The organism is Kocuria coralli (assembly GCF_008831305.1).
Taxonomy (GTDB): domain Bacteria; phylum Actinomycetota; class Actinomycetes; order Actinomycetales; family Micrococcaceae; genus Kocuria; species Kocuria coralli.
The window spans coordinates 171,769-227,585 of record NZ_ML708610.1 but is presented as its reverse complement, the minus strand read 5'-3'; the positions used below and the strand labels follow the sequence as shown (position 1 = coordinate 227,585).

54 protein-coding genes, 1 other RNA gene and 1 pseudogene (2 of these 56 only partly in view) are annotated in these 55,817 nt (G+C 68.6%); 24 read left to right on the top strand and 32 right to left on the bottom strand.

Annotated elements, in window-relative coordinates; translation table 11 throughout:
• Positions 1 to 717, bottom strand: the 5' portion of a protein-coding gene (locus FCK90_RS01015) for a metal ABC transporter substrate-binding protein (protein WP_246179868.1). It extends 345 nt beyond the left edge of the window; the window shows 717 of its 1,062 coding nt (coding positions 1–717); the start codon lies at positions 715 to 717; its stop codon lies beyond the left edge, outside the window.
• A 130-nt stretch (positions 718 to 847) separates the two neighbouring features.
• Positions 848 to 2,320 (bottom strand): GMP reductase, encoded by a 1,473-nt coding sequence (gene guaB1, locus FCK90_RS01010; protein ID WP_158032436.1) that lies wholly within the window; start codon positions 2,318 to 2,320, stop codon positions 848 to 850.
• A gap of 165 nt (positions 2,321 to 2,485) precedes the next feature.
• On the opposite strand from guaB1, the gene FCK90_RS15845 reads away from it, so the two are divergent.
• The 4 genes from FCK90_RS15845 (at position 2,486) to FCK90_RS15980 (ending at position 7,395) form a co-directional block, all read left to right on the top strand.
• Positions 2,486 to 2,614, top strand: a complete 129-nt coding sequence (locus FCK90_RS15845; protein WP_281347431.1) for a hypothetical protein — start codon at positions 2,486 to 2,488, stop codon at positions 2,612 to 2,614.
• A gap of 11 nt (positions 2,615 to 2,625) precedes the next feature.
• Positions 2,626 to 6,459: a multifunctional oxoglutarate decarboxylase/oxoglutarate dehydrogenase thiamine pyrophosphate-binding subunit/dihydrolipoyllysine-residue succinyltransferase subunit gene (locus FCK90_RS01005; RefSeq protein WP_246179867.1), complete on the top strand. Its 3,834-nt coding sequence runs from the start codon at positions 2,626 to 2,628 to the stop codon at positions 6,457 to 6,459.
• Between the two features lie 152 nt (positions 6,460 to 6,611).
• Positions 6,612 to 7,211, top strand: a complete 600-nt coding sequence (locus FCK90_RS01000; protein ID WP_158032434.1) for a DUF459 domain-containing protein — start codon at positions 6,612 to 6,614, stop codon at positions 7,209 to 7,211.
• A gap of 109 nt (positions 7,212 to 7,320) precedes the next feature.
• A complete protein-coding gene (locus FCK90_RS15980; protein WP_012359748.1) occupies positions 7,321 to 7,395 on the top strand; it encodes a 50S ribosomal protein bL37 in 75 nt (24 codons plus the stop codon).
• 145 nt (positions 7,396 to 7,540) lie between these two features.
• On the opposite strand, the gene rsrA is transcribed toward FCK90_RS15980, so the two are convergent.
• Together rsrA and FCK90_RS00985 are read right to left on the bottom strand one after the other, a co-directional pair.
• Positions 7,541 to 7,846 carry a mycothiol system anti-sigma-R factor gene (gene rsrA / locus FCK90_RS00990; RefSeq protein ID WP_158032433.1) on the bottom strand — a complete coding sequence of 102 codons (306 nt, stop codon included), beginning with the start codon at positions 7,844 to 7,846 and terminating at the stop codon, positions 7,541 to 7,543.
• A gap of 9 nt (positions 7,847 to 7,855) precedes the next feature.
• Complete coding sequence (locus FCK90_RS00985) at positions 7,856 to 8,596, bottom strand: sigma-70 family RNA polymerase sigma factor (protein ID WP_246179900.1); 741 nt, start codon at positions 8,594 to 8,596, stop codon at positions 7,856 to 7,858.
• Positions 8,597 to 9,090: 494 nt separating this feature from the next.
• On the opposite strand from FCK90_RS00985, the gene FCK90_RS00980 reads away from it, so the two are divergent.
• The 4 genes from FCK90_RS00980 to hisN all read left to right on the top strand — a co-directional run bounded on the left by FCK90_RS00980 (position 9,091) and on the right by hisN (position 13,067).
• Positions 9,091 to 9,648 carry a DoxX family membrane protein gene (locus FCK90_RS00980; RefSeq protein ID WP_158032432.1) on the top strand — a complete coding sequence of 186 codons (558 nt, stop codon included), beginning with the start codon at positions 9,091 to 9,093 and terminating at the stop codon, positions 9,646 to 9,648.
• 85 nt (positions 9,649 to 9,733) lie between these two features.
• Positions 9,734 to 11,116, top strand: a complete 1,383-nt coding sequence (aroA, locus tag FCK90_RS00975) for a 3-phosphoshikimate 1-carboxyvinyltransferase (protein WP_246179866.1) — start codon at positions 9,734 to 9,736, stop codon at positions 11,114 to 11,116.
• Positions 11,113 to 12,252 carry a ribosome small subunit-dependent GTPase A gene (gene rsgA / locus FCK90_RS00970; RefSeq protein WP_158032431.1) on the top strand — a complete coding sequence of 380 codons (1,140 nt, stop codon included), beginning with the start codon at positions 11,113 to 11,115 and terminating at the stop codon, positions 12,250 to 12,252. Before aroA ends, rsgA begins: the two co-directional genes overlap by 4 nt.
• 23 nt (positions 12,253 to 12,275) lie before the next feature.
• Positions 12,276 to 13,067 (top strand): histidinol-phosphatase, encoded by a 792-nt coding sequence (gene hisN, locus FCK90_RS00965; protein WP_158032430.1) that lies wholly within the window; start codon positions 12,276 to 12,278, stop codon positions 13,065 to 13,067.
• Between the two features lie 130 nt (positions 13,068 to 13,197).
• On the opposite strand, the gene FCK90_RS00960 is transcribed toward hisN, so the two are convergent.
• The 4 genes from FCK90_RS00960 to prfB all read right to left on the bottom strand — a co-directional run bounded on the left by FCK90_RS00960 (position 13,198) and on the right by prfB (position 16,457).
• Positions 13,198 to 14,115, bottom strand: a complete 918-nt coding sequence (locus FCK90_RS00960) for a hypothetical protein (protein WP_158032429.1) — start codon at positions 14,113 to 14,115, stop codon at positions 13,198 to 13,200.
• 151 nt (positions 14,116 to 14,266) lie between these two features.
• Positions 14,267 to 14,635, bottom strand: a transfer-messenger RNA (tmRNA) gene (ssrA, locus tag FCK90_RS00955).
• Positions 14,636 to 14,792: 157 nt separating this feature from the next.
• The gene (gene smpB / locus FCK90_RS00950) at positions 14,793 to 15,278 is read right to left on the bottom strand and encodes an SsrA-binding protein SmpB (RefSeq protein WP_158032428.1); all 486 of its coding nucleotides are present in this window, start codon (positions 15,276 to 15,278) and stop codon (positions 14,793 to 14,795) included.
• 57 nt (positions 15,279 to 15,335) lie between these two features.
• A complete protein-coding gene (gene prfB, locus FCK90_RS00945; RefSeq protein ID WP_158032427.1) occupies positions 15,336 to 16,457 on the bottom strand; it encodes a peptide chain release factor 2 in 1,122 nt (373 codons plus the stop codon).
• Positions 16,458 to 16,910: 453 nt separating this feature from the next.
• Between prfB and FCK90_RS00940 the strand changes: the two genes are divergently transcribed.
• The 4 genes from FCK90_RS00940 (at position 16,911) to FCK90_RS00925 (ending at position 21,167) form a co-directional block, all read left to right on the top strand.
• Complete coding sequence (locus tag FCK90_RS00940) at positions 16,911 to 17,189, top strand: hypothetical protein (RefSeq protein WP_158032426.1); 279 nt, start codon at positions 16,911 to 16,913, stop codon at positions 17,187 to 17,189.
• A 9-nt stretch (positions 17,190 to 17,198) separates the two neighbouring features.
• Positions 17,199 to 18,551: a glycosyltransferase gene (locus FCK90_RS00935; RefSeq protein WP_220433250.1), complete on the top strand. Its 1,353-nt coding sequence runs from the start codon at positions 17,199 to 17,201 to the stop codon at positions 18,549 to 18,551.
• A complete protein-coding gene (locus FCK90_RS00930) occupies positions 18,551 to 19,225 on the top strand; it encodes a YfiR family protein (RefSeq protein WP_181954148.1) in 675 nt (224 codons plus the stop codon). The genes FCK90_RS00935 and FCK90_RS00930 overlap by 1 nt, the downstream gene beginning before the upstream one ends.
• A 157-nt stretch (positions 19,226 to 19,382) precedes the next feature.
• Positions 19,383 to 21,167: a DUF2334 domain-containing protein gene (locus tag FCK90_RS00925; protein WP_158032425.1), complete on the top strand. Its 1,785-nt coding sequence runs from the start codon at positions 19,383 to 19,385 to the stop codon at positions 21,165 to 21,167.
• A 284-nt stretch (positions 21,168 to 21,451) separates the two neighbouring features.
• Here the strand turns inward: FCK90_RS00925 and FCK90_RS00920 are convergent, their stop codons facing one another.
• The gene (locus FCK90_RS00920; protein ID WP_181954147.1) at positions 21,452 to 22,651 is read right to left on the bottom strand and encodes an acyltransferase family protein; all 1,200 of its coding nucleotides are present in this window, start codon (positions 22,649 to 22,651) and stop codon (positions 21,452 to 21,454) included.
• A 275-nt stretch (positions 22,652 to 22,926) separates the two neighbouring features.
• Between FCK90_RS00920 and FCK90_RS00915 the strand changes: the two genes are divergently transcribed.
• Entirely contained in the window at positions 22,927 to 24,480 is a 1,554-nt protein-coding gene (locus tag FCK90_RS00915) for an APC family permease (RefSeq protein ID WP_158032423.1), read from the top strand.
• Positions 24,481 to 24,518: 38 nt separating this feature from the next.
• On the opposite strand, the gene FCK90_RS00910 is transcribed toward FCK90_RS00915, so the two are convergent.
• The 4 genes and pseudogenes from FCK90_RS00910 to FCK90_RS15840 all read right to left on the bottom strand — a co-directional run.
• Positions 24,519 to 25,487 carry an AraC-like ligand-binding domain-containing protein gene (locus FCK90_RS00910; RefSeq protein ID WP_181954146.1) on the bottom strand — a complete coding sequence of 323 codons (969 nt, stop codon included), beginning with the start codon at positions 25,485 to 25,487 and terminating at the stop codon, positions 24,519 to 24,521.
• 220 nt (positions 25,488 to 25,707) lie between these two features.
• On the bottom strand, positions 25,708 to 26,589 hold the full coding sequence (locus tag FCK90_RS00905; RefSeq protein WP_158032422.1) for an alpha/beta fold hydrolase: 882 nt from the start codon (positions 26,587 to 26,589) through the stop codon (positions 25,708 to 25,710).
• Positions 26,589 to 27,068 (bottom strand): TetR-like C-terminal domain-containing protein, encoded by a 480-nt coding sequence (locus FCK90_RS00900; protein WP_246179899.1) that lies wholly within the window; start codon positions 27,066 to 27,068, stop codon positions 26,589 to 26,591. The genes FCK90_RS00905 and FCK90_RS00900 overlap by 1 nt, the downstream gene beginning before the upstream one ends.
• Positions 27,069 to 27,074: 6 nt before the next feature.
• A pseudogene (locus tag FCK90_RS15840) lies at positions 27,075 to 27,176 on the bottom strand (TetR family transcriptional regulator); the annotation flags it as partial.
• 267 nt (positions 27,177 to 27,443) lie between these two features.
• On the opposite strand from FCK90_RS15840, the gene mgtE reads away from it, so the two are divergent.
• From mgtE to FCK90_RS00855, 9 genes are all read left to right on the top strand, one after another.
• Positions 27,444 to 28,784, top strand: coding sequence for a magnesium transporter (gene mgtE / locus FCK90_RS00895; protein ID WP_158032421.1), 1,341 nt, complete (start codon positions 27,444 to 27,446; stop codon positions 28,782 to 28,784).
• 345 nt (positions 28,785 to 29,129) lie between these two features.
• Positions 29,130 to 29,405: a hypothetical protein gene (locus FCK90_RS00890; RefSeq protein ID WP_158032420.1), complete on the top strand. Its 276-nt coding sequence runs from the start codon at positions 29,130 to 29,132 to the stop codon at positions 29,403 to 29,405.
• Positions 29,402 to 29,680, top strand: coding sequence for a cation:proton antiporter (locus FCK90_RS00885; protein WP_246179865.1), 279 nt, complete (start codon positions 29,402 to 29,404; stop codon positions 29,678 to 29,680). The genes FCK90_RS00890 and FCK90_RS00885 overlap by 4 nt, the downstream gene beginning before the upstream one ends.
• Positions 29,677 to 30,651, top strand: coding sequence for a hydrogenase subunit MbhD domain-containing protein (locus tag FCK90_RS00880; protein WP_158032419.1), 975 nt, complete (start codon positions 29,677 to 29,679; stop codon positions 30,649 to 30,651). The genes FCK90_RS00885 and FCK90_RS00880 overlap by 4 nt, the downstream gene beginning before the upstream one ends.
• Positions 30,648 to 30,983: an NADH-quinone oxidoreductase subunit K gene (locus tag FCK90_RS00875; protein WP_158032418.1), complete on the top strand. Its 336-nt coding sequence runs from the start codon at positions 30,648 to 30,650 to the stop codon at positions 30,981 to 30,983. The genes FCK90_RS00880 and FCK90_RS00875 overlap by 4 nt, the downstream gene beginning before the upstream one ends.
• Entirely contained in the window at positions 30,980 to 32,416 is a 1,437-nt protein-coding gene (locus tag FCK90_RS00870) for a complex I subunit 5 family protein (RefSeq protein WP_158032417.1), read from the top strand. Before FCK90_RS00875 ends, FCK90_RS00870 begins: the two co-directional genes overlap by 4 nt.
• Before the next feature lie 2 nt (positions 32,417 to 32,418).
• The gene (locus FCK90_RS00865; RefSeq protein WP_220433249.1) at positions 32,419 to 33,936 is read left to right on the top strand and encodes a proton-conducting transporter transmembrane domain-containing protein; all 1,518 of its coding nucleotides are present in this window, start codon (positions 32,419 to 32,421) and stop codon (positions 33,934 to 33,936) included.
• Positions 33,933 to 35,729: a complex I subunit 5 family protein gene (locus tag FCK90_RS00860; protein ID WP_158032416.1), complete on the top strand. Its 1,797-nt coding sequence runs from the start codon at positions 33,933 to 33,935 to the stop codon at positions 35,727 to 35,729. The genes FCK90_RS00865 and FCK90_RS00860 overlap by 4 nt, the downstream gene beginning before the upstream one ends.
• Positions 35,726 to 36,292, top strand: coding sequence for a Na+/H+ antiporter subunit E (locus tag FCK90_RS00855; RefSeq protein ID WP_181954145.1), 567 nt, complete (start codon positions 35,726 to 35,728; stop codon positions 36,290 to 36,292). Before FCK90_RS00860 ends, FCK90_RS00855 begins: the two co-directional genes overlap by 4 nt.
• Before the next feature lie 19 nt (positions 36,293 to 36,311).
• Here the strand turns inward: FCK90_RS00855 and FCK90_RS00850 are convergent, their stop codons facing one another.
• The 7 genes from FCK90_RS00850 to FCK90_RS00820 are packed head-to-tail and all read right to left on the bottom strand — an operon-like array spanning position 36,312 to position 41,029.
• On the bottom strand, positions 36,312 to 36,794 hold the full coding sequence (locus tag FCK90_RS00850; RefSeq protein WP_246179864.1) for a pilus assembly protein TadG-related protein: 483 nt from the start codon (positions 36,792 to 36,794) through the stop codon (positions 36,312 to 36,314).
• A complete protein-coding gene (locus FCK90_RS00845; RefSeq protein ID WP_158032414.1) occupies positions 36,791 to 37,240 on the bottom strand; it encodes a hypothetical protein in 450 nt (149 codons plus the stop codon). The genes FCK90_RS00850 and FCK90_RS00845 overlap by 4 nt, the downstream gene beginning before the upstream one ends.
• Entirely contained in the window at positions 37,221 to 37,610 is a 390-nt protein-coding gene (locus FCK90_RS00840) for a TadE family protein (RefSeq protein ID WP_246179863.1), read from the bottom strand. Before FCK90_RS00840 ends, FCK90_RS00845 begins: the two co-directional genes overlap by 20 nt.
• Positions 37,611 to 37,642: 32 nt before the next feature.
• On the bottom strand, positions 37,643 to 37,879 hold the full coding sequence (locus FCK90_RS15975) for a hypothetical protein (RefSeq protein WP_158032413.1): 237 nt from the start codon (positions 37,877 to 37,879) through the stop codon (positions 37,643 to 37,645).
• A 47-nt stretch (positions 37,880 to 37,926) separates the two neighbouring features.
• The gene (locus FCK90_RS00830; protein WP_158032412.1) at positions 37,927 to 38,868 is read right to left on the bottom strand and encodes a type II secretion system F family protein; all 942 of its coding nucleotides are present in this window, start codon (positions 38,866 to 38,868) and stop codon (positions 37,927 to 37,929) included.
• Entirely contained in the window at positions 38,865 to 39,725 is an 861-nt protein-coding gene (locus FCK90_RS00825; RefSeq protein ID WP_158032411.1) for a type II secretion system F family protein, read from the bottom strand. The genes FCK90_RS00830 and FCK90_RS00825 overlap by 4 nt, the downstream gene beginning before the upstream one ends.
• A complete protein-coding gene (locus FCK90_RS00820; protein WP_158032410.1) occupies positions 39,725 to 41,029 on the bottom strand; it encodes a TadA family conjugal transfer-associated ATPase in 1,305 nt (434 codons plus the stop codon). Before FCK90_RS00820 ends, FCK90_RS00825 begins: the two co-directional genes overlap by 1 nt.
• Positions 41,030 to 41,490: 461 nt before the next feature.
• Here FCK90_RS00820 and FCK90_RS00815 point away from each other — a divergent pair, with 461 nt between their 5' ends.
• Positions 41,491 to 42,000 (top strand): GyrI-like domain-containing protein, encoded by a 510-nt coding sequence (locus FCK90_RS00815; RefSeq protein ID WP_158032409.1) that lies wholly within the window; start codon positions 41,491 to 41,493, stop codon positions 41,998 to 42,000.
• Positions 42,001 to 42,087: 87 nt separating this feature from the next.
• Here FCK90_RS00815 and FCK90_RS00810 read toward each other — a convergent pair whose 3' ends face one another.
• The 11 genes from FCK90_RS00810 to FCK90_RS00760 all read right to left on the bottom strand — a co-directional run bounded on the left by FCK90_RS00810 (position 42,088) and on the right by FCK90_RS00760 (position 54,610).
• Positions 42,088 to 42,819, bottom strand: coding sequence for a CoA transferase subunit B (locus FCK90_RS00810; protein WP_281347430.1), 732 nt, complete (start codon positions 42,817 to 42,819; stop codon positions 42,088 to 42,090).
• On the bottom strand, positions 42,816 to 43,622 hold the full coding sequence (locus FCK90_RS00805; RefSeq protein ID WP_158032408.1) for a CoA transferase subunit A: 807 nt from the start codon (positions 43,620 to 43,622) through the stop codon (positions 42,816 to 42,818). The genes FCK90_RS00810 and FCK90_RS00805 overlap by 4 nt, the downstream gene beginning before the upstream one ends.
• Before the next feature lie 45 nt (positions 43,623 to 43,667).
• Entirely contained in the window at positions 43,668 to 44,453 is a 786-nt protein-coding gene (locus tag FCK90_RS00800; RefSeq protein WP_158032407.1) for a 3-hydroxybutyrate dehydrogenase, read from the bottom strand.
• A gap of 105 nt (positions 44,454 to 44,558) precedes the next feature.
• Positions 44,559 to 45,776, bottom strand: coding sequence for an acetyl-CoA C-acetyltransferase (locus FCK90_RS00795; RefSeq protein ID WP_158032406.1), 1,218 nt, complete (start codon positions 45,774 to 45,776; stop codon positions 44,559 to 44,561).
• 75 nt (positions 45,777 to 45,851) lie between these two features.
• Positions 45,852 to 47,390, bottom strand: coding sequence for a GntP family permease (locus FCK90_RS00790; protein ID WP_158032405.1), 1,539 nt, complete (start codon positions 47,388 to 47,390; stop codon positions 45,852 to 45,854).
• A gap of 197 nt (positions 47,391 to 47,587) precedes the next feature.
• Positions 47,588 to 48,757 (bottom strand): PucR family transcriptional regulator, encoded by a 1,170-nt coding sequence (locus tag FCK90_RS00785; protein ID WP_158032404.1) that lies wholly within the window; start codon positions 48,755 to 48,757, stop codon positions 47,588 to 47,590.
• Positions 48,758 to 48,792: 35 nt separating this feature from the next.
• Positions 48,793 to 49,758: an ABC transporter ATP-binding protein gene (locus tag FCK90_RS00780; protein ID WP_158032403.1), complete on the bottom strand. Its 966-nt coding sequence runs from the start codon at positions 49,756 to 49,758 to the stop codon at positions 48,793 to 48,795.
• 6 nt (positions 49,759 to 49,764) lie between these two features.
• A complete protein-coding gene (locus tag FCK90_RS00775; RefSeq protein ID WP_158032402.1) occupies positions 49,765 to 50,637 on the bottom strand; it encodes an ABC transporter permease in 873 nt (290 codons plus the stop codon).
• A gap of 127 nt (positions 50,638 to 50,764) precedes the next feature.
• On the bottom strand, positions 50,765 to 52,786 hold the full coding sequence (locus FCK90_RS00770) for a glycosyltransferase (protein WP_425481674.1): 2,022 nt from the start codon (positions 52,784 to 52,786) through the stop codon (positions 50,765 to 50,767).
• Entirely contained in the window at positions 52,783 to 53,970 is a 1,188-nt protein-coding gene (gene glf / locus FCK90_RS00765) for a UDP-galactopyranose mutase (RefSeq protein WP_158032401.1), read from the bottom strand. The genes FCK90_RS00770 and glf overlap by 4 nt, the downstream gene beginning before the upstream one ends.
• 196 nt (positions 53,971 to 54,166) lie before the next feature.
• Complete coding sequence (locus FCK90_RS00760; protein WP_158032400.1) at positions 54,167 to 54,610, bottom strand: hypothetical protein; 444 nt, start codon at positions 54,608 to 54,610, stop codon at positions 54,167 to 54,169.
• Between the two features lie 339 nt (positions 54,611 to 54,949).
• Between FCK90_RS00760 and FCK90_RS00755 the strand changes: the two genes are divergently transcribed.
• On the top strand, positions 54,950 to 55,198 hold the full coding sequence (locus FCK90_RS00755; RefSeq protein ID WP_158032399.1) for a WhiB family transcriptional regulator: 249 nt from the start codon (positions 54,950 to 54,952) through the stop codon (positions 55,196 to 55,198).
• Between the two features lie 27 nt (positions 55,199 to 55,225).
• Here the strand turns inward: FCK90_RS00755 and FCK90_RS00750 are convergent, their stop codons facing one another.
• On the bottom strand, positions 55,226 to 55,817 hold the 3' end of the coding sequence (locus FCK90_RS00750) for a sensor histidine kinase (protein ID WP_158032398.1). The gene runs 977 nt beyond the window's last position; the window shows 592 of its 1,569 coding nt (coding positions 978–1,569); its start codon lies beyond the right edge, outside the window — the gene reads right to left on this strand; it ends in the stop codon at positions 55,226 to 55,228.

The following is a 55,817-nucleotide window of genomic DNA, read 5'->3' as shown; positions in this document are numbered from 1 at the left end:
GCCCTCCAGTCCGAGGCCGCTCACGCGCTCGTGCAGGCCCTCGACCTCTTCGCCGAACGCCTGGGCGTTGTCCTGGTAGGTCTGGGAATTGTCGCCGTCCAGCGTCCCGAGCTCCTCGGCCACGGCGTCCGCCGTCTTGGTCACGGAGTCCAGGTCGTACCAGACATGCTCGTTGAAGGAGCCGTGATCGTGCGAGTGGCCCTCCTCGTCGTGGGAGTGCCCCGCCTCCTCGGTGGCGTGGTCCTCAGCGGCATGGTCCTCGCCCTCGTGGTCATGATCGTGGTCGTGCCCCTCCTCCGAGCCCTCCAGGCCCGAGACCTCGACGGCGTTGACGACCGGGGCACCGGCCTCCTCCACGAGATCCTCCATGAAGGCGTCGTAGCCGCCGCCGTTGAGCACCACCAGGTCCGCGTCCTCCACCGTGAGGCGGTCCTGAGGGGTGGCCTCGTAGGAGTGCGGATCCTGTGCCGGCGAGTCGATGACGGGGACCACCTCGACGTTGTCGCCGGCGACCTGCTCGACCACGTCGGCGTACACCGAGGTGGTGGTCACCACGGTGATCGAGGCATCGGCAGTGGCATCGCCGGTGGCGTCACCAGCGCCGCCGGAGCATGCGCTCAGCGCGAGGACGCCGATTCCGGCGACGGCGGCCGGGACCAGGGACTTCAGGCGGGAAGCGGGCTGTCGGGAAGAGAACTGGGGTGTGCGAGGACTCACGTGAAATCCGTTCTAAGCGGCCCGGGGCCGCGGAGGGATCAAGAGCAGCGGATGCACTGTCTTGATAATGATTGTCATGTGCGCTGGGATCGTAGCAGACCCTTCACCCGATGTCCGCATCGATGCCCTATCAGGCCCAGCTCTCTCCGCGCGCGCGGCCCTCCTCGTAACCCGAGACGTTCTGCACTCCCACCACGGCACGGTCCGCGAACTGACGGGTGTTCGTCGCCCCCGCGTAGGTCATGGAGCTGCGCACGCCGGCGGTGATGTGATCCACCAGGTCCTCGACGCCGGGACGGCGCGGATCCAGGTACATCTTGGAGCTGGAGATGCCCTCCTCGAAGATCGCCTTGCGCGCCCGCTCGAAGGCCTCCTGGCCCTGGGTGCGGTTGAGCACCGCGCGGGTGGAAGCCATCCCGAAGCTCTCCTTGTAGTACCGGCCGTCGGCGTCCTGGTTCAGCTCCCCCGGCCCTTCCCACGTGCCGGCGAACCAGGAACCGATCATGACCTGGCTCGCGCCCGCCGCCAGGGCCAGCGCCACATCGCGCGGGTACTTCACCCCGCCATCGGCCCAGACGTGGGCACCCAGCTCGCTCGCGGCGGCGGAGCACTCCAGCACGGCCGAGAACTGCGGGCGTCCCACGGCGGTCATCATGCGGGTGGTGCACATGGCACCGGGACCGACGCCGACCTTGACCACATCGGCCCCGGCGCCCACGAGGTCGCGGACGCCGTCGGCGGTCACGACGTTGCCGGCCACGATCGGATGCTCCGGTGCGACGCTTCGGACCGTGGCCAGCGCCTCCATCATCTTCCGCTGATGACCGTGGGCGGTGTCCACCACGAGCACGTCGACCCCGGCGTCGATCAGCCGCTGGGTCTTGCCCGCGACGTCCCCGTTGATCCCCACCGCGGCGCCCACCTTGAGAGCCCCCTGGGCGTCGAGGTTGGGGGTGTAGATCGTCGAGCGCACCGCACCCTGGCGGCTGATGACGCCGACCACCCTTCCGTCGTCGACGACGGGTGCCACATGCAACCGGGCCTTCTCCATCCGGGTCGTCGCCAGCGCCATGGACTCGCGCAGCCCGGAGGGGCCGGAGCCCGGTTCCGACAGCTCAGCGGCGGTGAAGACGGGGACATCGGTGCGCATGACGACGTGCAGCTGCGTGAAGCGATCCACCTGCTGGCAGTCGCCTTCCAGGACCATGCCCTGGAACCCGCCGTCAGCGTCCACGACGGCCACGGAAGCGTGGGCATGACGACGCAGCTGGGCCAGGGCGTCGTGCACGGTGTCATGCGGTTTCATCAGCCGCACGGACTCGAAGTACGGGGAGCGGGCCTTGACCCACGCGGTCTCCCGCGCCACGACGTCGGAGGGGATGTCCTGGGGCAGTACGCCGAGACCGCCGCGGCGCGCCATGGTCTCCACCATGCGCTTGCCGGTCACGGCCGTCATGTTGGCCGCGACCACAGGGGTGGTGGACCCCGTCGGATCGCCGGCCCGCAGATCGACGTCGAATCGCGAGGTGATGCGAGACGACGAGGGCACGAGGAAGACATCGTTGTAGGTCAGGTCCGTGACAGGGGTGTTGAGAAAACGCACGTCGGACATTTTAGGTCCAGTCCGGCCATAACCCGCTCCGTGCCGGCCCACGGACCCGCCGGGGCCCTCGCAGCTGTTGGCCGTATGTTGCCCTGAACACTAGACTTGCCCCCAGTACGACCGTTCGTCGGCTGACAGCGGCCGGATCCCCCTGGCGGTTTCACCATGAACGCCACTGCCATGGGCATCTGCGGGACCCGGATCGCCCGTCAGGAGCCAGGGCCCAACGCGCAGCCGAAGTCACGGTCGTACGGCGTGACCAACGACGGTCACCGGATCAAGACGAGAGAATGAGGCGTAGGCACGTGCCGAGCACACCACGAGACCTGATCCCCGAAGAGTTCGCGGGCAACGAATGGCTCGTCGAGGACCTCTATCGGAGGTACCAAACCGACAAGAACGCGGTGGACAGGGACTGGTGGCCCATTTTCGAGAGCATGGACAAGGCTGCCGAGTCCGCATCGTCCCGCGATTCCCCGAAGACCGAGTCCTCTCGGAAGACGGAGAGCGCCCCGAAGGCTGAAGCCTCCTCGAAGGACGAGAGCCCATCGGAGTCCGCCGGCGCCGCGCAGCCCGAGCCGTCCGGCCAGCAGCCGCGTCGACGAGCGCAGTCCGAGCCCGCCTCCCAGAAGACCACGCCGCGCGAGCAATCCAGGCCTGAAAGCCAGAACCAGGAGAAGAAGAGCACCGTGAACCCACCAGCTTCCTCGTCCAGCCAGGGAGGCTCGCAGGAAGAGCCGGGAGACGAACCCCAGGACCAGATCGTCAAGCTGCGCGGCCCGGCCAAGGCGGTGGCCGCCAACATGGATGCGTCGCTGACGGTCCCCACGGCCACCACGGTGCGCGCCGTACCGGCGAAGCTGCTCATCGACAACCGCGTCGTGATCAACTCGCACCTGGCCCGCAACCGAGGCGGCAAGGTCTCCTTCACGCATCTGATCGGCTACGCCGTCGTGAAGGCGCTCAAGAACTACCCGTCCATGAACGTCACCTATGACGAGCAGGACGGCAAGCCGGTCGCCATTCACCCCGCCCACGTGAACTTCGGCCTGGCCATCGACCTGCCCAACAAGGACGGCTCCCGCAACCTGGTGGTGCCGAACATCAAGGGAGCCGAGGAACTGAGCTTCCGCCAGTTCTGGGACGCCTACGAGGATATGGTCCGCCGCGCCCGCAAGGGCGAGCTGACCATGCAGGACTACGCCGGGACCACCGTGTCGCTCACGAACCCCGGCGGCATCGGCACCGTGCACTCCGTGCCCCGCCTGTCCAAGGGCCAGGCCGCCATCATCGGCGTGGGCGCCCTGGACTACCCGGCCGAGTACCGCGGCTCCTCGCCCCGCACGCTCTCGCGCAACGCGATCTCCAAGATCATCACGCTGACCTCCACCTACGATCACCGGGTGATCCAGGGAGCGGGGTCCGGCGAGTTCCTCAAGACGGTCGAGTCCTACCTGCTGGGCGACGACTTCTGGGACGAGATCTTCCAGGGCCTCAAGGTCCCCTACGAGCCCGTCCGCTGGACCCTGGACAACCAGGTCAACCCGGAGACCCAGGTCAACAAGGTCGCCCGGATCCAGCAGCTCATCCACGCCTACCGCGTGCGCGGTCACCTGATGGCCGACATGAATCCGGTGGGCTACACCATGCGCACCCACCCGGACCTGGACATCCGGACCTACGGCCTCTCCCTGTGGGACTTGGACCGCGAGTGGCCCACGGGCGGTTTCGGCGGCGCACCCACCCTGACGCTGCGCACGATCCTGGGGCTTCTGCGCGACGCCTACTGCCGCACCCTCGGCGTGGAGTACATGCACCTGGAGGCCCCCGCCGAACGCGAATGGTTCCAGGGCGAGCTGGAGAAGGGCTACACCAAGCCCACGCGCGACGAGCAGTTCCGCATCCTCAGCCGCCTGAACGCCGCCGAGGCCTTCGAGACCTTCCTGCAGACCAAGTACGTCGGCCAGAAGCGCTTCTCCCTGGAGGGCGGCGAATCGCTGATCCCGCTGCTCGATGCGGTCATCTCCGACGCCGCCGATGACGGGCTGGCCGGGGTGGTCATCGGTATGGCCCACCGAGGCCGCCTGAACGTCCTCACGAACATCGCCGGCAAGTCCTATGCCCAGGTCTTCCGCGAGTTCGAGGGAAGCCAGGACCCCAGGGCAGCCGAGGGCTCGGGCGACGTCAAGTATCACCTGGGTACGGAGGGCGTCTTCACCTCCGACTCCGGCAACCAGACCCAGGTCTACCTGGGTGCGAACCCGTCCCACCTCGAGGCCGCCGATCCGGTCATCGAGGGCGTGGCCCGCGCCAAGACCGATGTGCTCGGCGGCGGCCCCGAGGGCGACGGGAGCTACCCCGTGCTGCCCATCCAGGTCCACGGCGACGCCGCGATGGCCGGTCAGGGCATCGTGTTCGAGGTCATGCAGATGTCTCAGCTGCCGGCCTACAACACCGGCGGCACGGTGCACATGGTGGTCAACAACCAGATCGGCTTCACGACCTCGCCCGAGGCCGGCCGCACGTCGACCTACGCCACGGATGTGGCCCGCACCATCCAGGCCCCCATCTTCCACGTCAACGCCGATGACCCGGAGGCCGTGACCCACGTGGGCCAGCTGGCCTACGCCTACCGGCAGCGGTTCCACAAGGACGTCGTCATCGACCTGCTCTGCTACCGGCGCCGCGGCCACAACGAGGGCGACGACCCTTCGATGACCCAGCCGCTGATGTACCACACCATCGAGCAGAAGCGCTCGAGCCGTAAGGTCTACACCGCCAACCTGGTGGGCCGCGGTGACATCAGCCAGGAAGAGGCGGATCGCGCCCTCAAGGACTACCAGGAACGCCTGGAGCGGGTCTTCACCGAGACGCACGAGGCGCAGACCTCCGACACACCCCTGGTCACGGGCGACGCCGCCGCGATCGCCAACATCGAACGTCCCTCGGCCCAGCAGACGGACTCCGGGGTCTCGATCCCCCGCTCCACCGCCATCTCTGCCGAGACCGCGCGCCGGATCGGGGAGGTCCACATGGCCATCCCCGAGGGCTTCACGGTCCACCGCAAGCTCACCAAGCTCCTCGAGCGCCGCGCCAAGATGACCGTCGACGGCGGCGTGGACTGGGGCATGGGCGAGATCATGGCCTTCGGCTCCCTGATGATGGAGGGCATCCCGGTCCGGATGTCCGGGCAGGACGTCCGCCGGGGAACCTTCACCCAGCGCCATGCCGTGTTCTTCGACAACGTCACCGGTGAGGAGTGGACCCCGCTCAACCATCTGCTGGACGATCAAGCGCCCCTGGCGATCTACAACTCCCTGCTCTCCGAGTACGGGGTCCTGGGCTTCGAGTACGGCTACTCCGTGGAGCGGCCGGACGCCCTGACGGTGTGGGAGGCGCAGTTCGGTGACTTCATCAACGGCGCCCAGACCATCGTCGACGAGTTCGTGGCCTCCGCGGAACAGAAGTGGGGCCAGCGTTCGTCCCTGGTCATGCTGCTGCCGCATGGCTTCGAGGGGCAGGGCCCGGACCACTCGTCGGCTCGCATCGAGCGGTTCCTGACCCTGTGCGCCGAGAAGAACATGATCGTTGCCCAGCCCTCGACGCCGGCCAACCACTTCCACCTGCTGCGCCGGCAGGCCTATTCACGGCCGCGCAAGCCCCTGATCGTCGCCTCGCCCAAGCAGCTGCTCCGGCTCAAGGCCGCGGCGTCGCCCATCGAGGACTTCACCTCGGGGACCTTCCGGACGGTGATCGAGGATCAGGCCGGACTGGACCCCAAGGAGGTCACCGACGTCGTCCTGGTCTCCGGCCGCCTGTACTACGACCTGGTCGCGCACCGCAGCCAGCGGGAGGACAGGACGACCGCGATCATCCGGGTCGAGCAGCTCTACCCGCTGCCGCTGGAGGAGATCAAGTCGGAGCTGGCCCGTTACCCCGAGGCCAATGTGCTCTGGGCCCAGGACGAGCCGGCCAACCAGGGGCCCTGGCCGTTCATGGCGGTCAACCTGGCACCCGAGCTGAACCGGAGGATCCGCCTGATCTCCCGTCCGGCCTCCGCCTCCCCCGCCAACGGCTCGGCCAAGCGCCATGCGCTGGAGAACGAGAACCTGCTCGAGGAACTGTTCGACAACCGCTGAGCTCGTGCAGCTGACACGGCGCCGCGCACGGTCAGTGCGCGGCGCCGTGTACCGTTGACAGGCAACGGCACCCGGATATGACCTCTGCGTCGGCTCAGGTGCTCCCCCCTCTTGGCAGACCCACCCCCAGAGCACATCGAAGAAGGAAAGCTGTGGATCAACGCAGGATCAGAATTGTTGCGGTCGGTGACGAGCTGCTGGCCGGGACGGGCGACCCCCGCGCTCTCGGCTGGTACGGACGCGTGCTGGCCCGGACCCCCCACGACGTCGTTCCGATCTCCTCCTACGTCCTGGCGGCCCCCGGCGAGGGCAGCGAGCACCTCAACGACCGCTGGTTCGGCGAGGCCAGGCTGCGTTTCGCCCCCGCCGCGGACAACCGGGTGGTGATCGCACCGTCCACGGCCGACGTCGATCTGGGCATCACCACCGCCCGCTCGCGGCTGAACATGGCCAATATCGTGGACACGGCGTCCCAGAACAACGTCAAGGTCCTCGTGGTGGGCCCGCCTCCCACGCTCGACGCCGACCGCAACCGCAAGATCGCGGATCTCTCCGCCTCCTATGCGGACGTCGTGACCCGGCGCAACCACATCTACGTCGACACCTTCAATCCCCTGCAGCACCACGAGCAGTGGCGCAAGGACCTCTCCGCCAACGACGGCCAGCCGGGCCAGGCGGGATACGGCCTGATCGCGTGGCTGGTCCTGCACCGCGGCTGGTACTCCTGGCTGGATCTCCCCGAGCCCCAGTGATCCGAACCGGGTCCGGCACCCAAGTGTGCGAGAATGGTCGGCGGTGCCCCGGCCCGGTGGGAACCGGCGCCGGGATGCGTAGACCCAGATAGTGACCCAGGAGGCTCGCATGAGCAAGCGTGGACGTAAGCGCAAGGATCGCCGCAAGAACAAGGCGAACCACGGCAAGCGCCCCAACGCCTGAGAAACCACGCCTATCGCGTGATCTCCGCAGCGTTGGAGTGACTGAACGTGCTGAAGGCCGGGTTCCGTGACGGAACCCGGCCTTCAGCGTGTCGACGCGGGCGGTGAGCCGCCGGAGGACGCCCGGGCGGGCTTCCGCCGGATGGCTACTGGGGCTTCTGCCCGCACTGCTCGTGAATGCGGGTCATGATCGCCGATCGCAGGGTCTCCGGAGCGGTCTCGCTGCAGGAGCGCTTCACCACACCGCGGATCACCTGCTCGAGTTCGCTTTCGTGCGTGCAGTCCGCGCAGGATTCCAGGTGGTCGGCGATCTGCTTGATGTCCTCGACCGTCAGGGCGTCGTCGAGATAGGCGTAGATCCGTTCCACCTGCTCCCCGTCGCATCCGCAAGGCGCCTGGTCGGTAGTGGCCGGTGCAGCGCCGATGTCGGTCCGGGCGGCTCGTTCAGTCATGCTTCGTCCTTAAGCCTCATGAGATCGGTGATCGTTCGTGGTGGAGTCGCCGTCCTCGCCGGCTCCTGCCGCGGCAGTGGCCACGGCCTTGGCAGTGGTGGTGGCGCTCTGCGTCGTCGACGTCTTGCGCCGGCCCGTACCCGCGGTGTCGATCCCGCGGTCCGTGGCGTAGTCCGCGAGCTTCTCGCGCAGGAGCTTGCGCCCGCGGTGCAGGCGGGACATCACGGTCCCGATGGGGGTCGCCATGATCTCGGCGATCTCCTTGTAGGCGAAGCCCTCGACGTCCGAGAGGTAGATCGCGAGCCGGAACTCCTCCGGCAGATCCTGCAGAGCCCGCTTCACATCGGAATCGGGCAGGTGGTCCAGGGCCTCGACCTCAGCCGATCGCAGCCCCGTGGACGAGTGCTGCTCGGCCCTGTGCAGCTGCCAGTCCTCGACGGTGTCCGTGTTGGCCTGCTGCGGTTCGCGCTGCCGCTTGCGGTACAGGTTGATATAGGTGTTCGTCAGGATGCGGTAGAGCCACGCCTTGAGATTCGTGCCCGGCTTGTACTGGTGGTAGGAGGAGAAGGCCTTGGTATAGGCCTCCTGGACCAGGTCCTCGGCATCGGCGGGATTGCGCGCCATCCGCAACGCGGCGGCGTAGAGCTGATCGACGTAGACCATGGCCTCGCGCTCGAACCGCACCGCGCGTTCCGAGGGGGTCTCGTGGGCGACGTCGACGAACTGCTCACCGTCATCCGCGCCGGGCATCTCCTGCTCAACTGCATCGTGGTCTGCGGGCACGATCGCCTCCGGATCCTCGGTCCCGCTGGTGGCCTCCGGCATTTGAGGGGTCTGCCGCACGGTGGAGTCATTCATCGTGGTCAAGTCTAGATCAGCCACCTCTCCCGGTGGCCGCGTGCATACGGCGGGCAAGGGCGCCTCCGTTCCATGGCCGTGCTGCGTCGTCGTCCCCTGGCAGTGCCGTAGCCGTCGGCACTGCGCGGGTTCTTCAAGGGCCAACGCGTGCGGGAACGAGAATGTTCCGGCCCGGTCGCCTCCCTCGGCCACGCCGTCGTCCGACCGACCGGCCGTGGGATCCGGCGCCGGACGCCGGCTATGCCCTCAGCAAAATCAGGGTACTGAGGGAAATCGGGGCCCAGGACGCGGCCTATCCCCCCACCGCCTGGTTAGGATGGGACAGGCCAGCGGTCGGACTCACGAGTCCGGTCCAGCAGGCCCCTGTACACGACTAGGAGGACCCTATGAGCATCGTCCGCCGCATCGCCCGCCCGCTGCTGGCCACCGGTTACATCGTCAACGGCATTGATAGCTTCCGGAACTCGAGCACTGCCGCCGCGCATCTGGATCCGGCTCTCAAGACCGTCCGTCATGCGGTGCCGCAGGCCGCGCCCTTCCTGAAGAACTCGGCGGTCGTGGCGCAGGGCCTGGCCGCCGCCCAGGTGGGCGCCGCTGCTCTCTTCGCGCTGGGCAAGGCTCCGCGCCTGGCCGCCTCCGTGCTCATCTCCACCACCGCCGTCAACGCCTACCTGGACTTCCGGGCCTCTGACCACGGGACCAAGGAGCAGAAGGCGGCCCGTCGCAACTCCGCCCTCAAGAACGTCTCCCTGGTGGGCGCGACGATGATCGCCTCCGTGGACACGGACGGCAGCCCCTCCCTGATGTGGCGGGCCGAGCACTTCGTCAGCGATGTCCAGAAGCAGGCGGAGGATCTCGGCAAGGACGCCTCCAAGAGGTGGGAGAAGGCGCAGAAGGTCGCTTCCAAGAAGGCCAAGGAAGCCCAGAAGGCCGTCTCCTCCTGATCCTGGCACGCCCCCGTCGCTGCGGGGACACCGCCGTCAGAAACCCTGAACCGCAACCCCTGATCCGCGCTCGAACGGAGAATTCGTGACCCACGAGATTCCCGGGGAAGCCACCGGAACGGAGCCGGCCGCCGCGCACCCGCTGTGGCCGGCTCCGTTCGTCGGCGGCACCCCCGTTGAGTCGTCCCTGACCGTGCCCGGCTCCAAGTCCCTGACCAACCGGTGGCTGGTGCTGGGAGCGCTGGCCGACGGCCCCTCGCGGCTTCGCGCGCCCCTGCACTCGCGAGATACCTCGCTGATGCTGCAGGCCCTGCGAGCGCTGGGAGCGCAGTTCGAGGAGATCCACGGGGATTCGCCCTTCGGCCCCGATCTGGCGGTCACGCCGATCCCGCGGCCGTTCGGCGCCGCCGCCCGGCGGGAACGCTCCGTCGACTGCGGACTGGCCGGCACGGTCATGCGTTTCGTCCCCCCGCTTGCGGCCCTGATCCCGGGAAGGACCCGTTTCGACGGTGACCCCCACGCGCGCAAACGGCCCATGGGACCCGTGATCTCCGCCCTGCGGGCGCTCGGCGCCACGGTCGAGGACGACGGCACGGGCTCCCTCCCGTTCACCGTCCACGGCCCGGAAGCGGGCGGTTCGCTGGCCGGTGGCGAGCTGACCATCGACGCCGCCGGCTCCTCACAGTTCGTGACCGCGGTGCTGCTGACCGCCTCACAGCTCACCGGGGGGCTCGTCTTGCAGCACCACTCCCCCGACGGCGCGGGAATCCCCTCCATGCCGCACATCGACATGACGGTGGAGGTCCTCAGAGAAGCGGGCGTGAACGTCGACGATTCCGTTCCGGGCCGCTGGGTGGTCTCTCCCGGCCCCGTCCGGGCCTTCGACGTGCGGGTGGAGCAGGATCTGTCCAATGCCGGGCCGTTCCTCGCGGCGGCCGTGGTCACGGGCGGCGAGGTCTCCATCCCGCACTGGCCTTCGGAGACCACGCAGGGCGGATCCCACTGGCAAGACATCCTGCCGCGGTTCGGCGCCGCGGTCGAGGTCGCCGACGGCGTGTTCACCGTCCGGGGGCCCCGGTCCGTGTCCGGTGTCGACCTCGACCTGTCCGAGGCCGGTGAGCTCGCCCCCACGGTGGCGGCGATCTGCGCCGTCGCCGGCACCCCCTCCCGTCTGCGCGGCATCGCTCATCTGCGCGGTCACGAGACCGACCGCCTGGCGGCGCTGACCGCCGAGATCAACGGGCTGGGCGGGGACGTGGAGGAGACCGCCGACGGTCTGATCATCCGGCCGGCACCCCTGCACGGGGGGACCTTCCACTCGTACGATGATCACCGCATGGCCACGGCCGGTGCGGTCATCGGCCTGGTGGTCGATGGCGTCCGGGTGGAGAACATCGCCACCACGTCCAAGACCCTGCCGCAGTTCCCCCAGATGTGGGCCGAGCTGCTGGCCGGGAGCCGCCCGTGACCCGTCGCAGCTCGGTGGACTACGACTGGGACGAATCCGATGTCCGGGTCCGAGCCAACAAGAAGGGCTCTCGCCCGCGGACCAAGGAACGCCCCGCCTTCGAGGACGCCGAGGTGGGCCGGGTGGTCACCGTGGACCGGGGCCGGTACACCGCCGTGATCGCCGAGGACACCGACGACGAGCGTCTGGTCACCGCCGTCCGCGCCAAGGCGCTGCGGAGGACCCCGGTCGTCGCCGGCGACCTGGTGGGACTGGTCGGGGACACCACGGGCGCCCCGGACACCTTGGCGCGCCTGGTGCGCGTGGAGGACCGGCGGACCGTGCTGCGCCGCAGCGCGGATGATACGGACCCGGTGGAACGGGTGGTCGTGGCCAACGCGGACCAGCTGGTCATCGTGGTCGCCGCGGCGGATCCCGAACCGCGTACCGGCTTCATCGACCGTTCCCTGGCCGCGGCCTACGACGCCGGGATCGACCCCTTGCTGTGCATCACCAAGACGGACCTGCGCGACCCCGCCTGGCTGATCGACCACTACCGTGCCCTGGACCTGGATGTGCTGACCTCGGGCAAGCCCGGAGCCGGGCTCCCCCGAGCCGCCGCGGCGGAGGACCCGGAAGGGCTCCTTGCGGAAGCCCCCGGCGAGGAGCCGGAGCTGGACCCGGAGCTGGTCGCACAGCTGCTGAGTCATCTGGACGGAAGGATCTCAGCCATGCTGGGGCACTCCGGGGTGGGCAAGTCCACATTGGTCAACGCGCTGACCGGCGCCGCCCGCGCGACCGGCGGAGTGAACGCGGTGACGGGAAGAGGCCGGCACACGTCGTCGTCCGCGCTCGCGCTCCGCGTCCCCGGCGCCGGGGACGGCACCTGGATCATCGACACCCCGGGGGTGCGGTCCTTCGGCCTGGCTCATGTGGATCCCGACCGCATCGTGGAGTCCTTCGACGAACTGGGAGAGGCGATCGCCGAGTGCCCCAAGGGGTGCACCCATCTGGCTGGAGCGGCGGGCTGCGCCCTGGACGCCTGGGTCGCCGAGGGCCGGGCCGGGGAAGCCGGTGCCGCGCGTCTCGAATCCCTCCGGCGGCTCCTGGGAGCAGGTCGCGAGGAGGAAGCCCCCGAAAAGCACCTGGGCGGCTGAGCACATCGGATAGCCTGGAGACCATGCGATCCACCAGCACTTATACCGATGACATGCGCCTTGCCCACGTGCTGGCGGACGCCGTCGATGCCTTGACCATGCGGCGCTTCAAGGCTCAGGATCTGCAGGTGGAGACCAAGCCGGACCTCACCCCGGTCACGGACGCCGACCGTGAGGCGGAGCAGCTCATCCGTTCGCAGCTCGCCCGGGCGCGCAACCGCGACAGCGTCCTGGGCGAGGAGTTCGGCACCACCGGCGGAGGGTCGCGGCAGTGGGTCATCGACCCCATCGACGGGACCAAGAACTTCGTGCGCGGCGTGCCCGTGTGGGCCACCCTGATCGCCCTGGTCGACGAGGGCCAGCCCGTGGTCGGACTGGTCTCGGCGCCCGCGCTGGCCCGCCGCTGGTGGGCCGCTGCAGGGACCGGGGCATGGGCGGGGCGTTCCCTGGCCAAGGCCGAGCGGATCCGGGTCTCCCAGGTGGACAGGCTCCAGGATGCCTCCCTGTCCTACTCCTCCCTGTCGGGCTGGAAGGACCTGGGGCGAAGGGACGCCTTCATCGACCTGACGGACCGGGTCTGGCGCACGCGGGCCTACGGGGACTTCTGGTCGTACTGCCTCCTGGCCGAGGGAGCCGTGGATATCGCGGCCGAGCCCGAGCTGAACCTGTACGACATGGCCGCCCTGGTTCCGGTCGTCGAGGAGGCGGGTGGCCGGTTCACCTCCCTCGCCGGTGCCCCGGGGCCCTTCGGCGGCAATGCCGCGGCCACCAACGGGCTCTTGCACGACCAGGTTCTCGACCTGATCGGAGATTGACCGGTCCAGCCTATGACGACGGCGCCTCGACCCGGGTGGGTCGAGGCGCCGTCGTCACAGGGGCAGGGCGTCCGTTGAGGGCCAGCGGGACTCCGCCGACTAGGCCCGCAGGCATCCGAACGGTGGCAGGTCAGCTGTTGAACTGCTGGTCCACGACGTTCTCCAGGCACTGCTGGTAGGCCGCCTGGTCCTGGTCCTCCATGAACTGAGAGATGCACTCCTGGCCCGCGGGATCGTTGAGGATCTGCAGCGTTGCGCCGCCGACGACGATCCACACCGCCAGGGCGATACCCGAGAGGATCAGACCGATGATGCTCAGGATCAGGCCCGTGATGCCCAGGCCCTTCCGGGACCCCTTGACCTTTCGCGCCTTGACCAGGGCCACGATCGCGAAGATCAGGCCCAGGACTGCCAGGATGACCGTGATGCCCAGGAAGAACAGCACGAGGCTGATCGCGCCGAGGACCACGGCCGTGATCGCCCAGCCACGACCCGGCGTGACGGGCGGAGCCACGTAGGGCTGGTCGTACGGGTTCTGGTTGTTGGCCGGGCCGCCCGGGGGCGCGTAGTAGTTCTGGCCACCGTAGTTCTGGCCGCCGTATTCCTGGCCCGTATTGCCGTAGCCGTAGCTCTGGCCCGGCTGGCCGGTGCTCTGGTTGCCGGCCCAGGGCTGCTGCGGGTTCCACGACTGCTCGTTCCGCTGCTGCCCGTAGTCCTGGACTGTATTGCCATTGCCGTAGCCGTAGTCCTGGCCTTGGGGAGCGGACTGGCCGTAGCCCGGGGAGCCGGCCGCGTTCCCTCCGTCCCGCTGAGACGCGGGCACCCGGACTCCGTACTGCGGAGGCTCCGAGGAGGGGTCGTACACGTTGCCCTTGGGACTGCCGTCCTGCTGGGAACCGGCGTGGCCGGTGGCGTTGGGATCACCGCCCGTTCGGCCCTCCTGACCGCCGGACCAGTTGCCATGGGGGGCGTCGTTGTTCTGCGGACGCTCGTAGCTCACGTCGTGGACCTCCCGGACCCGTTGTGCGGTGTATGTGTCACCCTCCATGGTCGCACAGGAGGACGCGGGCCCGTCGCGAGCGGGCGGCCGCGCGGACCTCAACGGTTCGGCAATGATCTGCCGGCCCGGGCCGTCCGTGCCTCCCGGCAAACGAAAATGCGCCCCGTGTCAACACGGGGCGCATTTCGCCTAGTCAAACCAGTGGAGATGGGGGGAATTGAACCCCCGTCCGGTGCAGCGTCATCAAGACTTCTCCGGGTGCAGTGTGCGTGTGATTTTCTCAGCCCTGGCCATCATGCACACAAGTGGCCAACGGGCTCAGTCGCGTAAAAGTCCCTCAGCAGTCCGCGACGAACTACTGAAGCAGTGGCCCTCTAGCTGATGCCAGACACCGGGGCGAAGGCGAACCCGGGCTGACAGACTGCTATCGCTGAATCAGGCAGCGAGAGCGAAGTCAGTGCGCTTGGAATTGGCACTTATTGGTTTGCACAGAACGTTTACGAGATGACTGCGCATTCTCGACCCGCTTCTCTCGACTCGACTCACACCGTCGAAACCGATCATCCCCGTATGTGGTTGTCAATCAACCCCGGCTCGATGCTCGCGGGGCCCTGCGGACCGCCGTTCCTCTCGAACCGGACATTCAAGAATACCGCTCGTGCGGCTCCGCGCACAAGGGGCGATCGTCGGCGACGACATCCGCTCCGGGCATATCCGGGGCGGATTCAGCGCATGTTGCGGTAGCGCATGGCGCGCTGCGCCTCACGGTTGTCCTGCGCCTCCCGCAGAGCCTGGCGCTTGTCGTACTCGCGCTTGCCGCGGGCGATCGCGATCTCGCACTTGACCCTCTTCCCATCCAGGAAGTACAGGCTCAGCGGCACGATGGTGAAGCCGGCCTCCCGCGTCTTCTGCTCGATCCGGTTCAGTTCCGTACGGTGCAGCAGCAGCTTGCGGCGCCGCTTGGCCGAATGGTTGGTCCACGATCCCTGGAGGTACTCGGGGATGTGGACGTTCTCGAGCCAGAGCTCGCCGTGCCGGTCGAACGCGCAGAAGCCGTCCACCAGGGAGGCCCTTCCCATGCGCAGGGACTTCACCTCGGTGCCCATCAGGGCGAGACCCGCCTCGAAGGTGTCCAGGATGGCGTAGTCGTGCCGGGCCTTCTTGTTGTTGGCGACGATCCGGCGGCCGTCGTCGTTCTGTTTCTTAGCCATGGTTGGCGCAGGCATCCTGCAGCACGCGGCCCGCGTGCTGGGACGCCGTTTGCGCGATCACTCCTCGGAAGCGTTGTGGAGGGCCCCCGCACGCCACCGGATGCCGGCGTCGACGAAGGCGTCGATGTTGCCGTCGAACACGGACTGGGGGTTGCCCTCTTCGTGGTTGGTCCGCAGATCCTTGACCATCTGATACGGGTTGAGCACGTAGGAGCGCATCTGGTCGCCCCAGGAGGCCTTGACGTCGCCGGCAAGCTCCTTCTTCTTGGCCTCTTCCTCCTGCTTGCGCTGCAGCAGCAAGCGGGATTGGAGCACGCGCAGGGCCGCCGCCCGGTTCTGGATCTGCGATTTCTCGTTCTGCATGGACACGACGATGCCCGTAGGCAGGTGGGTCATCCGGACGGCCGAGTCGGTCGTGTTCACGGACTGGCCGCCGGGACCCGAGGAACGGAAGACGTCGATCTTCAGCTCGGACTCCGGGATCTCGATGGTGTCGTCGGACTCGATCAGCGGGATGACCTCGACCGCCGCGAAGGAGGTCTGACGACGCCCCTGGTTGTCGAAGGGCGAGATCCGCACCAGGCGGTGGGTTCCCGCCTCCACGGAGAGGGTCCCGAACGCGTAGGACGCCTTGACCTCGAAGGTCGCGGACTTCAGTCCGGCCTCCTCGGCGTAGGAGGTGTCCAGCACCTTGGTCGCGTAGCCATGGCGTTCGGCCCAGCGCAGGTACATGCGCATCAGGATCTCCGCGAAGTCCGCCGCGTCCACGCCGCCGGCGCCCGAACGGATGGTGACGACGGCGTCGCGCTCGTCGTACTCCCCCGACAGCAGGGTGGTGACCTCGAGGTCGGCCAGCGCCTTCTTGACCTCGGCCAGCTCCTCGCCCGCCATCTCCAGAGTGTCGGCGTCGTCCTCCTCCTCGGCCAGCTGAACCATGACCTCGATGTCCTCGATCCGCGTGGACAAGTCGTTGAGCCGCTTGAGCTCGGCCTGCTTGTGCGACAGCCTGGAGGTCACCTTCTGGGCGGATTCGGGGTCGTCCCACAGATTGGGCGCGGCCGCCTGCTCGTTGAGGTCGTCGACCTCGCGTCGCAGCTGGTCGATGTCGGAGACCTCTGCGATCGAGTCGTAGGTCGCGCGCAGGTCACGGATTTCCGCGGGAAAGTCGATGGAGGCCATAGCTGTACAGCTTAGTTCATGGTCGCAAACTCGCGATGACGACGGCGGCCGCCCGTCGGTGCCCGTCCCGGCTCCGGGACGATCGGAAGCGCGCTTTCGACTCCGGCCGCTCCCGGGACGAAAGTGCACTGACTTTATTGTAATGCCATATACCCCTTGCCGGTCGGGCGCGGTAGCACAAGGCTCCCTTTCGACTACGAGATGAGAAGTGTCCCCATTTTGATGGACTGAGTCAGCAAAAATTCGATGTTCTCCACGAGAAGACGGCGCGTAAACATGTTTTGTCCCTAAATGGCCCTATGTAAATACAACCATTTGGCTGACAGTCCATGAAACCGGCCTGGAATGCGGCGGCAATCCCTGTGCATCATGGAGGTAGTCGGTCCATCCAGGGGGAACAGGACCGATCGACCCGTCGGGGGGACGGGTCACATTCGATCCGAGGAGACCGTCGTGTCTACCGATATCGGCATGCCCGCAGGGCTTGCTTCAACGTTGGAAATCATCCAGGCAAATCTGCAGCAAGGCGGCCGCTGGCTGCTGATGATCGCGATGATGCTGTTTCTGTCCTATGCATTGTTCATGCTCGGCGCCGTGGTGTTTTCCACCACCGCCGGCCGAGTCCGCTCCGTCCGGTTCCGCTCTACCCGGGTCCGGCACCGCAAGGATGACCTCGCGGACCGGCGTTCCGCCCGCGAGTCGGCCAACGATGCGCCCCGGCTCAGCGCATAGGGGGCTGCCGTGATCATTCTCTTCAATCAGAGGATCGACCTCGTCCTCATTCTCGCGGTCACGCTGGTCGGCGTCGGCGTCCTCTACGCACTCACCATGCTGGTCCTGTCCCGCACCACACCGAGGTACGAACGGCAGGCGCAGAAGATCATCCGCTCGGTCGCACCGGAACAGGCCGTATCGGACATCGTCTTCGTGATCCCGTGCCTCAACGAGGAACGGGTGATCCGCGCAAGCCTCGAACGACTCGTCTCCCTCGATCACCCGCGCCTGCACGTGCTGGTGGTCGACGACGGGTCGGACGACGACACCGCGCAGATCGTCTCGGACTTCCCGGATCCCCGGATCCACCTGCTCCGCAGGGTGCTGCCGGAAGCCCGGCAGGGCAAGGGCGAGGCGCTGAACGCGGCGATCCGCCACATCGAATCCGGTGCGGTCGCCCCGGGCTCCAGGGCCGAGAACGTCGTGGTGTGCGTCGTCGACGCCGATGGCCGCCTCGAGTCCCACGTCCTGGACGAGGTGCTGCCGCGCTTCGCCGACCCGAATCTGGGAGCCGCCCAGATCGGCGTCAGGATCAACAACCGCGCCACCAACCTGCTCGCCCGGATGCAGGACGTCGAATTCGTGCTCTACACGGAGGTGTTCCAGCGGGGCCGCCGGCATCTGGGCAGTGTCTGCCTGGGAGGCAACGGCCAGTTCGTCCGCCTCTCGGCGCTCTACGACCTGGGACCGCATCCTTGGTCGCGCAGTCTCTCGGAGGACCTGGACCTGGGCGTCCGGCTGCTGCTGGACGGGTGGGAGACCGAGTTCTGCCACCGCACCTCCGTCCACCAGCAGGGCCTCGTCGACCTGCGCCGCTGGGTCAAGCAGCGGGCCCGCTGGTTCCAGGGGCATCTGCAGTCCTGGACGCTGGTGCCCTGGGTGCTGCGCAACCTGAACGGGACCAGGAGGGTGGACCTGCTGTACCACCTGACCAGCCCCTTCCTGCTGCTCGTGACCTCCTTCCTCAGCCTGGCCTTCCTGCTGTGGATCCTGGCCATCGTCCTCTCGGCGGTCCAGGGCGAGATCACCTTCTCACCGTGGTGGATCTCGGCCTACCTGATCGCTTTCGGGCCGGCCCTGCTCTTCGGCCTGGTGTACTGGAAGGCCGAGCGCCAGGAGGGCCAGCGCCTGTGGCGTGCGGTCGCCCTGATGCACGGCTACGTGGTGTACTCCCTGCTGTGGTACGCCGCCGGCTGGCGGGCCACGGTCCGTTCCCTGACCGGGCGTACCTCCTGGACCAAGACGGACCGCACCACCGACGACCAGGAGCACGAGGCTGAGGTCGAGGCAGCCGCGGCTTCTGCCGAGGCGAGTCGCTGATGGCTGGGCACGTTCGCACTCGAGTGGCCCTCGGAGCGGTCCTGCTGGCTGCGATCGCCCTCGCCGTGCACCTGCTGACGGACGTGTTCCGTCCCGGTCAGGCCACCCAGGCCTGGGGGGACGGGGAGGAACACGGACGGTGGGTGGTGGAGTTCACCGGTTACGGCGAGGCCTCGGGCAACGACGACGAGGTGGTCCTGCAACCGCGCTCGGCCGAGTCCATGGACATCACCCACGGAGGTCTGGTCCGGACCGCGGAGTCCTATCAGGACGCCGACTTCGAGGTCAGCATGCTGACGGAGAAGCAGGTCCGCGACGGGGAACCCAATGTCTGGGAGGTCGGCTGGGTGCTGTGGAACTACAGCGACAACGACCACTTCTACGCCGTGGCCCTCAAGCCCAACGGCTGGGAGATCTCCAAGCAGGATCCCGCCTATCCCGGTAAGCAGCGTTTCATCGCCTCCGGCCACGATCAGGTCTTCCCGATCGGGCAGGAGTATCGCGTCAAGGTCGAGCAGAACTGGCCGGAGATGACGGTGAGCGTCGACGGACGGGAACTCGCCACCGTGACCGACGACGAACGCCCCTACCGCGGCGGGTCGATCGGCCTCTACACCGAGGATGCCAGGGTCAGGTTCACCGACCTGACCGTCCTCGGCACTTCCGCCGACTGACGGGCTCCGCCGGTTCCTCAGCCGGCCCGGCGCCCGCAGACCACCGGGGCACACCGCACCCATGGTCCGGCCCCCGCTGCACGGTCGATGCCACCGTGCCATCGCTTCGCACCACCACTGAAAACCCCGCTGTCGCCGCGGGAGTGAAGGACCGATCATGAACGACCAGTACCGCCTGTCCAAGATGGGCCGAGCCGCCTGGGCCGTGGCACTCGTGGCCATCCCCCTCATCTCCGCCGGGCTGATCTTCGGCCTGACCGATGACTCGATCGTCGAGCACCAGGGATCCAAGGTCGCGGAGAAGTACGCCGTGCCCATCGATCAGATCAGCGAGTCGGACGGCAGCACCCCCCAGTTCTCCTCCACGTGGGGAGAACCGGGCGGCAGCAAGACCCTCGTGCTCTACGACGCGGACGGGGAGTATCCGGAGGACGCCGAGCTGTACGCGGTGGCCGTCGGCAATCTCGCCACCCACTTCGGCGAAGTGGAGGCCGTGGACCTGGCGCTGTACCAGGAGAACCAGATGGACAGCTTCGACGCCGTCATCTACCTGGGCACGGATGACAAGAAGCAGGTCCCCCAGCCATTCCTCCAGGATGTCCGGGAGGGCCAGACCCCGGTCATGTGGATGGAGCAGAACATCGACGAGCTCGCGACGTTCAACTCCCCGGACGGAGAGGACTTCATCGCGCAGTACGGATGGAACGGCCTGGAGCCGCTCACCCTGGACAGCTCCGAGGTGACGTTCGTCGACTACAAGGACCAGCAGGTCGGCCGCCACGCCGAGGGCGTGGACCTGCTCAACGCACCCCGGGTCGTGGACCCGCAGAAGGCCGAGGTGCTGGTGCACGGACTGTGCGGGGAACCCTCGGACCTGCGCCAGTGCGTCACGGACGACCCGGACTACATCGGCGAGTCGGTCCCGTGGGCGGTGCGCTCCGGGAACCTGACCTACCTGGCGGAGATCCCGCTGAACTACATCACGGAGAACAACCTCTACCTGGTCTTCGCCGATCTGCTCTACGATCCGCTGGGCCCGGACGTCGCTCCCGTCAAGCAGGCTGCCGTGCGCTTCGAGGACGTCGGGCCAGAGGCCAACCCCGAACAGCTGCGCGCCGTGGCCGACTACCTGCACTCCCGTGACATCCCCTTCCAGGTGGCCGTGATGCCGGTGCAGATCGACCGCACCAAGGCCGGGAACGACTGGTACGGATTGACGCTGCTGGACGCACCTCAGGTCGTCGATGCCCTGAAGTACATGCAGGACCGCGGCGGGACGCTGATCCAGCACGGCACCAGCCACCAGTACGGGGCCACCAACAATCCCTACAGCGGACGCTCCGGGGACGACTACGAGTTCTACGAGTACGGATGCACGTCCAACGAGGCTCCTCCGTACGAGTTCGAGGAGTGCAAGGACGACTCCTGGGTCACCAAGAAGGGGCCCGTGCCGGCGGATAGCGTGGACGACCACAAGCAGCGGATGGACGAGGGCCGGCAGGTCATGATCGAGGCCGGGCTGGGCGAGCCGGAGATCTTCGAGACGCCGCACTACACCGCCTCGGTCAACGCCTATAAGGCCATGACGGAGCTGTACGACGCCCGCTACGAGCAGGGGGAGTACTTCGCGGGTGCCCTCAGCGGCGAGGAGATCTCCACGGAGAACTTCTTCGGGCAGGTCTTCCCCTATTCGGTGCATGACTTCTACGGTCAGAAGGTCTACCCGGAGAACCTGGAGAACATCACGCTCAAGGAGCAGAACAACCACGCAGCCCGTTCACCGGAGACGCTCATCGACCGTGCCAGGACCAATCTGGTGGTCCGCGAGTCGACGGCGAGCTTCTACTTCCACCCGTTCCTGGACATCGGCTACCTGGACCAGGTGGTCACGGGGATCGAGGACCTCGGGTACGAGTTCGTACCCGTGACGGAGCTCAAGTAACGCCTCGTGCGTCGTCTCCCGGCGGGAAGACCGCCGGCAGACGACGCACGAGCCGAACCGTCGAGGCACGAGACACCGGAAAAGGCATAAGAAGGGGGCGTCCCGATCGGGACGCCCCCTTCTCCTGCGCTCCACCTCTTGTGCTTTTGAAACCCGGTCCGCCTATGCGTAAGCGCCCCGCCGGGGGCTCGTGCACGGATGCCTCACCTGGGAGCCGTGGAGCACGGGCCCACCCATCGGGAAGGACTTCGCCCCTCCTCCGCGACGGGCGGAGGGGCGAAGCATCACAGAGAGGCGCTCAGTGCCTTCTGGCGCTCCCTCCGCCCGGTCGGCCACAGCCGTGGACGCCGTTTCGCGGCGATGTCCTCGACCCAGCCGACCGCGCAGAGCACGACGGCGAGCATCAGCCAGGTGAGGATGAACGGCGGCCAGGAGGTCTCCAGGAAGCGGGGCATCAGCTCCCAGGCGGCCTCGGACTCGTAGACCGGTTCCATGATGGGCACGGTGAGGGCGATCAGCAGGTTGTGCCACAGGTAGACGGTCACGGCACGGTTGTTGAGCAGCGTCACGAAGCCGTCCAGGAAGCGCAGGGGGCGCGGGAACTGCTGCCAGCGCGGGGAGATGCGCATGAGCACGGCGCAGAAGCCCAGGGACCAGAGGGCCTGGCCGATGGGAATCGCGTTGAGGTCCATCCCGTCTTCCGTCTGGTGATTGAAGGCCCACCAGAACCCCAGGGCCATGACCGCGAGGCTCACCGGGATGACGACCTTCAGGGAGAGCCTGCGCAGGTAGCCGTCGTGATGGGCGAAGCCCAGGATCCAGCAGGACCCGTAGACGCCGAGGTCGTAGAGCTCGGCCGTGAGGCCGTCGGGCATGGGCACGACGCCCCATTCCAGGATCACGAGCATCGCCAGCGGTGCCAGGAAGGTCAGCAGGGGCTGGGCCCGGAAGATCTTCAGCAGCAACGGCGAGAGAAGCATGAACCAGAAATAGGCCCGGATGTACCAGAGGATCTCGCCGGCCTGGATCGGCCAGGTGGGGTCCTGCACCCCGATCCCGCCGCCGAGTTCATCGGGGAAGGGCGGGTCGCCCAGGGGCACGAACCAGAACAGCAGCCGGTACCACGGCCCGGTCCCCTGATCCCCCGGAACCCAGCCGTGAAGTGCGAACAGCACCAGCACCGTGATGCTGTAGGCCCAGAAGGGCAGGAGGAGCCTGCGGGTCCGGCTGCGCAGGACCGATCCCGCGGGTCGTTTGAGGGATGCCGCCATGAGCGATCCCGCGAGCGCGAACATGATGCCTATGGCGGGGAAGACCATGCTGAAGAACGCTCCGCCGAAGGTGTGATAGGTCACCACACGGACCAGGGCGATCGCCCTGAGCATGTCCAGGAACCGGTCCCGTCCGCCGCCGCCCTTGGGAGTGCTCCCCTCCGCCACGGTCTCCCCTTGATGGCGCGCAGGCGCGCCCTGTCCTTGGCTCATGCTGAGCCCCCCTCGGTGTACGCGACGGTGCACCGTGCCCCTCTCCCCTGGCGCACGGCTTCCGCCGACCGTTAAGGACATTAGTCTGCATGAATCGGAGTCACCACAGTCAGCGCGTTTATGTGGCAAGTGCTACGGGCGTCCAGGACCAACCCGGCCGCACGCAAACACAAGCGCGACGAATGTGGCCTGGAGCACATTGGTTGTCATCACCGGTTGATACCACCGATCCAGGACAGACAGGCCGTCGCAGGACAGGCCGTTGAGAGGTTCTCATGGCTCAGAACGCACCGGGGGCCGGCAGGCGCCCCGCAGCTGATCGCCCGCCGTCGCCCCCGGCGCCCGCCTCGCGACCGTCCCCGGCCGGCGACGGCGCAGCGCAGGGCGGCGGCACCCTGGCCAGACGCCACCTGTCCACCACGGCGCTGGTGTTCATGATCATCGCCGCATCGGCTCCGCTGACAGTCCTCGCAGGGGGCGTGCCCACGAACTTCGCGGTCTCCGGCCTCCTGGGCGTGCCGGTCAGCTACCTCGTGCTGGGCGTGATCCTGATCCTCTTCGCAGCGGGTTACGGGGCCATGAGCAGCCATGTCCAGAACGCCGGCGCGTTCTACGCCTATATCAGCGAGGGCCTGGGCAGCCGGCAGGGCATCGCGGCGGCGATCCTCGCCCTGATCTCCTACAACATGATGCAGATCGGGCTCTACGGGCTGTTCGGCTTCGCGCTGTCCAACGCCCTGACCCAGTGGACCGGGCTGGAGGTGCCCTGGTGGCTGGCGGCGGCCGCCGGGTGGATCATCGTGGGCGTCCTGGGGGTCAACAGCGTCGACCTCTCCGCCAAGGTGCTCGGCGTCCTGGTCGCACTGGAATTCCTGGTGGTGATCGTCGTCAGCATCATCTCGGTGCGCACGGCGCCCGAAGGCCTCTCGACCCAGACCTTGCAGCCGGATCAGTTCTTCACCACCGGCATCGGCGTGCTCCTGGCCTTCGGCATCGCCGCGTTCATGGGTTTCGAGTCCGGCGCCATCTATTCCGAGGAGACCAAGGACCCCCGGCGCACCGTGGCCCGCGCGACCTATATCGCCGTGGCCGTCATCGCGGTCTTCTACGCGGCTTCGGCGTGGGCCCTGGCCATGGGGGTGGGGCCCGGCAGCATCGTCGCCCAATCCCGTGAGCACGGTCCCGACCTGGTCTTCGTCTGGCTCGCCGATCACTCCGTGCCGCTGGCCGACCTGGCGAGCCTCCTGTTCATCACGAGCCTGCTCGCAGCGCTGATCGCCTTCCACAACGCCGCCGCACGGTACTTCTTCGCCCTGGGCCGATCGAGGGTCCTGCCGGGCTATCTGGGGAAGGCCGCGCCGACCGGGGCGCCTCGTGCGGGTTCGCTGACCCAGTCGCTGCTGGCGCTCGTCGTCGTCGCCGTCTTCGCCGTGGCCGGGACGGGTTCGGAGCTGGGCCCCCTGTACCCCGTCATGACCCTGTTCACCTGGCTGACCAACGCGGCGGCCTTCGGACTGGTCTTCCTGCTGGCCATCACCTCGATCGCCGTGATCGCCTGGTTCGCGAGGGACCCGCACGGCCACGGCCTGTGGACCCGCGCGATCGCCCCGGGGATCTCGGCCGTCGGCCTGCTGGTCGTCGCCGGGCTGATCCTGGGCAACTTCGACATCATGATCGAGGCCGACGGCCCCTCTCCCCTGGTGGTGGTCATGCCGGGCATCATCATCGGCTCCGGAGTCGTCGGGCTGATCTGGGGCGAAGTGATCCGCCGCCGCGATCCGGCACGGTACGACGCCCTCAGGGAGCAGGACCAGATCGAATCACCATGACGGAGCCGGCCCGCTGACCGCGTGCCGGCTCCGGCGGGCTACCCCCGGATCTCCCCCAGGACCCGGCTCCGGTAGGCCGACGGCGACTCCCCGAACTCGGCCTTGAGCGCCTTGGAGACGTAGGAGGAGTCGAACAGGCCGTACCGGGAGCTGATGGTGTGCACGGATTCATGGGCGAGCAGCGGATCGCCCAGATCCTGGCGGATGGCCTCCAGGCGCCGGGTCCGGATATAGGAGGCGACCGTCAGATGGCTCTGGGCGAACCGGCTGTGCAGCTGCCGGACCGAGACGTACAGGGCGCCGGCCACCTTGCCGGGCGAGAGGTCGGGATCGTGCACGTTCTCGTTGATGAACGCGATGGCCTGGTGCAGGAGGATGTTCTCCGAGAGATCCCGTCCGGACGCTCGTGACTCCGCCGAGAGCACCGTGACCAGCATGTCCAGGGCGGAGCGCACCAGGCTCATGGCGTGCGGGCCGCGCAGCAGATCGATGTTCTGGGCCAGCTGCTCGAACAGCGGCACCGCCACCCGCCCCAGGCCCTCATCCCGGCTCACCCTGGTGGCCGTGACCATCCGGATCTGATCCGTGGTCATGTGCACGTAGCTCTGCGGGAAGAAGACCACCAGGCTGTGCTGATCGCTGGGGTAGGACAGCTCGTAGGGACGCTGGGTCACGTACAGGGCGAGGTCCCCGGGCTCCAGGTGGCAGATCCGGCCGTCCTGAGCCAGGGAGGCCGCCCCCGACAGCTGCAGGCTCAGCTTGCAGTAGGCCCCGTCGGTCTGCGCGGCCAGCTCCTCGTCCCGCACCACCGTGTGAGCGTCCGTGCGCATGTCGAAGAAGTGGACGTCCTCCAGGCTCGCCGCGCGCATGTCCGCGCGGAACGACTCCTCGTCCGGTGCGGTCAGATGCAGCCTGCCGATCGACCTGGTGATCTCCTCCCGCCACTCGGGCATGGTCAGCCCGGTCAGGGAAGGGAGCTGCCCCGCTTTCGTATCGTCTTCACTCATCGTTGACACCACCTTGCGATGAAAGTATCACCGTGTGATCCACCGCACGCCAGGGTCCGGCAACGCTGCGCTCAGGTGCAACTGCCCAGCACGTTCAGCCAGGGAACTGAGCGTGCTGCGGACCGGCTCGGAACGCTCCCCGGGGTGGGCGCCCAGGTGCGCCCTTCGGGTGTGAGCGGGCTGTTGCGATGAGTCACTTCGCCTCCGACCGCGTCTTGGCCTACCGCGCCAGCAGCTTCCGGGCGAACTGCGCGATAGCGTCGGGGCGTTCCTCAGCCATGAAGTGTCCGGCGTCGATCGGTTCGTATGTGAAGTCCGGGGCCCATGCGCCCCAGATTTGCGTCGGGTCGAATCCGAGCTGGCTGCCCCAGTCCTGAGAGATCGCGGCGACGGGCATCGTGAGCGCCCGGCCCGCGTCTCGGTCGGTGCGGTCCATGTCGAGGTCGACGCTGGCGGTGGCTCTGTAGTCGGCAACGATCGCGGGGACGGCAGCGACAGAAGCCATGATGTAGTGATCACGCAACTCGGGCGAGAAGGTCGTCCCCGCGGGATCCCAAGCGTCGAGGAATGACGCGAAGAACTCCTCTGCCACCGCAGCGATCATCTTCTCCGGGAGCCCCTTGGGCTGCGCCATGAGGTAGAGGTGCCAGGCGACTTTCGCGTCAACGCCCCGCAGCACATCCCAGGTGTCCAGCGTGGGCAGCACATCCAGGATCCCCACGTGGGAGACCCGGTCGGGATGGTCGAGTCCTGCGCGGACGGCGACGAGCGCACCCCGGCCATGGCCGATGACAGCGAATCGGCCGTGACCCAGCCGGGAGGCGACCGCGACGACATCGGCGGCCATCGTTCGCTTCGAGTACACGTCGATGCTGTCGGCATCAGGCTTGTCGCTGTCGCCGTATCCGCGAAGGTCCGGTGCGATCACGGTGTAGTCGCGCGAGAGGTCCCGCGCGACGGCGTTCCACATCAGATGCGTCTCCGGGAAGCCGTGGAGCAACACCACCGCAGGCCCGACGCCAGCGTGCGCAACGTTGAGCGCTACCCCGTTCGCCCCCTGGATGCGATCGTAGGTGAACTCGGGGATGGTGAAATCGGTCATCAGGTGCGCCTGCTCTCATGGGGTCGATGGGTAGAGGGCGCTGGTTTCCCAGAGAAGATGCCGTCCTGTCCGGCAGATATGCCGCTGCGGAGGGCGGGAAGGAGGACCGCATCGACGAGTGCCGCACGGTAGGTGGCGTCCGTCGACAAGCCGTTGAGCTTGCGAATGATCAGGGTGGCCGCCGCGATCTCTTCGTACGCGAATGGATCCGCTGACTCGGGGAGCTCCCCGCGAGCGATGGCCGCCTGCCGCACCGTCTCCGTCAGACGCGCTCCGGTCGGCCCGACAGATGTTTCGATGAAGTCGCACAGCTCCGGATCCCGCAATCCCGCCTGCATGATCGTCAGGCTGACGGGTTCGCCGGCGTCCATCGTGGATTCCAGCCGCTCGAGGAGGGCGAGCAGATCCCCGCGCAGCGAACCCGTGTCAACGGGCTCGGGACTGTCCTGCGCAGCGGGACCCGCCTTGATAGCTGCCACGACCATCTCCTGCTTCGTGGCCCACCTCCGATACAACGTCCGCTTGGATGCCTGAGCGCGTCGCGCAACCTCCTCGAACGTCACTCCCTCAACGCCCAGGTCCCTCATGACATCGAGAACGACTCCGAGGATCTCAGCCTCGCGGTCTGGATCTCGTGGTCTGCCTGGCGGGCGGGACAGGGGAACATCTTTAGGATACGGCACGGGTCGTATCCTAACAGGCGTCACGCCTCTTATCGACCGTCGCTCGCACGAGAAGGAGCACTGTCAACAACGTCATGGCCAGCAACATCTAGACTGGTGCGACGCCTGGCGGCGGGCCTCTCCTGCATAGGCCGTTCCCCTCGCCTCGACCACAGCTTCCGGAGTACGCCCATGCCGACCGGCGCCCTGCACCAGATCCTCGACCTCGTGCAGGAGCGACGGCTCCCGGAACTCGCGGAGCTGGTGCGGCCCATGCCGACGCCTCAGGTGGTCGGGCTCGTCGAGTCGCTGCCCACGCCCGAAGCCGCCGTCGTCTTCCGCCTGCTGGGCAAGGACGAATCCACGGACGTCTTCGACCATCTCGGCTCCGGCGCCCAAGCGGACCTGGTGGCGGAATTCGGTCACGGAGAGATCGCCGGCGTCTTCGGATCGCTCGACCCCGAGGACAAGGCCTGGCTGCTGGACGAGGTGCCGGCGAAGGTGGCCAAGCGCCTGGTCGCCGCCTTCGACGACCGGGAAATGGAGGCGGTCACCGCCCTCCTCGGCTATTCCCCCGGGTCCGTGGGCCGCCGCATAGCGGCCGAGGCCGTGCGCTGCACGCCCGGAGAGAGCGCGGGCGGCATCCTCGAGAAGATCCGCGGCCAGGGCATCGGTACGGAACTGTGCTGCCGCATCCCCGTGATCGCCTCCGATCGGAAGCTCGTAGGCGTCGTGGAGCTCACGGACCTGCTCCAGGCCGCCCCGGACGCCCTCATCGAGACGCTCATGGACGAGCACCCGGGATCCGCCTACACCGACGACGACGCCGAACGCGTCGCCCACCGTCAGCTCGACACCGGGGAGCTGATCCTGCCGGTCGTCGACAGCGAACGCCGACTGGTGGGGATCCTGCCCATCGCCGACGCCGCCCGCATCGACCGCTCCGCCACCGCGGAGGACCAGGCGCGCGCCGGTGCCAGCGAGCCGCTGCGGCGGCCCTATCTCCTGACCTCCATCCGCACCATCGCCCGTGCCCGCATCATATGGCTGCTGGTGCTCGCCGTCTCGGCGGCGCTGACCGTGCAGGTGCTCGAGCTGTTCGAGGAGACGCTGGCCCAGCGCGTGGCCCTGGCCCTGTTCATCCCGCTGCTGATCGGCATCGGCGGTAACACCGGTGCGCAGGCGGCGACCACCGTGACCAGGGCGGTGGCCGTGGGCGACGTCGGCACCCGGGATCTGTGGAGGGTCGCGTTCAAGGAGCTACGGGCCGGGATCCTGCTCGGCGCCATCCTCGCGATCCTGGCCTTCGCCATCACCTCCCTGATCTACGGCATGGACATCGGCACGGTGATCGCCCTGACGCTGTTGCTGAACTGCCCCATCGCCGCCACGGTGGGAGGGGTGATCCCCCTGGTGGCCCGCGCCTGCTCGGTGGATCCCGCTGTGTTCTCCACGCCGTTCATCTCCACCTTCTGCGATGCCACGGGTCTGCTGGTCTATTTCATGGTGGCCATATCGGTCCTGGGGCTGTAGAGCCCCGGAACCCCTGGGCCCGGGCATCGCCGCAAGGTCCGGGCTCCCGCACCCAGGGGCGGCCGCCTCCGCGGATCAGTGAGGGAAGTCACCGGCCCGTCAGCTGTCAGCTGACGGGCCGGCACATTTGATAAGCCAGCTGCCTAGTAAACTGGGAACCGGCCTCACTCGAGTCGCCCTGCCGAGCCACCACGGCTCATCCCGCATTCCGGCCCGAACCTTGAAACGAGACCCCATCTTCTGCGACACGCCCCGCCCAGGACCTGTCCCCGCCCGCCGACGCAGCCCACCCCGCCCGTTCCCCTCGGTTCCGGCACCCGCACCCGATTCCGGGAAGGTGGTCCGATGATCGCCGACGTGGTGCTGACCGCCGTGGCCGTCGTCCTGATCGTCAACGTGCTCATCTGCCTGGTCCGGGTGCTCATCGGCCCCACGGGCCGTGACCGCATCACGGGCGTCCTCTTCGCCGGTACGACGGGGGCTGCCGTGCTGCTCATCGCCTCCGTCCTCACGGACCTGCCGGCCCTGCGCGACGTCGCCCTGGCCCTGGTCTCACTGGCCGCGGCCATCGTCGTGGTCCGGGTGGCCGCCGAACGACGCCGGGACGGAGGCCCGGCATGACGCTGCTCGCGGACATCGTGACCGTTCTGGCCGGGCTGGCGGGAGCGGGGTTCTTCACGGCCGGCACCCTCGGGCTGCTGCGCTTCCCGGATCTCCGTTCCAGGCTGCACGCCCTGGCCAAGGCGGACTCGCTGGGCCTGGGGTTCGTGAGCCTCGCCGTGCTGGTGCAGGCCGATTCGGCGGGCACCGCCGCGAAGGTCGTCCTCGTGTGGCTGCTCGCCCTGGCGGCCGCCGCCACGAGCGCCTATCTGCTGGCGGGAGAGGAGCGCCCATGAGCCCGGAGACCACGGTCGGCCCGCTCCAGCTGAGCCTTGCCCTCGCCCTGATCGTCACCGCGGCAGCGACCTTGTATTCCCGTCACCGACTGACGGGCGTGGTGCTGTTCCTGGTCTTCGGCGTGTTCCTGAGCATCTACTGGGGCGTGATCGGTGCACCCGACGTCGCCCTCGCCGAAGCGGTCATCGGCACCGGGGTGACCGGGGCGCTGTTCGGGTACACGGCCACCGTCATGCCCCGCCCGGCTCACGACCGCCGCGGGAGCATCGCGAGGACCATCGCGGGCCTGGCCGGAGGAGCGGGCATCGGCGCCGGGCTGGGCTACTTCCTGACCCGGGCCGCGGCAGCGCCGCCCGGTGGCTCCGGCGAGCCTGTCGGCCTGACCGGGCAGGCCACCGCCGCTGTGCCCGCCACGGGCGTGGAGCATCCCATCACCGGGGTGCTGCTCAACCTCCGCTCCTACGACACCCTCATGGAGATGGTGGTGCTCCTCTCCGCGGCGACCGTCGCCGTCGCCTTCGCCCCGCGGAGTGACGCGGGGTCCTCCACGCGCGGTGGCGCCCCCGCCTCCGAGCAGCGCGGGCCCGCCGCCCCGCCGATCGTCCGCGGGTTCGTGTCCCTCGTGGCACCCGTGGTCCTCTTGTTCGCGGCGTGGCTGCTGTTCGCCGGCTCGACCCAGCCCGGGGGCGCCTTCCAGGCGGGTGCTGCGCTGGCGGCGGTGATGATCCTGGTGCAGACCTCCGGCGTGGGGCGGCTGCGGATCGGCCCCGCCATGATCTGCCTGCTGTTGCTGGGAGTGCTCGCGTTCATCGCCGTGGGTCTCGGCGGATTGGTGCTCGGTGACGCGTGGCTGCTGCTGCGCGGCGAGCACGCCGGGACCGTCACGATCGCCCTGGAATGCATCCTGGCCGTGACCATCGGCGCCAGCTTGGCCGCCGTGTTCCTGGCGAGTGCGGGGAGACGGCGATGATCGAGCTCTCCGTGGCTTCCTTGACCCTGTGGACCGGTGCTCTCCTCACCGGGCTTGCCCTGGTCCGGCTCCTGACCGTCGAGGACCTGATCGCCCGGCTGATCGCACTGAACCTCACCGGCGGCGGGACCCTGCTGATCCTCGTGGGCCTGGCCGCACGCACCGAACCCGTCGACCCCGTTCCCCAGGCGCTGGCCCTGACCGGCATCGTGATCACGGTCGCGTTCACCGGTGTGGGGCTGATCCTGGTCCGCGCCGTCGACGACGACGAACGCCCGTCCCGGTCTGCGGACGGACGAGCCCACGGTCACGACGAGGAGGCCAACGCATGAGCGCCCTGTTGCCCGCCGCGGTCCTCCTGCCGGTGATCACAGCGCTGGCCTGCCTGGCCCTGCCCCGCCGGGCCCAGCCCATCTCCGGGTTTCTCGGGGGGCTCGCATCGGCGGCGGTGAACGCCGCCGTCGTGGTCGCGGTCACCTCCCACGGCGTCCTGGAGCACCACATGGCCGGCTGGGCGCCGCCCCTCGGCATCGCTCTCAGGGCCGATGGCCTGGCGGCGGCCTTCGTCGGGCTGACCGGTGCAGTCGGGTTCGCCACCCTCGTCTTCGCCGCGAGCGCTGAGGCCACCACCGGCCGACGCACGGGGTTCTGGCCCCTGGCCATGCTCACCTGGTCCGGCCTGATGGGGATCTTCCTGGCCGCCGACCTGTTCAACGCCTATGTGGCCCTGGAGGTCCTGGGACTGTCCGCCGTGGGAATGGTCGCCCTGGGAGGCCGGGGCGCCCCCAGGGCCGCGTTGCGCTACCTCATCGTGGCCGTCGTCGGCTCCATGCTGCTGCTGACCGCGATCGGGCTGGTCTACGCGGCCACCTCGACCCTCGACATGGACCTGGCGGGACAGCGCCTCACCGCGGAAGACGGGTGGCTGCCGCTGGTCCTGGCGGCCACCGGCATGGGGTTGAAGACCGCACTGGTACCCATGCACGCCTGGCTGCCCCCTGCCCACGCGGGCTCGCCACCGGCGGTGAGCCCGCTGATGTCGGCCCTGGTGGTCAAGGGATCGTTCTACCTGATCCTCCGGTTATGGCTGGATGTCTTCCCCCGCAACGACGCCGTCGCCCTCGTCCTGGGGGTGCTGGGAGCCGTCGCCGTGATCTGGGGCGGGGTGCTGGCCCTGGCGCAGCGCCGGCTCAAGCGCATCGTGGCCTACTCCACGATCTCCCAGGTGGGCTACCTGTTCCTCGCCTTCCCCCTCCTGAACCTGCCGGGTCACCAGCCGGCGATGGTCTCCGCCGTCGTCGCCATGGCACTGGCCCACGGGCTGGCCAAGGCGGCGATGTTCACCGCCGCGGGAGCTCTCATGCTGGGCACGGGAACCGACCACGTGGACGGGCTCGTGGGAGCCGCCCGGTCCGAAGGCGTCCTGACGGCGGGCATGATCCTCTCGGCCGTGAGCCTGATCGGGCTGCCGATGTCCCTGGGGTTCACCGCCAAATGGCAGTACCTGGAGGTCGCTCTCCAGACCGGCGCGTGGTGGATCGTCCTGGTCCTCCTGACCGGAACGCTCCTGGCCGCCGGCTACCTGCTGCGGCCCCTGGCCGCGCTGATCCGCGACTCCGACACCCATGAAGAGGTGGGCCAGGCGGAGATCGGCCCCCGGCCCGCGGCCCAGCGCTGGGTCCCGCTGGCCCTGGGCGCCATGGCCGTGGGCGCCGGGCTGTTCACCACGGACCTGACCGCACTGACCTCGATCGGATGGGGGTAGCCATGATGCAGCAGCTGCTCACCGCCGTTCCCCTGATCCTGATCGCCCTCTCGGCCGCGCCGGCGCTGATCATCTTCATGCTACCCGAACGGGCCAACCGGACCCGGGTCACGATCAACGTCGCGGCCGCTGCCCTCAAGGTCGGCTTGATGGCCGCCATGGTGCCGCTGATCCTCCGCACGGATGTGGCTCCGGAGCTGCGCATCCCCTTCCTGCCCGGCACGGACCTGGTGCTGAGGATCGACTCCCTCTCGTTGCTGTTCACCCTGCTCTCGGCGCTGCTGTGGCTGGTGACCACCGTCTACGCCATCGGGTACCTGGCGGGCCGCCCGAACCAGCGCCGGTTCTTCGGTTTCTTCGCGCTGTGCGTGACCGCCACGGTGGGGATCGCGTTCGCCGGGAACCTGGTCACGTTCCTGGTCTTCTACGAGATGCTCAGCCTGGTCACCTATCCCCTGGTGGCCCACTACGGCACCTCGGGCGCGCTGGCCGCGGCTCGGGTGTATCTCTTCTACGCCCTCGGAGGCGGGCTCCTGGTCCTGGCGGCCACGGCGTGGCTGACTATCGTGGCAGGCCCGGTGGAGTTCTCCCCGGGAGGCGCCGAGGCCGTGGCGGCGCTGGCCCGGGATCATCCGGGGGTGGCGATCGCGATCTTCGGGCTGCTCGTGGCGGGTTTCGGCGTGAAGGCCGCGCTGTTCCCGTTCCACAGCTGGCTGCCGCGGGCCATGGTGGCACCGGCTCCCGTCAGCGCCCTCCTGCACGCCGTGGCGGTGGTCAAGGCCGGCGCCTTCGGCCTGATCCGCGTCATTGACGATCTCTACGGAGTGGAGCTGGCCGCCGGGCTGGGAGTGCTCACCCCTCTGCTGGTGGTGGCCTGCTTCACGGTGCTCTACGGGTCCGTGCGGGCGCTGCTGCAGGACGACATCAAGAAGCGCCTGGCCTATTCGACCGTCAGCCAGGTCAGCTACATCGCGCTGGGGCTGTCCATGCTCAGCGTCGTCGCCACCACCGGGGGCGTGGTCCACCTGGTCCACCAGGGGCTGTCCAAGATCACGCTGTTCTTCTGCGCGGGCCTGGTCGCGGAGGTCTGGGGGATCAAGAAGATCAGCCAGCTCGACGGCCTCGGCCGGCGTATGCCCCTGACCGCGGCGGCGTTCACGGCCGGTGCCCTCAGCATGATCGGCATCCCGCCCATGGCCGGGTTCATCTCCAAATGGCAGCTGGGCGCCGGCGCCCTGGACGCCGGGCAGCCGTGGGTGATCGGCGTCCTCATCGGCAGCGCCCTGCTCAACGCGGCCTACTTCCTGCCCGTGGTCGTCCGGATGTGGTTCCGGCCGCCCGCCGAGATCCGGGAGGGGCCGGTGGAGAACCGGACCCGTCCGGTCCTGGAGGCCCCGGCGACACTGCTGTGGCCTGCCGTGGCGACCGCATGCTTCGCGATCGCCGTCGGCCTGTTCGCGGGACTGCCCTTCTCTCCCCTGGACGTCGCCGGGCACATCGCAGAAAGGGTCTACCGATGATGGCCGCCCTCTGGATCCTCTCCGCCGTGGTGCCGCTGGTCACGGCCGCGGTGCTGGCGGCGACCCAGCGCGCCCGCACCCGCCGCTCCCTGCGGGTGGCCTCCGGCCACCTGAACTGGGCGCCGGCGGCTCTGCTGCCCGCCGCCGTCCTGACCCTCATCGGGCCCGCGGAGCAGTTCCACGTGCCCTGGCTGATGGTGGGCGTCACCGTGGGCTTCGACGTCGTCTCCAGGGCCCTGGTGATGGTGGCCGTGATGCTCTACGGCGCGGCCACGTGGGCAGTGACCTGGCGTTATGACCGGCGGGCCCCGGAGCTGGTGGCCTATCTGCTGGTCAGCTTCGTGGGCAACGCGGGGGTGTACCTGGCTGCCGACGCCGTGAGCTTCTACGCCGCCTTCTCCCTCATGAGCCTGGCCGCCGTGGGCCTGGTGCTGCACGACCGCACCGAGAAGGCCCGCCGCGCCGCCCGGGTGTACCTGACGCTGGCGGTGATCAGCGAGATGGCCGTGCTGGCGGCGGTGCTGCTGACCGTCCATGCCGGGGGTTTCACGCTGGCCGACGCCCCCTCGGCCGTGGCGGACTCACCCCGCCGAACGCTCATCGTGGTCCTGCTCCTGATCGGGTTCGGGATCAAGACCGGCGTGTTCGGCCTGCACATGTGGCTGCCCCTGGCCCACCCCGCCGCTCCTCCGGCGGCCAGCGCCGTTCTCTCCGGGGCCATGGTCAAGGCGGGCGTGGTGGGCATGTTCCGCTTCATGCCCCTCGGCGAGGCGGAGATGCCGGTGATGGGCGGGATCGTCGTCGTCCTGGCGCTCGTCAGCGCGGGGGCCGCCGTGCTGCTGGGCGTCGTCCAGCGCGATCCCAAGGTGGTTCTGGCGTATTCGACCATCAGTCAGATGGGTTTCCTGGGGGTGCTGGTCGGCGTGGCGCTATCCGCACCCGAGCTCGCCGCGGCCTGCGTCACCGCGGCGGTGATCTACGCCGTCCACCACGGGCTGGCCAAGGGCGCGCTGTTCATCGGCGTGCCCGTGTGGAAGCACCACGGGACCGGTGCCCGCCGGCACCTGGTCACGGCTGGCATGGCGCTGGCCGGCCTGGTGGTCGTGGGCGCGCCCCTGAGCTCGGGTGCCGTGGGCAAGTACGCGGCCAAGGAGGCGATCGAGACCACCTCCCTTCTGGGCGTGGAGCTGGCGGACCTGCTGCCGCTGGTGGCCACCGGCTCCACCGTGCTGCTGATCCGCATGCTGTGGCTCCTGCGGCACACCGAGCTGGAGCCCCATCATCCCCAGGACGACCCGGAGCTTCCTGCGTGGCTGGGGCTGGTGGTCCTCAGCGCGATCGTGCCGTGGGTGCTCACCGACCGCTGGGTCCCGCTGAACAGCGTGCCCGGTCTGGAGCCGGTGACCCTGTGGAACGCCGCCTGGCCGGTGCTGATCGGCGTGGCCGCGGGGGCGGCCGTGTGGCACTGGCTGCCGCGCAAGAGGCCGCAGCTGGCAGGGCGTCTGGCCGCCGCCGTGCCTCCCGGTGACGTCCTGGTGCTGGAGGAACGCGTCCTGGCACGCGCCGGAAGCGTGGCCAACCAGGCGGTGGACGGGATCGGCGCCGTGCGCGACCGCATCGGCAGCGGGCTCCGGACCGTGAATACGCACCTCCTGCGGGGTGTGGTCACGGCCCAGGAGACCGAGGACCGGGCGGGCCGCTGGTCCGTCAGCGGCCCGCTGACCTTGATCGTCCTGGGAGCGCTGGTGGTCGCGGCCCTGGTATGGGGCGGCAGTACGGGAGGTGGAGCATGACAGCGAACCATCACGGGAACAACGGCTCGCGGGCCCGCAGGCGCCCAGGGCTCGCTGCGATGCTGCGTGCCGCGGCCGTGCGGACGCTGATTCTCGCCGCGCTGTGGTGGATGCTGATCGAAGGCGACCCGGCCTACGCGCACTACGCCCTCTTCGCGGTTCCCCCGGCGGTGGGATTCAGCCTGTGGCTCTCACCGCCGACCGTCTCTGGCCGGGCGGGGGCCGGGCCGCTCCGGCGGCTCGCGGCCGCCGCCGTCCTGGTCGGCTGGGTGGCCTACCGGGCTGTGGCCGGCGGCACGGACGTCGCCCGCCGGGCCGTCGCCCGTGGCCGGGGCGGGGACACCGATCCGGCCGAGGTGACCGTGCCCATCCGGTTGACGGGCACGGCCAGGGTCTTCGCCCTGGCCACGTTCAACCTCATGCCGGGCACGCTGGTCCGGGATCACGACGACGACGCAGCGGTCGTCCACGTCCTCTCCCCCGCTCTCGACGCCGCCGGCAGCTGGTCGGCTCTGGAGGACCGTGTGGGGGCCGTGGCGGGTCAGGACCTGAAGCCCGGGTAGTTCGCGCCTATCGGCGCGTTCACTGCCCGAACTCGGCACGGGCTTCCCCGCTCGCGGTGATCGGCACTCCCTCCGGCACGATCCACGCGACGACGGGCGGGTGGGCGACCGCCGTCAGCGTCACCTGGGCGGTTCTTCCGTCCCGGGTGCCGGTACCGGGATCGATGCCCAGGGAATCGAGGTCGTGTTCGGCTCCGACCTCGGCGAGATAGGACCCGGCGGCACCTGAGACCGAGGCATCGTCGAGAACGGCAATCGGACTTCCCGCGCCGTCGTCAGGAACCTCCAGGTCGCGGAAGGTGTCCGCCGCGGCCAGCGCGGCATTGTCCGCATGGGCCTGGAGCTTGCGTTCGGCCAGGTGGACCGAGGTCACGGCCATGACCACGATGAGCGCCAGCAGGCAGATCAGCATCATGCCGATGACCAGGATCGAGACCTGGCCGTCGTCGGGACGGCTAGGTGCCGGATCGGCCGGAGACATGAGGTGATCAGGTTGCATCATGCGTACCTCCCCACCACCACGGTGGACGAGTGCTCCATCTGGGCGATGCGCAGGGCGCCGATGAAGGGGATGCTGGGAAGCTCCACGCTGACGACGGCGGTCACGGTGGCCACGGCACCGGCCTCAGTGCATGCCCCGTCCGCGCAGGTGACCGTGATGTCGACGTCCTCGGCGGCGATACCGTGATCGTCCGGCGGAAGGCGCGCCGCGCTCTCGACCTGGCTCAAGGAGAGCTCCTCGGGAGGGGTCTGCGCGATGACCTGCGTGCCCTGCTGGGCCGCGGAGACCGCCGCGAAAGACGCTGCCTGAGCCTGGGCGAGCACTCCCACGAAGACCAGGATCGGGACCAGGAGGACCACGGCGAGCACGGAGAATTCCACCATCGCCGATCCCCCGTCCGGGTCGTCGCCGTCATCGAGGCCAGTCTCAAGGGGTGTCGACCGCATGGCCCGAGACCTCCAGCGTGGACGGCGGGCCGTAGGGCCCCACGATGGGCAGCGCCGTGACCACAGTGACCTCGAGGGTGGGTACCCCCTCGACGGAAGCCGGCGTGGCCTGCACGTTTCCCGCGAAGCGCGCCCCCACGGTGTCGCCGATGAGCTGGCTGGTCCGGTCGACCGCATCCGCAGGCCCCCGGTCGGCCAGGGTGCCGTATCTGGCCCCGTGGGAGGCGGCGTCGATCAAGACGTTCCGGACGTGCAGCGCGAAGATCACCTGCAGGGTCACGGCGAAGAGCACCGCGGTCACGGCGGCCACCATGGCCCATTCGGCCACCACGGATCCGTTGTCGACGCCGTCGTCGTCCATCGACGTCATGGCCGGCGCATCAGTGAACGGGTGCCGCCCGCTCACGATCCTGTGACGCGTGAGATCGCGTCGTTGAAGAGTCCCTCGAGAGCCGGCTGGGCGATCAGCAGCAGTCCGGCCACCAGCACCGCGCTCATCAATGTGAGCATTACCCAGCCCGGCACATCCCCTCGATCGGGGTGGTCACCGGGTACAGGCGCGCGATGCTCTGCGGGCCCAGCTCCGAGGTCCGGGCGGGTGCCGGATGCGGCGTCGCTGTGTCGGTCGAAGTCGTTCATGGTGGTGTTTTCCTCTCGGTATCTGTCATCTGGGAGCGGCCGTCGGGTCACAACTCGAGCCTGAGAACGGCGATGCCTGGAAATACGGCGAACAGGACGGAAAGCGGGAGTACGAGGAAGACGAGCGGGACCATCATGGCGATCTCCTTGCGCCCCGCGATCTCCATGAGCTCGCGTTTGTCCTCGTCACGAACGTCCTGGGCCTGGGCACGCAGCACCTCGGCGAGCGGGGTGCCGCGTTCGAGCGCGACCACGATCCCGTCCACGAATCGTGAGATGTGCGATACCCCCACCCGGTCGGAGAATTCCTGCAGGGCCTGTACCAGCGGCACCCCTGATCTGGTCCGGGCGAGCACCGCTCGGAACTGCTCGGCGAGCACGCCGTCCGCCACGCGGCTCACCCGTTCCAGGGCCCCCAGCGTGGATTCGCCGGCACCCACGGACAATGCCAGCAGTTCCGCGACCGCCGGGAATTCGGCGAGCATCCGGTTCTCCCGGGAGGTGATGCGCTGGTTCAGCCACCATCCCCGCCACCAGAGACCTGCCGCCGCCCCCGCTACGGCGATGATCCCCACCGCCATCAGCGGGGCCTCCAGCCGCAGGACCGCGGCGATCGCCCACACCAGGCCCAGGGTGGCACCGACGACTGCGGCCAGCACCTGCTCCGCCCGATAGTCGGACACCGTGCGGTCGGCACCCTCGCGTTCGAGTCTGCCCCGCAACTGGCGCAAGGACTCTCCGGACGTCCTTCGGTCCCATATCTGGGTGATCGGAGAGACCAGATACGAGGCGATTCCCAGGGCGCCCCGTTCCCGCCTCGCACGCGCTTGCTCGGCGTGGCGCACGGTGGCATCCGTGGCGCGCATCTGTCCCAGCACCCGGCGAGTCAGCTTCCTCCCGGTGCGCGTCGGCGCCGGCAGGAGCATCAGCCAGAGACCACAGGCCAGGAGGCAACCGAGCCCCAGCGGGACGGCGAAGGGCACGCTCATCGCAGCACCCGTTCGGGCTCGGGCAGGGCGCCCAGCCGCAGCATGAGACGGTAGGCGATCACCGAGATGCCCAGTCCGCCGACCAGCACGACGGCGCCGGCTGGTGAATCGTAGGCCTGTACGGCGGCGGGCTGGCTGGACATCAGGAGCAGGATCAGCCACGGGGCCGCCACCGACAGGCGTGCGGCGTTGACGGTCCAGGACTGGCGCGCCTCCAGTTCGCTGCGCGTCCGGGAGTTCTCCCGCAAGAACTCGGAGAGCGTGCCCAGCAGCCGCCCCAGATCGGTGCCGCCCACCTCCCGCGTCACTCGCAGGGACTCGACGATGTTGTCGGCAACGGGATCTGCCAGCTCCGCCTTGAGTGCGTCGAGGGCCGGGATGAACTGGCCGGTGGCCCGGTAGTCCGCCGCGAATCGCGCAAAAGCGGGTTGCACTGCCTCAGGGCCGCGATGCTGGAGCTGTGCCAGCGCCTCGGGCAATGACATACCCGCCCGGATCGCCGACCGGAGCAGGTCCACCACATCGGGCCATACGGTGCGCAGTTGCTTGGCCCGCCGCCGCATCCGTTGCCCCAGCAAGGCCCAGGGAATGAACGTGGCCACGATTCCGGCGCAGACGGCGAACACGATGCCCCCGCTCACGGCCCAGACCACGATGGCGCCGAGCAGCATGCACAGAACAGACAAGGCGATCAGGGCTCCCGGGCGGACATCATGCAGGCCCGCTCGGTCCAGCCGGCTGCGGAGGACACCGTCACGATGGGCGCGTCGCGGGCCGGCCGCTTCCGGGCGTTCCCAGAAGGACCACCAGATCAAGAAGACTCCTGCACCCAACATCAGGCCCAGGACGAGTCCCATCAGAGCCCCCGTCTCTCTGAGCCAGGAGGTGCTTCCGCACCCGGAGCGTCGAGCAGCCCTGCGGCCGGCACCCCTGCCAACTCGAATTTCTGGGCCGCCGGAACTTCCGCGGCGGCGGGAGTCAGGTCGCCGTCGACACGCCGGAAGACCGGGAAGGTCTCGATCACCCCGTTCTCGACCCGGTTGCCCAGGGCCAGGACCTCGTCGACCTCGCGGTGCCCGTCGGCACGGCGCCGGCAGTGGACCACCAGATCGAAACAGGCGGCAACGGTCGGCACCACGAACTGCGATGAGATGTTCTCCCCCGCCAGCAGTGGCAGAGTGCAGATCTTGGTCACCGCATCCCTGGCCGAATTGGCGTGGATACTGCACATACCGGGCAGACCGGAGTTCAAGGCGATGAGCATGTCCAGAGACTCCGCCTCACGTACTTCACCCACGATCAAGCGGTCAGGCCGCATCCGCAGGGCTTCCTTGACCAGACGCCGGAGGGCGATCTCTCCCGTTCCCTCCAGATTCGCCTGACGGCACTGCATCCCTACGACGTCACGCAGCGGCACCTGCAGCTCGAAGATCTCCTCTACGGTGACCACCCGCTGACGAGGGTCGATTTCGGCGCACAGACAGTTCAGCATCGTCGTCTTGCCGGCTTGAGTCGCTCCGGACACCAGGATGTTCAGGCCTGCCCGTACGGAAGCGGCGAGAAAACGAGCCGCCTGCGGTGACATGGAACCCAGCCCGACCAGGTCGGACAGCCGGCGGGCAGCCACGATGAACTTACGGATATTGACCGACCAGTGCTCTCGTGTCACATCGGGGATCACGACGTGCAGCCTGGAGCCGTCAGGGAGCGAGGCGTCTACGAAGGGCGAACTCAGATCCAGTCGACGGCCGGAACGCCGCAGCATCCGTTCCACGAGACGCCGCACCTCGTCGTTCTCCACCCGCAGCCCTGTGAGTTCGGATTCGCCGCCGCGTGCCACGAAGACCTGGTCCGGACCGTTGATCCAGATCTCCTCGACCGTCGCGTCGTCCAGCAGGGGCTGGAGCACGCCGAAGCCTGCCACGGCGTCGAGTACCTCGCCCCGTGTCGCCTCCAGGTCCACGAAGGAGGCCAGCCCCATCCTGGCCGACGTCTGGTCGTAGTCCTGCAGCACCGTCTCGATGATCTTGGCCGCTTCGTCCGGGCTCTCCACGGGGTCCAGGCCCTGGTGCCGCACCCGCTCTCGGACGGTTTCCAGGACCCACCCCAGGGCCTGGTCCTCCGTGCCGAGCGCATCCGGCGTCTGATCACCTGCGGCCATCGCCGCATGGAGCCGTGACGTATGCCGTCGGCCTCCCCGAGTGGCCAGCTGCGCCATCGCTCCCCCTGCTCAAGACACCCTGCGACCAGTTCCTCACTGGCCCGGGGACGACGCTGAGAGCACCGGCCCTGGACGGATATGGTTACGCCACGAATCTAAACGCCATCCGCCGACCGTCGTCAGCCCCCTTCCGAAAGCTGTGGAAAACTCGGCGTGACCAGCGACGACGTCCTGACGCTCGGGCTCAACGCTTCGACGCATCATGTGCCTCTATCTACATGTGGGCTGTCGGGCGGACGCATCGGGTGGCTCGGAGAACAGCAGGATCGGACACTCTTCCGCCCGTGCCGCCTCGGTAGAGTCAGAGCCGAGAGTCCGTCACCGCCGCCGGTCGCGAACGTCATCCGCCCCCGGGAGGAGTGACCGAGGCTCTCGCCAGCTGACCAGGTCAAGGAGAGATCATGTCCCAGCCATCTGCACCTGAAGCATCCTCACCCGAGCCGTTCGACGGGCTCGTGGTTTTCGACGCCCCGGAGACGCCGACCGTCGTCGCACGCCAGGCGAACCTGCCGATGACGGACATGGCTCCGTTCTACGATTCCACCTTCACCGCCTTGTTCCCGGCACTTGCCGCGGAAGGGGTCGCCCCCACGGGCGCGGCCTTCGGCCTGTACACCAGCGTTCCCTCGGAGACGGTGGACCTCGAGGCCGGGGTCCCGGTGGACCGCGCGCCCGAGAACCTGCCCGATGGGCTGCTGGTCTCCGCGCTGCCGGCCGGCAAGATCGCGGCCACCACCTATGTGGGGCCCTACGACGGGCTGGGGACCGCCTGGGGCACGTTCATGGAACAGGTCGCCGCTGCGGGGCACACCGCGGCCATACCGTTCTGGGAGGTCTACGTCACGGAGCCCAGCCCGGACTCCGATCCCACGACGCTGCGGACGGATCTCTACACGCTCCTGGAGCCCTAGAGGACCCAGCGACCCCGCCGAGTGGTGAGTTGAGCCGCCCATCAGCGCTGATGGGCGGCTCAACTCACCACTCGGCGGGAAGGGAGCTCAGTCCGCGACCAGCTCCGCGCCCGTGAGCTCCCGCACCTGCTCCGCGCTGACCCCCGGTGCGTTCTCCACCAGCACGAGCCGTGGCTCCGTGTCGTTGCCCGCCACGTCGATCACCGCCAGGTTGGTGATGATGCGGTTCACCACGCCCCTGCCGGTCAGGGGCAGGGTGCACGTGGGCAAGATCTTGGGGGTGCCGTCCTTGGCGCAGTGATCCATGAGCACCACCACCCGGCCCGCTCCGTGGACCAGATCCATGGCCCCGCCCATGCCCTTGACCATCTTGCCGGGGACCATCCAGTTGGCCAGGTCGCCGGCGGCGGAGACCTGCATGGCGCCCAGCACGGCGACGTCGATCTTGCCGCCCCGGATCATGCCGAAGGACAGTGCGGAGTCGAAGTAGGAGGCTCCGGGGAGGACCGTCACGGTCTCCTTACCCGCGTTGATGAGATCCGGGTCGACCTCTGCCTCGTCCGGGTAGGGACCCACGCCGAGGATCCCGTTCTCGGACTGCAGGACCACCGTGCGTCCTTCGGGAAGGTAGTTCGGGATCAGGGTGGGCATCCCGATCCCCAGGTTCACGTAGGCGCCGTCGGGAAGCTCCTGGGCGGCACGGGCCGCCATCTCCGCCCGCGTCCAGCCGGCCGGCCGCTCCTGAGCGGGCGGCGGGCCGCCGGCGGGTGCGTCTTCCCGGAGTGCGGTCCGGGTCTCGTCGCTGTTATCGGCCGTCACTTCTGCTCCTCCGCGTCGTGTCCGGGTTCCTGGACCGTTCGTTTCTCGATGGGCTTCTCGATATCCGGGCCGACCTCGACGATCCGGTGCACGTAGACACCGGGCAGATGGACGTGGTCCGGGTCCAGCTCGCCGGCCTCCACGAGCTCCTCCACCTGGGCGATGCAGATCCTCCCGGCCATGGCCGCGGGAGGCGAGAACTGCCGGGCGGCCTTGTTGAAGACCAGGTTCCCGTGCCGGTCGCCCTTGAGCGCGTGGACCAGGGCGTAGTCCGTCACGATCGACTCCTCCAGGACGTACTGCTCCTCGGACTGCTCCTTGGCCGGCCCGGGGGTGAAGGCCCTGACGTCCTTCGGGGAGGAGGCCTTGGCCACCTGCCCTGCGGCGTCGTAGCGCATGGGCAGCCCGCCTTCGGAGACCTGCGTCCCCACGCCGGAGCGGGTGAAGAAGGCCGCGATGCCCGACCCGCCCGCGCGTAGCTTTTCCGCGAGCGTGCCCTGCGGAACCAGCTCGACCTCCAGCTCGCCTTCCAGGTACTGCCGGGCGAACTCCTTGTTCTCGCCGACGTAGGAGGAGGTCATCTTGGCGATCCGGCCGGCGGCGAGCAGGATGCCCAGGCCCCAGCCGTCGACGCCGCAGTTGTTGGAGACGGCGCCGAGCCGCCCGGCGCCTTGGTCCAGGAGCGCCTCGATCAACTGGATCGGGTTCCCGGAGAGCCCGAAACCGCCCACCGCGAGGGACGCGCCGTCGGGGATGTCGGCCACCGCCTCCGCCGCCGAGGCCACCGTCTTGTCCAGCGTCATGCTCAGTTCCTTTCGCGTGCTCTCGTGTTCGGGTGACGACGATCGTCAGCGTGCGGTCCAGGCGCCGTCCATCGTGTAGGAGGCACCTGTCACCATCCCCGCATGCTCACCGGCCAGCCACGTGGCCAGGGAGGCCACCTCGGCCGGCTCGACCAGCCGCTTGATGGGGGAATTGGCCAGCATGACCTGCTGCAGCACCTGGTCCTCGTCGATGGAGTTGATGCGGGCCTGATCGGCGATCTGCTTCTCCACCAGCGGAGTGCGCACGTAGGACGGGTTGATGCAGTTGGCGGTCACCCCGTGCTCGGCTCCTTCCAGGGCCGCCACCTTGGACAGGCCCTGGAGGCCGTGTTTCGCCGCGATGTAGGCGCTCTTGTACGGGGAGGCCACCAGCCCGTGGATCGAGGAGATATTAATGATCCGCCCGAAACCGCGTTCGTACATGCCCGGCAGCACCGCCCGCATCAGCAGGAACGGCGCTTCGAGCATGAGCCGCTGGATGAACCGCCAGTCGTCCGGGACGAACTCGTGGATCGGGGCGATGCGCTGGATCCCCGCATTGTTGACCAGGATGTCCGCGTCCAGGGAGAGCTCCTCCAGGGCGGCAGTGTCCGAGAGGTCCGCGGCCCAACTGCGACCGCCGAGCTCCTCGGCCAGGGCCTGGGCGGCATCGGCGTTGATGTCGGCCACGGTGACCTCGGCACCGGCCTCGGCGAAGGCCCTGGCGCAGGCCTCGCCGATACCGGAGGCTCCCCCGGTCACGATCGCCCGGCGGCCTTCCAAGGGCCGGGCCGCGGGGGCCTGCGGGTCACGGGATGTTGCGGTGGTCATGGTCGGGCTCCTTGAAGAATCGGTGTCGAGCGAAGGTCGGTATCGGGACCGCGGTTGCGGTGCTGGTGGTCAGCGCCGGTCTGGGCAGCAGCGCCAGGACGGCGATCAGCGGCTCAGCAGGAGGGCGTCGCCCTGACCCCCGCCACCGCACAGGGAGACCGCGGCTTTTCCGGTGCCACGGCGGGACAGCTCGAGCGCCGCGGTGAGCACCAGCCGGGCTCCGGAGGCCCCGATGGGGTGGCCCAGGGCGATCGCGCCGCCGTGGATATTGGTCTTCTCCAGGGGGTAGTCCAGGTCGGCCAGGGACTGGCAGGCCACCGCCCCGAAGGCCTCGTTGATCTCCACGAAATCCAGGTCGGCCACCTGCCAGCCCGCTGTTCCGACGGCGGCGCGGATCGCCCGTGACGGCTGGGAGTGCAGGGACGAGTCCGGGCCGGCCACCTGGCCCGCCGCCCCGATCGTGGCCAGGACGGTCAGTCCGTGGGCCTCGGCGAAGCTGCGGGAGGTCACGACGACGGCGGCCGCACCGTCGGACAGGGGCGAGGAGTTGCCCGCGGTGATCGAGGCCTCGGGTCCGCTGGCGAATGCGGGGCGCAGCCGGCCCATCGACTCCGCGCTGGCGTCCGGACGGACGCCCTCGTCATCCTGCACGAGCACCGGATCGCCCTTGCGCTGCGGGATCTCCACGGGAACGATCTCCCGCGCGAAGGTCCCGGCCTCCTGTGCTGCCGCGGCCCGCCGGTGGGAGGCGGCCGCGACCACATCCTGAGACTTCCGGTCCAGGCCGCGGGCGGCGTTGCCCTCTTCGGTGAGCTCCCCCATGGGCTGGCGCGTCAGGGCGTCCGTCAGGCCATCGTGGGCCACGGAGTCCACCAGCTCCGCGGAGCCGTACTTGTGGCCCGCTCGTGAGCCGGGCAGCAGATGCGGGGCGTTGGTCATGGACTCCTGGCCGCCTGCCACCACGGCATCGGCCTCGCCCAGCCGGATCAGCCGCGCCGCGTCGATCACGGCGCTCAGCCCGGACAGGCAGACCTTGTTGACGGTCACGGCGGGGGTCTCCCACCCGATCCCGGCGCCGAGCGCCGACTGGCGTGCCGGGTTCTGGCCGCAGCCCGCCTGCACCACCTGGCCCATGATCACGGTGTCGATGCTCTCGGCGGGGACGCCGGAGCGTTCCAGGGCCCCGCGGATGGCGTGGGCGCCGAGGTCGCCGGCGGTCAGGGTCTTCTGCGCCCCCAGCAACCGCGTGAACGGGGTGCGTGCCCCGCCCACGATGACGGCGTCGGTCCCGGCCTCGTGAATCGCTGCGTTATCGGTGCTCATGGTGTTCTCTCTCGTCTCTGCCTGATTGTCATTCTGTTCACTCCGTGGTGGAGCCTGGAGCCTCGAGCGGCTGGATCAGAAGGATCCGACCAGGCTGACCAGGAGCACCAGGACGGCCACGGTCACCACCGGGGCGACGATCGTCACCATGGCCATGTCCTTGTAGGACTGCCGGTGGGTCAGCCCGCAGACCAGCAGCAAGGTGATCACGGCGCCCGAGTGCGGCAGGGTGTCGAGGCCGCCGGCGGCCATGGCCGTGAGCCGGTGCATCGCCTCCAGGCTGACGCCCTGGTCCACGGCCATGGTGCGCAGCTGCTCGCCGAAGGCGTTGAGGGCGATGGTCATGCCGCCGGAGGACGAGCCCGTGATCGCTGCGGTGACCGAGGTCGACAGGACGGAGGTGACCAGGGCGTTGCCGCCCGCGTTGAAGATCGCGTCCCGCACGACGGCGAAAGCGGCGACCGAGGCGATGACCGCCCCGTAGGCGACCTCGGAGGAGACGCTGAAGATCGGCAGCAGGGAGCCCTTGACCCCGTCCACGAAGCTCTGCTTGAGCGCCCCGAACTCCCGGAAGTTCAGGGCCACGATGCTCAGGATCGCCGCCGTCAGGGCCACGATGACGGCCCACACCCCGGCCCTGCTGCTCAGGGCGATCGAGCCGAACTGCTCTTCCTGGAGGTACGACCAGTCCATGGCGGGGAACAGCCACAGGGTACAGCCGAAGTTCACGACGAAGACCACCAGCAGGGGGACGAAGGCGACGAACCCGTTGGCCGGGGACAGCACGGCCACGCTGCCGGAGGAGCCTCGCTGCTCCTCCTTGACGGAGGTCTTCGTCTCGACCGACGTCTCCGTCCGGGTCGTGCCGTGTTCGCGGTCCCTCCGGCCGCCGCCCTGCGCCCGCTCCGACCCCGAGCGCCGGGAGCGCCCGGCCCGGAGGGCGAAGAGCCCGGTCCGGGTGGGGACCTCCGATCCGAAGTGCTCGCCGTTGCGGATCATGGAGCTGCGCCGGTATTCCAGCCAGGCCATGCCCAGGCCGAGGATCATGGCGGTGCCCAGAAGGCCCACTCCGGGCGCGGCGAAGCCGTTGGTGCCGAAGAACTGCCCGGGGATGATGTTCTGCACCTGCGGGCTGCCGGGCAGTGCGGTCATGGTGAACGTGAAGATGCCCAGGGCGATGGTGGCCGGGATCAGCCTGCGCGGGATGTCCGCCACCCGGAAGAGTTCGCGGGCCAGCGGGTACATCACGAACGCCACCACGAACAGGCTGATGCCGCCGTAGGTCATCAGGGCGGAGGTCACCACGGTCGCCAACAGCGCGCTACGGGCACCCAGGACCCTGGCCACGGTGGTGGCGATGTGCTCGGCATAACCCGTCGTCGTCATCAGGATGCCGAAGATCGCGCCCAGCAGGAAGAGCGGGAAGTACGACCCGACGAAGCCGGCCAGGGCCGGCATGAAGATCTCCGTATAGGAGGCCAGGATCGGTGCCCCCGAGAAGACCAGTGCCACGATCGCGCTGATGGGCGCCGCGATGACCACGGGCACTCCCCGGTAGGCCAGCGTCATCAACAGGATCAGCGACAGGATGATGCCGATAATGCCCAAGAGCATGGAAGCTCCCCCTGAATACTTTCGGCGGGCCGGTCCGGCCCGCGAGGGTGGTTACAGTCACGCGCATCCGCCGGAAGTGATCCGGAAGGAGCGACCACACAAGCTTCGCCGGGGAGTGTGTCCTGCACCACGTCTCACGGTGCAAGCGTTCACGGCCTCATTCGTACGCAGCTACAAGACGCTCGAGGAGCACGAGGTCAGCGGCCGCCGGGCGCCGTGCCGGAGGCCAGCGCCCAGGCGATCTCGAAGAGGTCGTCGAGATCGCTGAGGTCGGCAGCGGTCAGGTCCTCAAACCGGCGCAGCCGGTAGCGCAGGGTATTGACGTGCACGGGAATGGCAGCGGCAGCGCGGGGAATGCTCATCCCGTGCTGCAGGTAGGCCGTCAGCGCTTCGATGACGTGCGTCCCGAATTCCCCGTGTTCCCGGGCCGGGGCGAGGAACCGCTCCTGGAGCATCGCGGAGGTCTCCGGGCTGGCGGTGACACCCATCCGCCACGACAACCGCTCGAGGTCGACCACCCCGGTGGTACCGGTCTGCTGCGCGGCCTGCAGCACCCGCGTGGCGGCCGCGTAGGAGCCGGGAAGCTCGTCCAGGGTGACGGGCGGGCCGAGGGCCAGGATCGTCCCGGCGGGAAGCGGCGAATCCTCCAGGTCGCCCCACAGGATCCCGATCGCCCCCGGGGCATGCGGCGCCGTGACCAGGCGGGCGGCTCCCGTATCAGCTGAGGTGATGAGCTCCTCGGCCGAGGGTCCGCCGCCGTTGCCGTCGTCCGGCGGCAGGACGATGCTGACCGCCCTCAGGGGCCGGTCGATCGGGACGCCGTAGGCGGTCGCCCCGCGGCGCAGGTCGGCCGGGGGCATCCCCCTGACCACGGCCTCCACGAGCCACTGCATCTTCCGTGCCGAGTCGGCCACCGCCGCGGTGATCGCGGCATCCTGGTAGACCCTCAGCGCACGTGCCGAGAAGGCATCGCCCAGGGCCCACAACGAAGTGCTGCACGAGAGCGCCTCGGCCGCGGAGACGCCGTACTGCGGAGCCAGGGCCAGCAGCCGCCGGAGGATCACGGACATGCACTCCCGGAAGCCCGCGTTGACCGTGCCCAGGGCGACCCCCTGGGCCAGCCGCTCGATGGCCAGTTCCTCGGCCTCGGGGATCTCCGTCTCGACCGGGGCCCGGCGCCCCTGGACCACCCGGATGCTGAGGTCCAGGTTGCGCCGGACCGATTTCTCCAGGGAGTCGAGTCCGACGCCGTCGTAGCCGGGCACACGGTCCAGGATGCCCCGGACCGCCTCGGGCACGATCGTCTCGTCGCCCGGCAGGTCGGCCAGCAGCTCGTGCAGCCCCTGCCGGTGCTCGGCCTGGCTCATCTCACCTTCCGTAGCCGCGACGACGACGGCGCCGCTCAGCGTCCCTTGGTGCGCTTGATCTTGCTGGGGTCGTCCAGATCCTCCGGATCGTCCAGTTCGGGATCGTACTCCGGCACGAAGGTCTCGCCGCGTGCGGCGGCCTCCTCCGCTGCCTTCTGCCGTTCCTCGTGCTTCCAGTACAGGCGGCGCTCCACCCGCTCGTTCTGCTCGCGCTGGACCTCCTCGACAGGGCGATCGCGCAGCCTGGCGACCGCCCCGACGGAGGAGCCGTCGTAGGTGATGCGGCCGTGCTCCAGCACGATCCCGCGTTCGCAGATGTCCATGATCAGGTCCAGGTCGTGGGAGACCACCACCAGGGTCTTGCCGCGGCGGACCAGGTCCTTGATCCGAGCGATGCACTTCTTCTGGAACGGCTCGTCGCCCACCGAGAGGATCTCGTCCACCAGGAACACTTCCGGGTCCGTGTGGATCGCCACGGCGAAGGCCAGGCGCAGGTACATACCCGAGGAGTAGAACTTCACCTCGGTGTCGATGAACTCCCCGATCTCGGAGAAGGCCACGATGTCATCGAACTTCGCGTCGATCTCGGCCTTGTCCATGCCCAGGATCGCCCCGTTGAGGTACACGTTGTCCCGGCCCGTGAGGTCCGGATGGAAACCAGCGCCCACCTCGATCAGGCCGGCGACCTTCCGCCGGGTGCCCACGGAGCCGGAGTCCGGGTGCATCACGCCGGAGATCATCTTCAGCGTGGTGGATTTGCCCGAGCCGTTGAAGCCGAGCAGGGCCACGGTCTCGCCGTCGTGAATGTCGAAGGTGACCCCGTCCAGGGCCTTGAAACGGTCGGAGAGATCGCCCTTGCGGCCTTTGACCAGCCACACGAACGCTTCTTTGATCGACCGGGTGTGGCGCAGGACGAACCACTTGGTCATGTCCTTGGCGCGGATCGCCACGGTCTCCTCGCTGTGGACGACTCCGGGCTTCTTGAAGGGGATGGTGGTCATGACGGCTCAGAGCTCCTGGGCGAAGTTGCCCTCGTGACGGCGGAACAGGGCGTCCCCGGCCACCATGGTCAGCACCGCGATCACCAGCGCAATGGGGGTCCATATGGTCAGCAGATGCGGTGGCATGTGCCACAGCTCCGCATCGTTCACCGTGGGATACCAGAGGCCGTAGTGGAAGAGCTCCACGGCGACGGTGATGGGGTTCAGGAAGTAGACGTAGTACACCCAGTCCCACAGCTGGTCGCGCACCATGGTCCAGGAATAGAGCACCGGGGAGGCCCAGGTGGCGACCATGAGGATCATGTCCACGAAGTTCTCCGCATCGCGGAAGAACACGTTGAAGGTCGCGAAGATCAGGCCGAGACCCAGGGCGAAGACGGCGATGATCAGGCACGCCACCGGGATGGCGAGCACCTGCTTGACGTCCACGCCGGTGAACCAGCCCGTGGCGAAGGCCGCGATGGCCAGGATGATGATCTGCGGGACGAAATGCACCATGGCCACGAAGAGGTTGGCCACCGGGAACAGCTGCCTGGGCAGGTAGATCTTCTTGAGCAGACCGCCATTGTCCGTGATGGAGCGGGAGGCGTTGCCGAAGATCTCGCTGAAGAAGTTGATCAGCACGATGCCCGAGAACAGGTAGACCGCGAAGTTCTCCAGCCCGCGGTTCAGCCCCAGAAAGACGCCCAGCGCGATGAAGAACACGGCGAACTGCACGCCCGGCTTCAGATAGGACCACACCAGGCCCAGCACCGTCCCGCGGTACCGGATCTGGATCTCCTTGTCCACGATCAGCCGCAGCAGATAGCGGTTGTGGAACACGTCCAGCAACCCTCTGCCCTTGCCCGGGGTCATCAACTCCGGCGCGGGTGCGCTCATGCTTGCTCCTTGGGTTGTGACGGCCGGCCACGACTCAGCCACCGTGACCGGCCACGCGCCCCCGGGACGATACTCCGGAGGGCACGGGCCGCCGGTCGCCGCGGCCTTCCGGCGGCGGCGACCGGGTTTACTTCTCGACGGGCGGGTTGTCCTGGAAGGTCTGCCCCCAGGACTGGGGGGAGGTGATCTGCGGAAGCGCCTCGCGGTACTGCTTGGCCAGGGCCTCCCATCGGGAGAACAGCTCCGCGTGCAGCCTGGCACTGCGGGCCAGCAGGTCCCGGACGGCCTGGGGGTCGCGCTTGTACCAGGACGCGCCGGTGCCATCGGCGTTGGAGACCACGGCCGAGTCCAGCGTGGACAGGTGGTACCACTTGCCGTCCTGGTGGGCGACCTGCTCCTCGGGGTGCGTCTTGGCCAGGTCCCGCACCGGCAGCGCGATCTGCTTGACCACGGTCTTGGCGGCCCAGGGCAGCAGTGCGCGGTAGGTGGGCGGCTTGGGCGGGCCGATGCGCTTGGGCGGCTTGGACCGCCTGGCCGCCGGGAAGTCTCCCGGATCCTTGCTGATCTGGGCGTCCGTGAATTCGTCCTTGAGCGCCCGGATCTCCGGCATCTTCGTGCCGAGCATCCCGTGCAGGTGCTCGGGGCCCCGGAGCACGTCCTCGATCGCCATGAGCACCGTGCTGGCAGCGTAGTACTGCATGGAGATCGTGTGCTTGGTGTCCACGTTGAAGGACTCGCGGATCATCCGCCCGCCCCGCGGGAACGGCGAATGCAGCAGGGCCGCGATCAGCCGGTTGCGCTCGTGGAAGTAGGCCTGCCAGTCGACGGCGTCGTCCTTGTCCATCCAGGACACGTGCCACACGGCAGCACCGGGCAGGGAGACCGTGGGGTACCCCGCCTCGGCCGCGCGCAACGAGTACTCGGAGTCGTCCCACTTGATGAACACGGGGAGGGAGAGGCCGACGTCCTCGAGGACCACCCGCGGGATCAGGCACATCCACCAGCCGTTGTAGTCGGCATCCCAGCGGCGGTGCAGCGTGGGCCGCGAGCGCAGCCCGGCCTCGGAGAAGTCCAGGCCGCCCAGGTCGTCGATGGGGCCCCACAGGAAGCGGTAGCGGTTGATCACCTCGGCGTAGCCGTTGAGCCGAGGCCGGTTGTACATGTCGAACATGTGGCCGCCCACGATGGTGGGCTTGCGGCAGAAGTCCGCGAAGGCGACGGCGCGCAGGACGCCCTCGGTCTCCAGCAGGATGTCGTCGTCGAGGATCAGCACGTAGTCGGACTTGGAGCCGTCCTCACGGCCCTGGACCACTTCGTACATGTTGCGGGAGAAGCCGCCCGAGCCGCCCAGGTTGCCCTGTCGGATCACGCGCAGCTTGCCGCCCATCGCGTCCTCGGTGGCGTCGAAGCCGTCCTCGTCCTCGACCAGCTTGTTGCCCTGGTCCACGATGATCAGCTCGTCCAGGACATCGTCGAGGCCGTCGGCCCCCGCGATGGTGCGGATGGTGTTCACGCAGTAGTCCGGGCGGTTGAACGTGGTCACGCCCAGCGTCACGGTGCCCGCGGGGCGGTCGTCGACGACGGACCAGGAGGCGCCCTCCAGCGTCATGCCCTCGTCGTCGGCGATCAGGTCGAACCAGTACCAGCCGCCGTCGCCGAAGGGCGCCAGGGTGAGCTCGAAGTCGTTGACCTCACCGCCCCGGACCCGGCGGTCCTCCACCCGCTGGGAGATCCCCCGGGCGTTGGAGCGGTAGACGATCAGCGAGCCGGAGCCCTGGGTGCCCACCGACAGCACGACCTTCTCCGCAGTGGTCCACCGGCGCCAGTACGAGGCCGGGAAGGCGTTGAAGTACGAGCCGAAGGACACCCGGCGCCCGGGACGGATCCGCATGGACCTGCGGGAGAGGAGGTCGTCGGGGTGCTCGGCGACCTCCGTTCCGGCGGCCGTCTGGCCTTCCTTGAGGACCGGGCCGTCCACGTAGAGCGGGAGGGCGTCCAGGTCCTGGTTCGCGGGAAGCACCACGCGGGCCACCTCGCGCAGCTTCTGCCCGTTGCGGCCCGGGGTGTTCGAGATCTTGGACAGGTATCCCTGGGCGTCCTGCTGGGACTCGGACTGCTCAGCTGCCTGCTCGGCGGTCTGCTCGCTCACGCGTCGATGCCTCCCGACTCGATCTTGTTGCCGCCCGAGAAGTGCGGGGCGATCTTGTTGTCGAACATGGACAGCGCGGCGCCGATGGCCATGTGCATGTCCAGGTACTTGTAGGTGCCCAGGCGTCCGCCGAACAGCACGGAGGACTCCCCCGCGGCGAGGTCGCGGTACTTGAGCAGCTTCTGGCGGTCGACGCTGGTGTTCACCGGGTAGTAGGGCTCGTCGCCCTTCTCCGCGAACCGTGAGAACTCGCGCATGATCACGGTGGCGTCCTTGGTGTAGTCGCGCTCCGGGTGGAAGTGGCGGAACTCGTGGATGCGCGTGAAGGGGACGTCGGCGTCGGGGTAGTTCATGACCGAGCAGCCCTGGAAGTCCTCGATCTCGAGGACCTCTTCCTCCAGGTCGATGGTGCGCCAGGACAGGTCGCCTTCGGCGTAGTCGAAGTACCGGTCGACGGGGCCGGTGTAGACCACCGGGACCTGGCCGACCACGTTGGCCTTGGAGAACTCCTGGGAGTCGTCGAAGAAGTCGGTGTTGAGGTGCACCTCGATGTTCGGCTGCGCCGCCATGCGCTCCAGCCAGGCGGTGTAACCGTCCACCGGAAGGCCCTCGTACTTGTCGTTGAAGTAGCGGTTGTCGTACGTGTAGCGCACCGGCAGGCGGGTGATGATCGAGGCGGGCAGCTCCTCCGGGGAGGTCTGCCACTGCTTGGCCGTGTAGTGCTTGATGAACGCCTCGTACAGCGGCCGCCCGATGAGCTGGATGCCCTTGTCGTTGAGGTTCTGCGGGTCCGTTCCCGCCAGCTCGCCGGCCTGCTCCTGGATCAGCGCCCTGGCCTCACCGGGGGAATACGCTCCCCGGAAGAACTGGTTGATGGTGCCCAGGTTGATGGGCATGGGGAACACCTCGCCCTGGTGGCGGGTGTAGACCTTGTGCACGTAGCCGGTGAACTCCGTGAAGCGGTTGACGTACTCCCACACCCGTTCGTTGGAGGTGTGGAACAGGTGGGCGCCGTAGCGATGCACCTCGATGCCCGTGCGATCCTCGCGCTCCGAATAGGCATTCCCGCCGATGTGGTGGCGCCGGTCGATGATCGCGACCTTCAGTCCCAGCTCGTTGGCAGCCCGTTCAGCGACGGTCAGGCCGAACAGGCCCGATCCGACCACGACAAGATCAGCGTTCACGATGTCTCCGTTCCCATTGCGTCCCCTGTCCCCACGATGCTGTGGCGAAGGAGTGACTTGCCGGCGCACAGGGGCACCGGTCCGGCATTATGCCCAAAGTACCGGAGTGCGCCATGAGGACAGCGCACCCCACGCAGTTTTGCGCGCGTGAAACGGTTCACGACGGCAGTGGCGGCGGGCGGGACGATCGTCGTCGTCACCGCAGCTCGGGGCGCAGTTCCTGCGTGGTCCAGTCGACGACGGGGCGCAGGAACAGGCACACCATGGCCGTCACGGCGGCGACGATGAGGACGACCGCGCCGATGGCGCTCATGGGGTAGACGATGGCACCGGCCGCCACGAGCGAGAACAGCTGGACGGTGAAGGCCGCGGCTCGCGGCCAGCGTTTCCCCCGCCACAGACCGCGGGCGGCGCCGGCCAGCCACAGGCATCCGGAGCCGAAGACCACGATCAGGAAGATGGCACCGGGCACGGACCACACCTGCCCCGTGGCCAGGGAGAAGACCATGTATGCGGCTCCGGCACCCAGGATCAACGCCTGGGCGCCGACGATCAGCACCAGGGGGACTATCGCCTGCGGTCGGACGGGCGCCGAGGCGGCGTCGCCGTCGGAACGTGCTGGACGGGTGGTTGAGGGCACTGCGGCTCCTTGCGGATACGGGTCGGCGATTCTGGTCGCGATTCGGGCGGGAGGAACTGCGCCGGAGCGCCACGATCGGGGTGGAGGGCAGCGTCACCGCCAGGGGATGCGAGCACGTCCGGCCTTTGCTGGGAAGCCCATCACATTTCGCTATGAAGTGGTGTGATGAACCTCCCAAACCCCTTGTTCACGCGGTGTTCACATGCGAAAGTCTAGGCAAGTTTTCAGACGCGGTCGCTGAATCGCATCGCGTCTTCCCTCGCCTACTGCGTCCCCGCCGACACGGGTCTGTCGTCACATACCCGCGCCGGCGGGCGCATTCGAAAGGAGCCATCACTGATGGATTGGCGCTCTCGCGCAGCCTGCCTCGAGAAGGACCCGGAACTGTTCTTCCCTGTCGGGAACACCGGACCGGCCCTTCTGCAAATCGAAGAGGCCAAGGCTGTATGCCGCAGCTGCGCCGTGATGGACGAGTGCCTGACCTGGGCGATGTCCTCGGGCCAGGACGCCGGCGTGTGGGGCGGCATGAGCGAGGACGAGCGTCGCGCGCTCAAGCGCCGCAACGCCCGCGCCCGCCGCGCCTCCTGAGCGCGGCCCTCGCCTCCTCGCGAGCCGCTACTCCGGCTCTGCATAGAGCGGCACGATCGTCTCGACGATCGTGCCGCCTTTTTCTCCCGGCCCCCACGTGATGGAGCCGTCGAGCTCCCCGAGCACCAGGTTCCGCACGATCCGCGACCCCAGCCCCTTGGGACGGGTGGACTCCGCGGAGTCCTGGTCGGCGGCCCAGCGCCCCAGGGGGAAGTCGTCGGGAAGGCCCGCGCCGTCGTCCTCCACGGTCACGACCAGTTCCTCGCTGGCGCCCCCTTGCCCGGCGTCCTCCGGCAGGGGTTGCGCGCATGGGCGCCTCGTCGCGGTGACGGTCACCGTCCCGCCGCGCTCGGCCAGGCCGTGCTCGACGGCGTTGGTCACCACCTCGTTCAGCACGAGGGCCAGAGGGGTCACGATATGCCCCGGCAGCTCCCCGAAACGGCCGTTGAGCACCGTGCCGACTCGCGCGTCGGCAATCGCGAGGTCCACGATGGTGCGCAGCTGGCGGGCGATGTAGGTGTCGAAATCGACCGCGCCCTCAGGGGTCTTGGAGAAGGCGTCATGGACCATGGCCACCGTCTCCACCCGGCCCATCGCCTGGGCCAGGCCGCGTTTCGCC

What these genes read in the sequence shown, in the direction of transcription:
- FCK90_RS00930 (WP_181954148.1), top strand. Translation starts at nt 18,551, where the DNA reads ATGGCTGGGCACGTTCGCACTCGAGTGGCCCTCGGAGCGGTCCTGCTG.
- FCK90_RS00905 (WP_158032422.1), bottom strand. Translation starts at nt 26,589, where the DNA reads ATGACCGATTTCACCATCCCCGAGTTCACCTACGATCGCATCCAGGGG.
- FCK90_RS00800 (WP_158032407.1), bottom strand. Translation starts at nt 44,453, where the DNA reads ATGACCACCGCAACATCCCGTGACCCGCAGGCCCCCGCGGCCCGGCCC.
- FCK90_RS00785 (WP_158032404.1), bottom strand. Translation starts at nt 48,757, where the DNA reads ATGAGCCAGGCCGAGCACCGGCAGGGGCTGCACGAGCTGCTGGCCGAC.
- FCK90_RS00790 (WP_158032405.1), bottom strand. Translation starts at nt 47,390, where the DNA reads ATGCTCTTGGGCATTATCGGCATCATCCTGTCGCTGATCCTGTTGATG.
- hisN (WP_158032430.1), top strand. Translation starts at nt 12,276, where the DNA reads ATGCGATCCACCAGCACTTATACCGATGACATGCGCCTTGCCCACGTG.
- FCK90_RS00885 (WP_246179865.1), top strand. Translation starts at nt 29,402, where the DNA reads ATGACGCTGCTCGCGGACATCGTGACCGTTCTGGCCGGGCTGGCGGGA.
- FCK90_RS00795 (WP_158032406.1), bottom strand. Translation starts at nt 45,776, where the DNA reads ATGAGCACCGATAACGCAGCGATTCACGAGGCCGGGACCGACGCCGTC.
- FCK90_RS00925 (WP_158032425.1), top strand. Translation starts at nt 19,383, where the DNA reads ATGAACGACCAGTACCGCCTGTCCAAGATGGGCCGAGCCGCCTGGGCC.
- FCK90_RS00865 (WP_220433249.1), top strand. Translation starts at nt 32,419, where the DNA reads ATGATGCAGCAGCTGCTCACCGCCGTTCCCCTGATCCTGATCGCCCTC.
- FCK90_RS00980 (WP_158032432.1), top strand. Translation starts at nt 9,091, where the DNA reads ATGAGCATCGTCCGCCGCATCGCCCGCCCGCTGCTGGCCACCGGTTAC.
- FCK90_RS00805 (WP_158032408.1), bottom strand. Translation starts at nt 43,622, where the DNA reads ATGACGCTGGACAAGACGGTGGCCTCGGCGGCGGAGGCGGTGGCCGAC.
- FCK90_RS00775 (WP_158032402.1), bottom strand. Translation starts at nt 50,637, where the DNA reads ATGAGCGCACCCGCGCCGGAGTTGATGACCCCGGGCAAGGGCAGAGGG.
- FCK90_RS00815 (WP_158032409.1), top strand. Translation starts at nt 41,491, where the DNA reads ATGTCCCAGCCATCTGCACCTGAAGCATCCTCACCCGAGCCGTTCGAC.
- prfB (WP_158032427.1), bottom strand. Translation starts at nt 16,457, where the DNA reads ATGGCCTCCATCGACTTTCCCGCGGAAATCCGTGACCTGCGCGCGACC.
- FCK90_RS00960 (WP_158032429.1), bottom strand. Translation starts at nt 14,115, where the DNA reads ATGGAGGGTGACACATACACCGCACAACGGGTCCGGGAGGTCCACGAC.
- FCK90_RS15845 (WP_281347431.1), top strand. Translation starts at nt 2,486, where the DNA reads ATGAACGCCACTGCCATGGGCATCTGCGGGACCCGGATCGCCCGTCAG.
- FCK90_RS00860 (WP_158032416.1), top strand. Translation starts at nt 33,933, where the DNA reads ATGATGGCCGCCCTCTGGATCCTCTCCGCCGTGGTGCCGCTGGTCACG.
- FCK90_RS00915 (WP_158032423.1), top strand. Translation starts at nt 22,927, where the DNA reads ATGGCTCAGAACGCACCGGGGGCCGGCAGGCGCCCCGCAGCTGATCGC.
- FCK90_RS00880 (WP_158032419.1), top strand. Translation starts at nt 29,677, where the DNA reads ATGAGCCCGGAGACCACGGTCGGCCCGCTCCAGCTGAGCCTTGCCCTC.
- FCK90_RS00890 (WP_158032420.1), top strand. Translation starts at nt 29,130, where the DNA reads ATGATCGCCGACGTGGTGCTGACCGCCGTGGCCGTCGTCCTGATCGTC.
- FCK90_RS00985 (WP_246179900.1), bottom strand. Translation starts at nt 8,596, where the DNA reads ATGCCCGGCGCGGATGACGGTGAGCAGTTCGTCGACGTCGCCCACGAG.
- mgtE (WP_158032421.1), top strand. Translation starts at nt 27,444, where the DNA reads ATGCCGACCGGCGCCCTGCACCAGATCCTCGACCTCGTGCAGGAGCGA.
- FCK90_RS00910 (WP_181954146.1), bottom strand. Translation starts at nt 25,487, where the DNA reads ATGAGTGAAGACGATACGAAAGCGGGGCAGCTCCCTTCCCTGACCGGG.
- rsrA (WP_158032433.1), bottom strand. Translation starts at nt 7,846, where the DNA reads ATGACTGAACGAGCCGCCCGGACCGACATCGGCGCTGCACCGGCCACT.
- FCK90_RS00855 (WP_181954145.1), top strand. Translation starts at nt 35,726, where the DNA reads ATGACAGCGAACCATCACGGGAACAACGGCTCGCGGGCCCGCAGGCGC.
- FCK90_RS00875 (WP_158032418.1), top strand. Translation starts at nt 30,648, where the DNA reads ATGATCGAGCTCTCCGTGGCTTCCTTGACCCTGTGGACCGGTGCTCTC.
- FCK90_RS00845 (WP_158032414.1), bottom strand. Translation starts at nt 37,240, where the DNA reads ATGCGGTCGACACCCCTTGAGACTGGCCTCGATGACGGCGACGACCCG.
- FCK90_RS00755 (WP_158032399.1), top strand. Translation starts at nt 54,950, where the DNA reads ATGGATTGGCGCTCTCGCGCAGCCTGCCTCGAGAAGGACCCGGAACTG.
- smpB (WP_158032428.1), bottom strand. Translation starts at nt 15,278, where the DNA reads ATGGCTAAGAAACAGAACGACGACGGCCGCCGGATCGTCGCCAACAAC.
- FCK90_RS00825 (WP_158032411.1), bottom strand. Translation starts at nt 39,725, where the DNA reads ATGGGACTCGTCCTGGGCCTGATGTTGGGTGCAGGAGTCTTCTTGATC.
- FCK90_RS00780 (WP_158032403.1), bottom strand. Translation starts at nt 49,758, where the DNA reads ATGACCACCATCCCCTTCAAGAAGCCCGGAGTCGTCCACAGCGAGGAG.
- FCK90_RS00920 (WP_181954147.1), bottom strand. Translation starts at nt 22,651, where the DNA reads ATGAGCCAAGGACAGGGCGCGCCTGCGCGCCATCAAGGGGAGACCGTG.
- FCK90_RS00850 (WP_246179864.1), bottom strand. Translation starts at nt 36,794, where the DNA reads ATGATGCAACCTGATCACCTCATGTCTCCGGCCGATCCGGCACCTAGC.
- FCK90_RS00820 (WP_158032410.1), bottom strand. Translation starts at nt 41,029, where the DNA reads ATGGCCGCAGGTGATCAGACGCCGGATGCGCTCGGCACGGAGGACCAG.
- FCK90_RS00840 (WP_246179863.1), bottom strand. Translation starts at nt 37,610, where the DNA reads ATGACGTCGATGGACGACGACGGCGTCGACAACGGATCCGTGGTGGCC.
- FCK90_RS00830 (WP_158032412.1), bottom strand. Translation starts at nt 38,868, where the DNA reads ATGAGCGTGCCCTTCGCCGTCCCGCTGGGGCTCGGTTGCCTCCTGGCC.
- FCK90_RS00870 (WP_158032417.1), top strand. Translation starts at nt 30,980, where the DNA reads ATGAGCGCCCTGTTGCCCGCCGCGGTCCTCCTGCCGGTGATCACAGCG.
- FCK90_RS15975 (WP_158032413.1), bottom strand. Translation starts at nt 37,879, where the DNA reads ATGAACGACTTCGACCGACACAGCGACGCCGCATCCGGCACCCGCCCG.